Here is a 56,858-nt window from a genome sequence, read left to right on the forward strand (position 1 = left end):
TCAGTTGGTATGGCATGCTTCCTTCTTCCCATCACGCGTCAGCGCGCTTCCCGGCCCTTGATCCAAAACTCCATATCACTGTTGGCGTAGTAGCGGCCGCCGTCGCCCTAAACGACCTGCGGCAGACTGATCTCGGCCGATGAACCCGAGAAGACAAGCACATCACGGCCCCTTCGCCAAACTCGATCATCAATCGGCTCGTTTCACGCCTTGCGCCAGCGTGTCATCCATCGGATGACGCTCCGGTCGACAACCAAGTCTAACCCCGCAGCGCTCTTGAAGAAAGGCATCGCGTCGTTGGCCCTGCTTCCAAAGCGTGCTCACGCTTCGTGAGCATCGGCATACTGTTTGACGTTCGCGCGTTTTCATAAGCGAGCAAAATAGAACCGGTGACGCCGCTGTAACGTCGCCAACAAGCATTGCGATCCGAGCCTTCAAGGCGCGAGCCGCACGATGTTGCATTTGGGCGTGCAACGCACTATCCAGCCCGCTTCAGAATATGGAGAAACCAGGTCATGTTTTCTCCAATGCGGATCTTTGGCTGATCGGATTCGGCCGTCCCCTGCTCATTTCGAGTGCTTCAATGCTGCGTCGCTTCTTCTCCTATTATCGGCCGTATCGCGGCCTTTTCATGCTCGACTTTTCCTGCGCCATTCTGTCAGGCCTGTTGGAGCTCGGCTTTCCCATGGCCGTCAAGCTGTTCGTGGACAGGCTCCTGCTCAGCCAGGAATGGCTGTTGATCCTGCTTGCGTCGGCCGCTTTGCTTGCAATCTATGTTGTCAATACCGGCCTCATGGCGGTCGTCACCTATTGGGGCCATATGCTTGGTATCAATATCGAGACAGACATGCGCCGCGCGGCGTTCAATCATCTGCAGAAGCTGTCTTTCAACTATTTCGACAACCAAAAGACCGGACATATCGTCGGGCGGCTGACGAAGGATCTCGAAGAGATTGGCGAAGTCGCCCATCACGGCCCCGAGGACCTTTTCATCGCATTGATGACCTTTGCCGGCGCCTTGCTGCTGATGTTCTCGGTCAACTGGCAACTGGCACTGATAACGGCAGTTGTCGTACCCCTGACAGCCTGGGTGACGAGCCATTTCGGGAGCCGCATGACGCAGAATTTCCGTCGTCTCTTCGACAGGGTCGGCGACTTCAACACCCGCATTGAGGAAAATGTCGGCGGCATCCGCGTCGTGCAGGCTTTCGCCAACGAGAACTACGAGCGCACGCTCTTCGAAAAGGACAATCAGAGCTATCGGCGCGTCAAGCTTGACGCCTACAAGCTCATGGCGGCAAGCAGCTCGCTGAGCTATATGAGCATGCGGCTGACGCAGATGGTCGTGATGATCGCCGGGGCTTATTTCGTGCTCTCTGGCAACCTCACCGCCGGCGGCTTCATCGGTTTCCTGCTTCTCGTCGGCGTCTTTTTCCGTCCTGTCGAAAAGATCAACTCCGTCATTGAAACCTATCCCAAGGGCATCGCCGGCTTCCGACGCTTCACGCAGCTTATCGATACCGAGCCAGATATCGCAGACGCACCTGATGCCGTCACGGTCGGCCATCTCAAGGGCGAGATCGCCTATGAGGACGTTTCTTTTGGATACAGTTCGGCAGCGGCGGTGTTCGAGCGTGTCAATCTGACGATCCGCGCCGGGGAAACGATCGCTTTCGTCGGCCCTTCTGGGGCCGGCAAGACGACGATCTGTTCGCTCCTGCCGCGTTTCTACGAGGTTGGCAGTGGCCGCATCACGATAGATGGCCTCGACATCCGCGACATGACCAAGGTGTCCCTGCGGCAACAGATCGGCATTGTGCAGCAGGACGTCTTCCTGTTCGGCGGCACGATCCGCGAGAATATCGCCTACGGCCGATTGGGTGCCAGCGATGGTGAGATTGTCGAGGCAGCCCGCCGGGCACGGCTTGAGGATATGCTTGCGGGGCTGCCCGCGGGTCTCGATACCGTCATCGGCGAGCGCGGCGTCAAGCTTTCCGGCGGACAGAAGCAGCGTGTTGCCATTGCGCGCATGTTCCTGAAGAACCCTCCCATCCTGATCCTCGACGAAGCGACGTCGGCTCTCGACACTGAGACGGAGCGCGCCATCCAGCGCTCACTTGCGGAGCTGTCGGAAGGACGCACGACCCTCGTCATCGCCCATCGGCTCGGGACCATCCAGGGAGCGGATCGCATTGTCGTCGTCGATGACAATGGCATCGTTGAGCAGGGCACACATGAAGACCTCATCGCCAAGCGTGGCGCCTATAACCGGCTGCATGATGCACAGATGAGGAACCACTGAAAAACCTGAAACGTCACGATTGATGCGATGCAATAAACTTGATAATTGCACACATGTTTTATAGTTGCAGGACAGTGCCATGACATTTCAGCCGCGCATGCAGAACGCGATCGAGGGGTTCTCGGTCGTTGGCGGGCTCAGGCGTCGAAACTGGAACGGCATTGCAGCCGACCTGTGGGATGTCGAATGCGGCGCCTATGCCGGCGGACATTACGTGGCGCGCGATCCGCGGCTCTTCATCCTTCTCGACCATCTCGGGCGCGGTCGTCCTTCGGTCAGGCGTTCGGCGACGGCAGCCGGGACACCGCAGGACCGTCGAGCGAGTCCAATTTCCTATATCCCGGCGGAAATGGAACTGTGGGTGGACATCACAGAGGTACACTCGATGCGTCATCTCGATGTCCATTTCGATGCCGATGTCATCAGCCAGCGGCTGATGGAAGATATCGATCCGCAAAAGCTGAGAGAGCCGCAACTGCTCTTCTTCGACCAGCGGGCCATGGCGCTTGCCGAACTGATTGCCACGGAGATCGCCAGTCCCACTCCGTTGCATGATCTCTACGGCGATGGTCTTGCGCTCTCACTTGTCATCGACGTGCTGAAGATGGTCAAGACGCCACCCCGCAAGCGCGGTGAACTGGCATCGTGGCAATTGCGCCGCGCCACCGAGTTCATGCGGGAGCATTGCGGTCGCAACATCCGCCTGCAGGAACTGGCCGAACTGGCGGGGCTGTCGCAGTCGCATTTCAGCCATTCGTTCAAGGCCTCTACCGGCCTCACGCCACATGATTGGCAGATGAACGCCAGACTTGAGCTTGCCAAAGAGCTGCTGCGCGATAGCGATCAAGGCCTCACCGCAATCGCCGTTGAAACGGGCTTTTCCGACCAGGCGCATTTCACACGTGTCTTTCGCAAGCACGTCGGCACGACACCGGCGCGCTGGAAGCGGTCGAAGTGTGAGTGATGCATTTTTGCAAAGATCTGCCCATGAATTTTGAAATTGCCCAAAATCGTTCAATGGCCGCTGATCGGGCCAAGCCCGACCTTTAAATTTGAGTTAATCGCTCAGCTTATTACAGCTGGCGCCTGGCAGGCCGCCGGCGGGCCTATGAGCGGGGTGGTAGGAATATGCAAAAAGTAGAAGGTTTCCAGGGCGCGCGGCGGGCTTTGAGTGCGAGTGTCGCGCTGATCGGTCTTTGCGCGGCCTGGACGGCTCAGGCGCAGACCGCCGACACGGCACTTGCGCCGATCGTCGTCCAGGGTAAGAGCGCCGACAACAAAGCGATCGGTCCCGTGAACGGATACGTCGCCAAGGAAACCACGACGGGATCGAAGACCGACACGCCGCTCAACGAAATTCCACAGGCCGTCTCCGTTGTCGGAAGGCAGGAAATGGATGACCGCGGCGTCGTCAACAAGGTCGATGAAGCCTTGCGCTATACGCCTGGCGTGACCACTGCTCCTTATGGCACCGACCCTGATACCGACTGGTTTTATATTCGCGGCTTCAACGCCACGCAAACCGGCGTTTTCCTGGATGGCCTCAGCCTGTTCAGCTATGGCTTCGGCGGCTTCCAGATCGATCCATTCATGCTGGAGCGTGTCGAAGTGCTGAAGGGGCCTGCCTCGGTTCTTTACGGCGGCTCCAACCCAGGTGGCATCGTCAATATGATACGCAAGCGACCGACCGACGAGCCCTATTCCTATACCGAGACCGGCATCAACAGTAACGGCAACGGGTTCGGCGGTTTCGACTTTTCTGGCAAGGTCGGCAGCAGCGATACCATGAGTTATCGCCTGACCGGCAAGATCGCCGGCGGCGACAACTATTCCGATTTCTCGCATGACCTGCGCGGCTTCATCGTGCCGCAGCTAACGGTCTCTCCGGACGCCTCCACTAACTTCACCGTATGGGCCTACGCTGGCGGGCTCGATCAGGTGCACGTCGGCAACGGGTTCCTCCCCTATGTCGGCACCGTGGTGGACGCACCGTTCGGCAAGATACGCCGCGACTTCTTCCCGGGCGAACCGGACAGCGATACCGGTCGCTACAATCAGGAAATGGTCGGCTATGAGCTGGAGCACGAGTTCGACAACGGCTGGAAACTGTCGTCGAACTTTCGCTACGGGCATCTCAACAAGTATGAATTCGGACCCTACCCCTACGGCTATGTCGGCGGCACGCCGACGGCGCCGAACTACGACCTGCTACGCATCGGTTTTGAGGGCGATACCAGCGCCGACACATTGGCATTTGACAATCGCGTCGAGACCGATTTTGAGCTCGGCGGTGCCAACCATACCGTCATGGCGGGGATAGACTACCGCTACTATCGCATCGATAATGTTCAAAACTCGCTGTTCGGGACGACGCCAATCAGCCCGGTTGACCCGATCTACGGGCTGCCGCTACCGCCCAACAACCCGCTTTACAATCAGGTTCTGGCGATGAACCAGCTTGGCGTCTACGCCCAGGACCAGATCCGCTTCGGTGATGGCTGGATAGCCACGCTTAACGGCCGCTACGACTATGTGCGCAGCGAGATGGACGATCGGCTGCCCGCCAATGACGACTTCCGCACCTCTGAAGGCGCATGGAGCGGTCGGGCGGGCCTCGCCTATGAGTTCACCAATGGCGTGACGCCTTACATCAGTGCCGCAAGCTTCTTCAACCCGCTGGTTGGGCTCGGCGCGCAAGGCCCGCTGGTGCCGGAGGAAGGCGAGCAGTTTGAAGCCGGTGTAAAATACGAGCCGATCTTCATGGATGCGACCTTCACGGCCTCGGTCTTCCACATCAACAAGCGCAACAACGTCGTGTCGATCGCAGTGCCACCGTGGCAGGATCAATTGGGTGAAGTCAGATCCCAGGGCGTCGAACTGGAAGGCAAGGTCAACCTCAACGATAACTGGAAGGTTCTCAGCTCAGTTGCCTATAATGATGTCGAGGTCACCAGGAACGATCCCAACCCATCGCTTGTCGGGAAAACCCCGTACATCGTGCCGGATGTTACAGCCTCCTTGTGGCTCGACTACACCGTGACGACAGGCACGCTCGAGGGCCTGAGCCTCGGCGCAGGTGTGCGTTACAAGGGTGAATCGTGGGCCGACGAAGCCAATACGCTCAAGGTTCCCGACGCGACACTTGTTGACGCCGCGGTCCGTTACAAAAAGAACGACTGGGTCGCGTCACTCAACGTCACCAACATATTTGACAAGGTATACGTGGAAAGCTGCGGCGGTGTGGGCGCATGCGGTTATGGTGACGCACGCACCTTCACCTTCAAGCTGAGCAAGGTCTGGTAGCATAATAATTTTGCATATGAAGAAGGCCCTTCCGGACCTTCTTCGCGCGACTGGAGATGAATTTGAGCGCATCACTGCTCACCCGCAGGACTTTTCTGGCTGGAGCGGCCACGTTCGTCACGAGTGTGGCGCAAGGCCGGTCGCCAGAACCACGGGTTGCCACGCTCGACTGGGCGCTCCTGGAAACGCTGCTTGCGATCGGTGCCAACGTGGTTGCGGCGACGGAACTGCGCCAATTCAGGCAGATCGCCGTGACGCCCGAAGTGCCGGAGACCGTGACTGATCTCGGGCTGCGCGGGACGCCGAACCTTGAGGTCTTGCGCTTCGCCCACCCCGACCTGATCGTCAACTCCAACTTCTACGCCTGGGCCGATCCGCTGATGAGCCGCATTGCAGCGGTCGAAAGTCATGCGATCTATGTGCCCGGAAGAAGTCCCTACGAACTGGCCGAACAGGCAACACTGGCAATTGGCGAACGCCTTGAGCGCAAGGAGGCGCGGCAGCTGGTCAAGGATCTCGCTGCGAAACTGGATCGTTATAAGTCCCTGTTTGCCGAAAGCGGCGATGGACGCCCTATCTTGCCAATCAATCTCGGCGATGCCCGCCACTACCGGGTGTTTGGTTCCGACAGCATGTTCGGTGAAGTATTGCAGCGGGTCGGGCTGTCGAACGCCTGGAAAGGAGCGACCAGCTATTCCGCCACGGCACCTGTCGGCATTGAAACTCTGGCGTCCATGCCCGATGCCTGGATCCTCCTCATTCCGCCGCATCCGCAAGATGCGTTCGATGCCCTGACAGGAAGTGTATTCTGGAACGCGCTTCCGGCCGTGCGCGAGGGCCGCATCCTGACGACCGGTTCGATCAACCCCTATGGCGCGCTTCCGGCCGCAAGTCGCTTCGCCGACTTTCTGGCGCAAGGATTCTCCCGTGTCCGAAATGGCTAGCCTTTCCATACCACGCACTCATTTCAGACCAACCATGCCGGCCTGGGTGCTTGCGGTTGCATGCGTCACGTCCTTCGTCCTTCTACTGCTGCTGCGTCCCCAGGTGCCCGGCGATCCCGAGCAAGCCAAGGCACTCGACGCGATCCTGCTCTGGAGCAGCCTTATGCCACGAGCAGTGGTCGCTCTGATCTCAGGGGCTGCACTGGGCCTCGCCGGGGCGCTGCTGCAGCGCATCTTGCGCAATCCAATCGCCGATGCCTCGACACTCGGCATCGCCTCCGGCGCGCAGCTGGCGCTGACGATCGGTCTTGGTTTTTCGCCCGTCCTTGCCGGTGTCTCGCGTGAGCTCATCGCCTTTGCCGGTGGTCTGGGCGCCGTTGCCCTTGCCCTTGCCTTGAGTTGGCGCCGCGGTCTTGATCCGGTCACCGTGGCCATCTGTGGCATGATCGTCAGCATGGTGGCATCCTCACTTAGCGTTACGCTGGTGCTGGCGCGTGGCGAATATGCCATGTCGATCCATATCTGGGGCGCCGGCGCCCTCAACCAGCAGGATTGGGGTGGCGTAACATCGCTTTCACCTCAGCTCGCTGCTGGTCTTATCGCCGCGCTGCTTTTGCTCAGGCCGCTCAATGTGCTGGCTTTGGACGATACCAGCGCCAAAGGTCTCGGTGTTTCGCTACACGCCGTCCGGCTTGCCATTCTAATGCTTGCCGTTTGGCTGTCGGCCTCCGTCACCGCGACGGTCGGCATCATTGGTTTCCTCGGGCTTGCCGCGCCGGCGATCGCGCGGCTTTGCGGTGCGCGCACCACGCGTCAGATCCTGACGACTGCGCCTCTTGCCGGCGCCGGGGTGTTGTTTCTGACGGATTGCCTGACGCAGCTGCTCGGTCCAGGCTTTTCCGACCTCGCGCCGACGGGAGCAGCCACCGCGCTCATCGGCGGTCCGCTCCTGCTGTTTTTGCTGCCGCGCGTCCCCGGGCAGGCGGCGGTTACGGCAAGATCGGCCGGGGCTGTGCGACGTCGATTGCGACCAGCACCGGCGCTTCTGCTTCTCGCTGCTGGCTTTCTGCTTGTGTTCGTAGCCGTGCTTGTTGTTGGACCGACCGATGGCGGCTGGAGAGTAGCCATCGGCTCGCTGCTCTTAGATCTTCTCCCGTTCCGGCTGCCGCGCATTGTCGTTGCGGCCGGAGCAGGAGCGATGCTGGGTGCGGCCGGCTTCATCATGCAGCGCGTGACCGGCAATCCGCTGGCTAGCCCCGAGATGCTCGGCGTCTCCTCCGGCGCCGGGGCTGGACTGACGGTGACGCTATTCATATTCGCCTTCCCCTCGCCTCCAATCATGATCGCCGGCATGGCATCAGGCGCACTGGCTTCATTCCTGGCCATGATCGCCATTGCGCGGCGCGCCGGGCTATCGGCGGAGGCACTCCTGCTTGCCGGTGTTGCCATCAGCGCTTTGTGTTTTGCAATCATCGGCATGGTGCTCGCCCAGGGAGACATGCGAAGCTACATTCTGCTGACCTGGATATCGGGCTCGACCAACCGCGCTGGCACGCTCGAAGCCTGGACGGCAATCATCTCGCTAACCGTTCTGACAGTACCGCTCTTCCTGATGACGCGCTGGTTCGCGATCCTGCCGCTTGGTACGGGGTTGGCGCGCAGTGTCGGACTTCGCGTCACATCAACACGGCTGCTGCTTGCAGCCTTCGCCGCGCTGATGACCGCGATCTCTTCCTTCCTCATTGGACCGCTCAGCCTCACCGGCTTGATCGCACCCCACCTGTCGAGATTGATCGGCTTTCGACGGGCCAGCGAAAACCTGCTCGCGGCCATGCTGATCGGCGCCGGCCTGCTTCTCGTTGCCGACTGGTTATCGCGTGTGGTCATCTATCCCTACCAGGTGCCGGTCGGCCTGTTCGCCGCCCTGATCGGAGGACCGTATCTTCTCTGGCTCCTCGGCCGAAAGGAAGCGCGCTCATCACTCTAGGACCCGACCAATAGGCACTCCGGGAGAGGGCAAGCCAATAGTTAGGTTTGGGCACGGTCACATCGACCGAGGTTACATTCCGTAACGCAAGGTCGATGCATCCGGGTGCAAGCATAATGTCAGCCAGTTCAGTGAACAGATTGATTATTTGATGATTTCGATCACGCGGTGCATATGTGGATCGACGATCACGCGTTGCTTGTTGATCACCCGCGTAACAGTGGGCGTCATTTGCTGGGGATCGTGTGTATTTCGACCGATGACGGCCGTTCCGTTGCGACAATGATATCACCATCATAGGCAACGAACGGACCGTCCTAGCCGGTTATCTAGGTTCTCACCTCGCCAGGCACGGTCACAACAGCCGTCTGGGCCATGACGGTGCCGGTAAAGCTGCTACAGCTTTTTGCAAGAGCTTTCATATCTGCCTCCATAGGTGAAAGGGGGAACTCCTTTCCACATGAAGGTTCCGCACGAACGAGCAGGTCCGATCGACTTACTGAAGTGTATGGCTTCCGCCATCGTCGAGCGGCGCTTCAGCGGTCAAGAGAAGCTTGTCGATTCTGCGTCCATCAAGGTCGACCACCTCGAACCGCCAGCCGTTCATCACGAAACTCTCGCCGACGTCAGGCAGATGCTTCATCTCTTCCAGCACGAGCCCTGCAACCGTCTGATAATCCCTGTCACTATCAATTTGGAAGCCCATGAAATCGGCAAACTCATCGATCGGCGTCCAGCCCGATACGAGATAGCTGCCATCGTGGCGGCGTACGATCGCCTTCTCGCCAATCGAGTCCTCCTGGACCGCGCCCAGGATTGCTTCCAGAATGTCGCCGGAGGTGATGACGCCTTCAAAGTGGCCATATTCGTCATAGACCAGCACCATGTGGCAGCGTGAACGACGAATGGCCTGAATGACGTCGAGAGCGCCTGACAGATCAGATACGATCGGCACTTCCTGCACAATAGCGGTGATGTCGACATGGCCGGACGACGCAAGCGCGTCGTAAAAATCCTTCGTCAAAAGCACGCCGATGATTTCGTCGGAGCTATTCTTGCGCACTGGCAGTCGCGCCTGCGCGGTGCGGCGAAGTTGATCCCGAATCTCGTTGAAACCGTCCTCGACATCGATCACCTCCACCTCCCGGCGCGGTGTCATCAAGGCTCTGGCATTTCGGTCGGCCAAACGCATGACACCAGAGATCATCGCAGACTCTTCCATCTCGATGACACCAGCGCTGTGCGCCTCTGCCAGTACGGTCTTGATTTCTTCATCGGTCACCACGTCACCGGACTTGCCCGATTGACCAAGAAGACGAAGGATGGTGCGGCCGGAGAAGTCCAACAGCCAGACGAGCGGTGCGGCCAGGCGAGACAGAAGCATCATCGCCGGAGCGACTTTGCTTGCAACCGTCTCGGGGGCGCGAAGCGCGATCTGCTTTGGTACCAATTCGCCAACGATCAGCGACAGGTATGTGATGGCGACAACGACCGAGCCGACCCCGAGTGCATCGGCTGCGGCCTGTGACAAGCCGTGGGTGCCTAGCCAACCGGCCAGTCGCGCGCCAAGCGTGGCACCCGAGAATGCACCGGACAGTACGCCAACGAGCGTAATGCCGATCTGTACGGTCGACAAAAACCTTCCGGGCTGCTCAGCGAGCCGGATTGCCATGGCGGCCCCGCGGCTTCCCTGATCGGCCATGACTTTGAGACGAGCCGGCCGTGAGGAAACGACAGCAAGCTCGGACATGGCGAGGACGCCATTCAAGATGGTGAGAATAACAACGATTGAAATTTCGAGAAGCAAAAATAGGAACCCTGTAATTTCGAAACTACGCGAAACATAGGCATTCTCCCACAGAACACCAGCGCCAAGCCGGTCGCAACGACTGTTTCTTTCGCTTCTTACAAGATCGCCAGCATTGCAGGGGATCGGATCACCGCAACACAGCTAGGAACCATAGCCAGGCACGCTTCGCTGCATCTCCGCCGCGATTTTTGAGCCATCCTTGGCAAGCATCGTTGGCGCCTGCCAAGCCTGCTCGATTGACGCCAACCAGTTCGCCGTGACTGCATGTTGATCGCCCGCTTCTCCTCAGGCGCCCAGGCGAGCCGACCGTTTCGCCACTGCGCGCCGGAAAACATAGGCACTGACCGGAACAAGGATTGCAACACAGGCCAGCGCGATCAATAAATGCAAGTGGAGCTGCAGCCGTCCGAGCAATACCTCAACTGTCTGTCCGGCGAGGAATCCAATCGCAGTTATCAGGACGCCCCAAATCAGCGCGGCGATCGCGTTGAGTATGACAAACCTCAGCGCCGAAACCGTCGAGACGCCGATTGCAACGGGGCTGATCGTTCGTATGCCGTAGATGAAACGAAAGGCGAGGATGAAGCCCGTGGGGTGCGCTTCGAGCAGCCGCGTCACTCTTTCAATCGGTTTCGATCCAAGCAGCTTCTGGACGTAGGACCACTTCGTGGCGTAGCGACCGGCTAGAAAGAAGAACTGGTCTGCAGCAAATGATCCGAGGCATGCCGCCAACGCGGCCTGCCAGTACGGAATGAGTTGCCTATGGGCGAAAACGCCGCCCAGGAATGCCGCCGTCTCACCTTCGGCTGCGGCTCCGAGAAAAACGGCGAGGACGCCGTACTCACCAATCAGCCTTTCCAGCAATGCCCAACCTCCGGCGGTCCAACGTTGGGCAATCTGCCCTGAATCGCGTCCTGCGGCAACGTCGCCAGGACATCCCAGGGCAGCGGCAAACTGTCTCCCGCGTCACCGGCCAATACCATACACGTCAACACAACGACACACTCGCAACGGGCCAAGAATGTGTTAGCGTTACGGCAGGGCAGCTTTGGGCTAGTGGCCTGGGGGAAGCGCGATGCAGGACAACGATCCGAATAGCGCCAGAAAACCATCGGTCAGGAGCGGCCGGAGGAAACTCCAAGGCGCAAGCAATGCGATCGAGCGACGGATCGTGACCGCGCTCTGTTACGATCTGGTCGATTCAACCGAACTCTTCCACCGTATGGACCTGGAAGATTATCGAGAGTTGATATCGGCGTTTCAGACAGCCGCAAACAAATCAATCGCAGCGTTTTCCGGGGTACTGCGGGTGGAAGCCGGCGATGGCGGCCTCGCCTTGTTTCCGATCGACCTCGGACCACGGGATGCCGCCTCCCTTGCTATTCGTGCCGGCCTGCACATCGTCGAAACCTGCAGGCACATCGGCGAGGCAGCTGGCCGCGCCGATCTGCAAGTTCGCGTTGGCATTGCCACCTCCGTTGCGCTCGTTCAGGGGCTTAAAGCGCAAAGCTGGAGTCATGAGCCCGTTGTCGGTGTGGCACTTGCTCTCGCCACCCGCCTTGAGTCCATCGCCGCTCCCAACACCGTCTTCGTGTCGGACGAGACCTGCAGACTGGCGGGGCGCTCGCATGCATTCTCGTTCGAGGGCATCTGGAATCTGAAGGGATTCGAAGGGCCGGAAAGAGCATGGCGCGCACTCGGCCATAAGAACGACGTAGACAGGTTCTATGCGTTCGGAAGGCTCGGTAGCCCCTTCGTGGGTCGCACAGACGAGCTGGACGCACTTTCGACAGCGTGGAAGAGCGTCTTAGCCGGGAACGGACAGACGATCATCATCGAGGGAGATGCGGGCATCGGAAAATCGCGCCTCCTGCACGAGTTCCGGCGGCTGACACGCGCCGAGCGATCGAAATCCTTCTTCTTTCAATGCGTGCCCGGCGGCTTTCACTCGACGCTCCATCCCTTGGTCAACGGCCTCACCGGCATGCCAGAGACGGGCGGGCAGTCGAAACTGACCGCATCCGCGGTCGCCGGCCGCTTCCGGCGCCACGGCATAAGGGAAGACGACGTCATCGAGGTCTTTGCCTATCTGCTCGGAGCCGAAGGGCGCAGCGAAAGCCTCGCGAGCAGCAATCCCAAGTTGATAAGGGAAAGAGCGCGACATGCTATATCTCGGGCGCTAGAAGCTCTCTCGGAAAGCGGGCCAATTCTGTTGGTAGTCGAGGATATTCACTGGATCGACCCGACCTCGCGGGAGTTTCTGATAGAGGCGGCCCGGATTATCCCGAGGCTGCCGCTTCTTCTCGTCGCTACCACGCGTCCGGGGCCGACCGTGGAATGGCCGGAAGACGCCTATCCGTCCCGATTGCCGCTGCAACCTCTCGATCCGGACGAAACGAGGCGGGCGATCGGGCACAACTGGCCGCAGCACCGACAAGCGGAGTTTTCAGAACTGGTCGAGGTAACGGAGCGAATATCCGGCGGCGTGCCGCTCTTTATCGAGCAGATATGCCAATGGGTATCCGACACCAAGATCGCCGACAATGTCACGATGCCGGAGACCGCCTCGTCAACACATATTTCGGCATTTGAAGAAATTCTCGAGGTGCGGCTTGGCCAATTGGGCCCGATCCGGGATGTGGCGCGCGCCGGCGCCGTTGCCGGCTCCCGCTTCACCTTGCCGCTCCTTCAGAAGCTGCTCCCGGACTATGGCAAGAAGGCGCTGGCGAACGCGGCAGATACGCTGTGCGATACCGGTTTCGTAACGCGCGTAAGAGCTGGCGGGAGCGTTACCTATGGTTTTCGCCACACATTAATCCAGGAGACGATCTACAAGCTGTTGCTTCGGCGGCAAAGCCAAGCCCTTCATCGGCGCCTCTTCGACGCTGTCAGCGAAGACGCCGCAATTGCACCGTGGATCGATGTCGGTTCCCGTGCCGAGCACGCGGAGCGTGCTGGTCTTAAGGAGACGGCCGTGGAACTGTTCATCAAGGCAGGTCAGGAAGCTGCACGTCGCTCGGCCCTGGTCGAAGCCCGCCACCATCTCGAGCATGCCATCTCAATCTGCGACGGTCTGGAGATGGTCGACCGTGTTGATCGACTTCGGCTAGCGGCCGCAACCGCGTTGGGACCAGTGCTTACCGGGGCGGTCGGCTTGAATTCGCCGCCGGCGCGAAAGCTCTACGAGGACGGGGTGGAGATCGCCAATCGCCTGCCGCTGGAAGAGAAGTCGCGATGGTTTCCGATCTACTGGGGTTGGTGGCTGACGGGATCCGATTTTCTGACGATGCATGAGCGCGCAATGGAAGTGCAGGTCATGCTGGCCGGCGTCCAAGACCCTGAAATACGCTTGCAGATGAAGCATTGCATCTGGGCCATCGACTTCAACCTTGGACGTCACAGAGAAACGCAGAATGCGATCAGGGAGGGGCTGGCTCTCTACGACACACAAAGGGCGACAGAAGCACGGACCATTTACGGCGGTCACGATGCACGTGTCTGTGGACTGGGCCAACTGGCCCACTCGCTCTGGATGACAGGCCAAACGCATGAATCGGATCGTGCACTTCAGGACATGATCCGGTTCGTGAACGAGATTTCCCACCTGCCGAGCAAGGCGCACTCTCTCGACGTGGAAGCTGTTGAGGCATTCTATCGTAATGATTACAAACGCTTGGCAACCGTTGCGGCAGAGATGTCTGAATTTTCCAGACAACACGAAATGCAGTCTTTGGCTGGACTTTCGCTTCTGTTCGGCGGCTGGGCCGAGGCTCACCTTGGAAACCTTGCGGGGGGCTATGAAAGGTTCTGCAAGGGGTTTGATCTCCTGGCGGAACTCGGCGCGGTGATTGACCTGCCGATCTATCTATCGATGCAGGCCGCAATGCTGGGCCTTGACGGCAAGGTCGATCGCGCCATCGAGGTGGCCAGCCAAGCGATCCTCAAGGCAAGAGAAACGGGCCACGCCTATTGGCTCGCTGAACTGTACCGGGTTCGCGCCATGCTGCGTGCCCGCGCCGGCGCGATGCGGAATCTCGTCATCGAGGATCTGCGTGTTGCTGCGGAGACTGCCCAGATGCAAGGAGCAATCGCACTCCAGCAGAAAATTAACCAGTCGATCGCGGACCTTGGCCTTGTTGTCGACCGATGAGCCCACTTACGACATTTCACCGAGCGAACTCCTCGGCGAGTTTGCGGCAGCGGTCGCTGCCCACCTCGGCTCATTGTTGTTCGAGGCAGAGGTCGATCTAGCAGACGAGTACCTGCGCAGGCTCCTGCCAATTTGCAGGCACGCAGGAATAACACGCATCGCAGACCTCACTGGCCTCGACCGATTGGGGCTTCCGGTGGCCCAAACGATCCGTCCAAGCGCCCTTTCAGAAGTGACCTCTCTTGGCCGCGGTCGATCCATCACTCATGCCGCGATCGGAGCGATCATGGAGGCGCTTGAGCGCTACCACGCCGAGCTGGTTCCGGCCAAGAGTACCGTTCTTGGAAGTGCGGATGAGCTCGCCATCCCAGAGGGACTGTTCGACCGTCAGCTTGTCAACAGCACCAACCCGGCCTGGCGGCAAACACCAACGCGATGGATCGCAGCCTATGACCTTTGCTCCGGATCGAGGCAGATGGTTCCTCTTGAACTCGTGCACACGCGCTACACTGATCCGCCCCCTGACTTCGATGGGCTTTTCCTGCGCACTACCACCGGGCTTGCATGCCATTCAACATGGCATCAAGCGGCAGCGCACGGTCTCTTCGAGTGCATCGAGCGCGATGCAATTGCCAGGGCGTTCGACACACACGGCTTTTTCGACAGACACCGACTTGCTCCCGAGAGCCTTCGCCCGGCTGTCAGTCGCCTGATCGGATGTCTCGCAGAACACAATATATCGGCCGGGTTGTGGCATGCCCCCTCCCCAACCGGAATTGCCGTCGTCTGGTGCCAGACAATAGAAATCGGCGCCGGACATCCCGTCCTAGCACTGCCGACAGAAGGTTATTCGGCCGGCCAAGACGTCGCACAGGCGGCGGAAACCGCCTTGCGTGAGGCGTTGGCGACCCGTGCCGGAGCCATATCAGGCGCCCGTGACGACCAGACGGCAGGACACTATCATAAGCGTGTTGACGGCATTATTGAAAAGGCCCGGCAACTCATTCTCAATCCAGTTTCTTTCACGCCAGTCGTGGAAAGCCGTCCCGTTTCCACTCTCCAGGATTTGCTCGACCGCGTCGAAGATGCCGAGCTTGGGCCAGTTTTCGCAGTTCCGCTGGGTTCGAATTTCGACGGTCCTGTTCGCTGCGTCAGGATCTTGATCCCTCGCAGCCACCCCTTTTCCATCGTGCGTTAGGAGGTCAAGGTGAACGCGACAGATCAAGCCGGCCCGATACTGGTTTTTCTGGGCCCGACGCTGCGACTGCCGGAAGCGCAAGCCACGCGTGATGCCATCTACCTTCAGCCGGTGGCACAAGGCGACATTCTGCTTGCCGCCCATGCATTTCGCCCGAAAGCCATGGTGATCATCGACGGACAGTTCGAAGATCGTCCGTCTGTGCGGCACAAGGAAATCCTATGGGCGCTCGCGCAGGGGATCGTCGTGATCGGAGCCGCGAGCATGGGAGCGCTTCGGGCAGCGGAGTTGGGCCCATGTGGCATGATCGGCGTCGGACTGATCTTCCGGTGGTATAGACGCTGGATGCTGGCCCCAGACGATGCCGTCGCCGTCCAATCGGGGCCGGCTGAACTGGGCTTTCCACCCGTGACAGACGCCCTCATCGACCTGCAACGAACGTTCTCCAGTCTAATGCGGCTCGGTCATATAAGCATCACGCAACGCAATAGCCTTACCGCAACTGCGCGGCGAATGAATTTTCGGGACCGATCCTTTGATAAGATACTTCGCGCAGAAGGTTGGCGGCGGGAAGAAATCAGTAGACTGCATCATCAACTTGTTCGGCAGAAGAAGATCGACGCATTGTTGGCACTGAAACTTGCGCCCCAACTGGCGGCTGACTTTTCCGGTCGCCGCCCCACCGAAACCTGGGTTGCAACGAATACTTTCATTCGTGATCTCAAAGCCGCCAATATTGACAGAAACTTAATTAATATTTACTAAATAAACGCAAAGTTGTTTCGACCTGTAGGGCGAGGCCAACATGGATTTACACCCGAGTGTTGCGCTGGCCCCTACGGAGGCCGGCACAGGGACGCGCTTCTGGATTTTTCCTCAGCCGCCCTTCATTCCGGGCTACGAGCAACCAGATCGCGTCTGGCTCTCAATTCTACCTGATGAGATTTCCGGGGGGCCGAGCGATGCCCTGATGTATGTGGCAGATCCGCTCTACAGCAAGCAGCCCTATGGCATGTCGCGCCTGCCGCCCTTCGACGGCATCCGGCGCCCGCCAGTGCAAGCAGGCGCCGACCGCCATTTCGACAGCCTCGACCCGCGATCGCGACCCTATCTCGGCGTGCACGCCTATGCCTGTATCCATCGCGTGCTCGACATCTGGCAGAGCTATATTGGCCATCCGATCCGCTGGTTCTTCGATGGCACAATCCCCAGACTGGAAATCGTTCCCTTCGTCGAATGGGACAATGCCCAGGCAGGTTATGGCTTTTTAGAACTTGGCTGCTCGCACGCAGGTGGTTCGCCGAGGCCCTACGCTCTGAATTTCGACGCGATCGCCCATGAGGTTGGCCACCTCATAATCTTCTCGGAGATGGGCCTTCCCCTTGGCGCATCGCGCGACAGCGACTACTTCCCCTTCTCGGAAGGATTTTCCGACTGCGTGTCGCTGATCTCCTTCCTCTCTTTCGATTCCGCTATTGACCGCCTGCTGCGGCGGACGAGAGGCAATCTGCTGCTCTACAACGAGCTAAACCGTTTCGCCGAAACCAGTCCTGAAACACAGATACGCCTGGCAACCAACTTCAGGCGCATGTCGGAAGTTACGCGCGAGCCGCACGATCGGGCGTTGCCCTTTGTGGGGGCGGTCTTCGACAGCATTGTCGACCTCTATCATTACAACCTTGTCTCGCAGGGGTGTGCGGCGCCACGTCTCCTGGACGTGGATCTCAGAGAACTGACGCTTGATCAATTCGATGAGTTTAGAGCGTTGACGTCCGAATGCTTCCGCGCTCGCCCATTGCTATTCAAGTTGGCGCTAGAGAAGGCCCGCGATGACATTGGGCGTGCGCTGGGGGCATCGTTGAGGGCGCTGGACTCACCGACGTTGACTTTCGGCGGCGCAGCACGGGCGATCATCGATGCTGCAGAGGGCGAAGCTGCGGCGCGACTGGAAGAGAATTTTGCATGGCGTGAAATCACTGCATCAAGATTAGCCGAAAGGAAACAGCTATGAGTTGCTATGACCATCCTGCAGTCGGGGACAATCCAAAGCTAAAGACCCCGCAGTCTTACGAGAGCTTCAACCCGGGAGAGGTCCGATTGTACGGTCGACCAGCGGCTTCGCAGCCCAAAGCCCCTATTGAGCTTGGGGAAGATGTAGTGAAAGCCAGGGAGGCATTGGAACGTGATGAAAAATTTCAAGAATTTGTTAGTCGAATCCCCGGACCAATCGACGGTTGGCTCGACCGATTAAGAAGAGCCATCGAAGAAAAGTACCGCAAGGACGGCGCGTATCTAGTCGCCGAGATCGACAAACACATAACGCTCGCAATAGACAGCGGCGAGGAATATCAGACACTTCCGCTCGAATTGTCGGGCATATCACGTTTCGTCCGGGCGGACGGCGGAAAATATATTAAGAGCATCGGTGTAATCTATGGCTATGCCTATGAAGGGCATTGCTACAAACTGCCGAAACCCCAGATCATGTTTCTGCCAACGGCACCCTGTACTATTGCCACCGACAAATGCGCCTACGATTGCGGCTATTCCGCTGAACTCGGCTATGCAGTTTGGCAGGTCGACAAGCTGGATCAAGTGATTGCATTGGACATTCGTGCGGACGACGTCAAGACGCTTGTCCTTGACGAGAATATGCCAGGGAACCGCTCACCTCAGGCTTATTCGCACTCCATGTCCTTGGCACCCATGCGCCCGCGAGAATAATCCTTGGCCAGTTCCCCGGACGGCCCACATCGCCTTGTAACCCCCGGCGTGAAACGCTATCCCCTTTGCGGAGAGTTCGCGCGGCCAAGGTCGCGCGTACCGGCTGATAGCGGAGGTGCGGCATGCAGAAAATCGGCTTCATCGGAACCGGTGCCATTGCCGACGCCATGGTCAGCGGCCTGCTGGCCAAGCCTGCCGCCGTTTCGCAGGTGACGATTTCGCCCCGCAACGCCCAAATCGCCCAGCGCTTGGCGGCCGACTTTGCCGAAATCACTGTCGCCGTCGACAACCAGGCGGTCATCGACGCGAGCGACATGGTTGTCCTGGCGGTGCGGCCACAGATTGCGCAGGAGGTCCTGAGCGGACTTACGTTCCGAAAGGGTCAGTCCGTTCTCAGCGTCATTGCAGCAACCGACCGCAAAACGCTTCTCGACTGGATCGGTGCAGATGTTCACCTCGTACAGGCCATTCCATTGCCCTTCGTCGCCGATCGCGATGGGGTGACTGCCGTCTTCCCGCCGGACCCTCCCGTTGCGGCGCTCTTTTCCGTGCTTGGCACCGCGGTCGAATGCGAGACCAAGGAGGAGTACGACCTTTTGGCCGCCGCCAGCTCGCTGATGTCCACTGTCCTTGGAATCATGGATGTCTCGGCGGCCTGGCTGGAACAGCGCGGCCTCGCCAAAGGCAAGGGGCGCGCCTTTATCGCGCCGCTGTTTGCGAGCCTTTCGCAAACGGCGCTGCGCTCCGACACCGTTCCGCTCGAAGAACTCAGCGGCGAGTTCGCGACAAAGGGCGGCCTGAACGAACAGGTTCTGTCCGATTTTCAGAATAACGGCGGGCGCGATGCCCTGGTCCTGGCGCTTGACCGTGTTCTGGCGAGGATACAAGGCGCCTAGAAGGTCGGAGGCGTACAGGCGCTGATGACCTCGCACGCGACCGGTCCGACGCATCGGAACCGATGCGGTCGGCGGCTTTCGAAATAATAGGCGTCGCCCGGCCCAAGGATCCGGCGCTCGTCGTCGAGCGTCACTTCGAGCCGGCCGGAGAGGATGATCCCACCCTCTTCTCCCTCGTGAACGAGGGGAACCTTGCCAGTGTCTGAGCCTGGCTGATAACACTCCTTCAGAATCTGCAGGCTGCGGCCAAACAGACTTTCTCCTACCTGCCGATAGGAGATTGCCCCCTTCCCGATCTCGACGAGTTCTTCGGCTGCATAAAATGCCTTTCGCGGCCGCTCCGGTTCGAACGCGAAGAACTCCGCCAGTCCGATGGGAATGCCATCAAGGATGCGCTTCAGCGCGCCGACGGAGGGGTTGGAGGAATTCGATTCGATCAAAGATATGGTCGAATTCGTGACACCGGCGCGCTTGGCGAGCTCGCGTTGGGAGAGATTGTGCATCATCCTCAGATGACGGAGACGATTGCCGATATCGACTGACATGGCGTGTTTAACCTGTTGCGAATATCAAACATATTCGTCTCACACACATAAATTTCAAGTGCTTATGCGCGCACAGAAAAGGACTTGTCCATCGGCGTAAATCACTCAACATTCTTCAAACTCAACGGAGAATATAGTGATGGACCAGGTGAGCATGTCGAACCGACTTTCTCTCGAGAATTTCTGGATGCCGTTTACCGCAAACCGCCAATTCAAGGCCGCTCCCCGGCTGCTCGCCTCGGCTGAAGGCATGTATTACACCGATGTCGACGGCAACAAGGTGCTGGACGGCACGGCCGGCCTCTGGTGCGTGAATGCCGGTCACGGTCGAAAGCGCGTTGCGCACGCCGTTGCCCGCCAGTTGCAGACGATGGACTTCGCTCCGACGTTTCAGATCGGCCATCCCGTCGCATTCGACTTTGCCGAGAAGCTCGCAAAGATTGCGCCGGGCGGGCCGGCCGCAAAACTCGATCGTGTGTTCTTCACCGGCTCCGGCTCGGAGTCGGTTGATACGGCGTTGAAAATCGCAATCGCTTATCAGCGCGCCATCGGCCAGGGCACCCGCACCCGCATCATCGGTCGCGAGAAGGGTTATCACGGCGTTGGCTTCGGCGGCATCTCTGTCGGCGGGCTCGTCAACAATCGTCGGGTCTTTCCGCAGATTCCCGCAGACCATATGCGCCATACCCTCGACATCGAGCGCAATGGTTTCTCGAAGGGGCTCCCGCGGCATGGCGTCGAGCTCGCGGACGACCTGGAACGCCTGGTCGCGTTACATGGCGCGGAAACCATCGCCGCGGTCATCGTCGAGCCGATGTCTGGATCGGCAGGCGTCATCCTGCCGCCGGCGGGATATTTGGAGCGCCTGCGCGCCATTGCCGACAAGCATGGCATTCTCCTGATCTTCGACGAGGTCATCACCGGGTTCGGCCGGCTGGGCACGCCATTCGCGACCGACTATTTCGGTGTCGTCCCCGATCTCGTGACCACTGCCAAGGGCCTGACGAACGGCGCCATCCCGATGGGAGCGGTCTTTGCCAGCCGAAAAGTCTACGACGCATTGATGGTCGGACCGGAAAACCAGATCGAGCTCTTCCACGGCTACACCTACTCCGGTCACCCGGTTGCCAGTGCCGCGGGCATCGCGACTTTGGAAATCTATGAGGAGGAAGGGCTGCTGACCCGGGCCGCATCCCTGGCCGACACGTGGCAGGACGCTCTTCACTCCCTGAAGGGGCTGCCGCACGTTGCCGACATCCGCAACCTCGGCCTTGTCGGTGCCGTGGAACTTGCGTCACGCGACGGCGCACCAGGGACACGCGCCTACGACGTCTTCGTGGACTGCTTCCGGAAGGGGCTGCTCATTCGCGTCACCGGCGACATTATCGCGCTGTCGCCGCCGCTGATCATTGAGACGGGCGAAATTGAAAGGATCGTCTCCATTCTGGCAGATGCCTTGACGCGCGCGGTATAGCAGTCCGAACAGTTTCTGTTTGGCGACCAACAGCCAAACAGAAACACAACGCGTTCGCTCGTCGAGAGTTCTGCCATCCGCCTGTCGGCATCGCGCCAACTATCGTCGGAAAAGGCGCTTCGAATAGTTTGCTTTTTGATCCCGCCGGGATAAGGATCCCCTGGTGTGACCAAGGAGTTTTCCACATCGATGTCCAAACCCCGATTGAGACGGGAGGCAGATCTCCTTCTGCATCGTGGGACCAGGGCTGCCAGCGGCGACTATCCTGTGAGCCGCGCGCGCAGGCCTGCCGCCGTGCAACGTCTGATCGGCGCGTTGGGCAACATCATGCTGTCCGACGCCGCTCCATTCATGGAAAAATTCGTTGCTGGGAAGGTGTTCCACCTCCTGCAGGAGCCGGGCGCAATCGCAACGAAGCCAGCCACGCCTGTGCCCTTGGGGCCTCAGTTGCAGTTTGCACTGCGCAATTTGGCCTCGAAGGGTGAGCCTTTCGCCGAAGTTGCGGCTGCCATCAACGATGTTGCCAGGAGCCTCGAATGGGTTGCGAGCAAGACCGGCCCATTTGCCAGCATCAACATCGAGCATACACATGCGCATGCGGTGGTGGCGGGCATATCGGGCGTGGAGGAACGAGGCGACGTGGCTCTTGGCCTAACGATAATGGCGCCCTACAGCCGCTTCCCAGATCATATTCAGTATCGCTCCCGCGTTTTTCTGGCACTATCCGACTGCGAGTTCTCTTGTGACGACAGGGGCTGGCAGCGCGCTTCCATCGGCTCGATTTTCTTCAACGAAGCGGGCCACAACGTCGCGATGCGGTGCACCGCGCGACCTCTTCTAGCGGCTTGGTGTCACGTCGAGAGATAGCTTTGCGCCTCCCTGATTTGCCTCTTGACGTTTGCGCGCCAAACTTTTGAATTGCAAAGGCCATTCTAGGGAGGACGAAGCTCCTGCGCAGCAACGACACATATCGCAAGTCAGGCGAGATGGCCGATCGCATTTATGGCGGTGACTGGGAATCAAGCGCTCTAGGCCCGCCCTCCTCGTGGCCACTCTGCTTGAAGTCGGCCATTGACATCATGCTGCCTGCCAAAGCTCAGATTGTCATCTTCTGGGGCCAGGATTTCGTCGCCTTTTATAACGATGCCTATGCGCCCACCATCGGGAGCAAGCATCCTCGGGCCCTCGGCCGCCCGGCCCGCGAAAACTGGAGCGAATTGTGGGGCGATCTGGAACCGCTCCTGCGGCGGGTCCTTGACGACGGCGAAACGGTGGTCGCCAAGGACCGTGCATTCTATATCGAGCGTCACGGCTATCCCGAGACTGTTCACTTCGACCTTTCCTACTCACCGATCCGGGACGAGGAAGGCAAGGTCGGCGGCGTCTTCTGCATTGTCAGTGAGACCACCGAACGCGTTAAGTTTGAAACCGTATTGCGGGAGAGCGAGGAGCGGTTTCGTGCAATATTTTCGCAGACAGCAGCCGGTATCGGCCAGTCGGATCTCGCCGGGCGTCTCCTCCTCGTTAACAGCCGTTTCTGCGAAATCGTCGGCTACACGGAAGCCGAGCTTCAGAAGATGCGCGTGCAGGACATCACATTTCCCAGGGATCTGGACGACTATGTCCGATCGTTCAGGACAATGTTGGAAACCGGCGAGAGCTTTGACATAGAGAAGCGCTATGTGCGCAAGGACGGCAGCCTCGTTTGGGTGGCGAATTCCGTCTCACCCCTTCGCGACACGAACGGAGCGATACGGCAAGCTGTCGCCGTTGTCGTCGATATCACCGAACGAAAGCGCGCTCAGGAAGTGGAGCGTCGCCTTGCCGCAATCATTGCCTCGTCCGACGACGCCATTCTCGGCACCGACCTGAACATGAGGATCACGAGCTGGAACATCGGAGCTGAGAAGCTCTATGGCTATTCGGCCGAGGAAGCGATCGGCCACTCAGTCATGCTTCTGGTTCCTGATGACAGAATTGAAGAGGAGCCGGCAATCATTCGGCAGATCAATGCCGGTCTAAGGGTCGATCCCTATGAGACCAAGCGGCGACGCAAGGATGGCCGGCTGGTCGACGTCCTGCTCAGCGTTTCACCTATCTTCGACGCTTATGGCAGGATCGTCGGGGCTTCAAAAATAGCGCACGACATCAGCGCCCGAAAGGAGGCCGAGCGGCTCCAGGCCGTTCTCGTCGGCGAACTCAATCATCGTGTGAAGAACGTGCTCGCAACGGTGATGGCCATCGCGCGACAGACGCTCGGGCGGGAGAAAGCAAACCGAGCGGGCGTGGACGCATTCGAGGCTCGTCTTGCCTTGATGTCGAGGGCGAACGATCTCCTGACGCACGGCAACTGGGAGCAAGCAGAACTAGAGACGGTCGTCCGACAATCACTTTCTCCCTATCAACAGGACAGGTTTTCGATCTCTGGCCCGAGCATTCAACTTGCGCCGCGCGCCGTCGTGTCGATTTCGCTGGCGCTGCACGAACTGGCAACAAATGCCGCCAAGTATGGAGCCCTGTCCACACCAGAAGGTCGCGTCTCGATTGAATGGTCGTTCGAAAGGAATGAACATGCCAGGCTGCGACTGCAATGGCGGGAAACGGGAGGACCGACCGTCACTCAGCCCTCGCGCAAAGGCTTCGGCTCACGCCTGATAGAAAGCCTGCTGGCGGCCGAATTGAAAGGTGAGGTAACGATCACTTACGACCCAGCGGGGGTGGTCTGTGTGGTCGATGCCCCTATGGGCGGTGGATGGGATCACAGTTAAATCTCCGCAGTGACATCTGCGCTGGCGGCTCGTTCACGATGACGCTTGATACCGTGAGGGGGAAGACCAGAAAGAACGCGTGTTATCAACATTCTCAGAGGCTACTTTCCAGCCGACCTAGCGGTCAAGGACAACTATCCGTAGACCTCGCGACGCTCTCGGGTCACTTGGCCACAAGTCTTCGAGGTAGGGGCAGATTTGGCGGCATTCATTACCGAGGCGAGTATGGAGGCCCCCCTTACTGCGCCTATTTCCGTGATCCGGAAAGCGACCAGTTCCTGGTCTACCGTGCAGGTTCGGACGAGATTTAGACGTCGTAGACACGACGGGAGGCGTGAAACAATCACGTCTCCTTACACCCGCCGCAGGCGGCTAGCGCCGATCAGCGCTACCACGCAGTGCGCGCTGTGCCCAACGCGAACGTGTTCATCGACGAAACATGGGCTACATGGGGCTTCACCGACACGACACAATTGCCCGGACAGCTAAGTTTATGGTCTGCTAGGTGTTTAAGCAGTTCCTCGACGTTGCGCTTCGCGGTAAGCGGAAATGTAAAGGTCATCCAAGTTCCTCCAAACAGCAGACTTCGTCAGCCATTTAAGGTTTGAATTCTCCCGCACCGCAACAAGAATTTTTTAATGAAATAACTAAAATCGATTAGAATTTGAATTCAATATTTTAAAATCGATTTAAGAACTCTTGGACCTGAGAAGCGACCAACTCAACCGCACCACGGTCGCGGCGCAGGCGGGCATCTGGCTCCGCTGCACACGAACGGCACAGCCAGACCCTCGCCAATCAAGATGTTGCTGACATCCTGCCCTCCTGCATAAAGAACTGCACAGAAGCGACCATAATTGCATCTGTCAGTTCCTTCGCTCCCTGGAGTGCACGCGCAAGGTACCCCTTGTGAGTCTGAGCGACCCGGCGGCCACCAATTCCTTGAGACGAGCCGTTGCACGGTCCCCGAGTTCCTTTTCAGATGTACAGCGCGGACTGAAAACCTCGGGCACGTTGTAGCCGACGAGCCGGGTACCGTTGATTTCGCCTTGGACATGGATCGTATCGCCATCGGTGACCGTGAACCTCGATGACGCAAATTCGTTCCTGGCCGATGACGGCAATGCACTTACCGCATCGAACTTGCTTCCGCTGACAAGCTGAACGCAAGCAATTGCAGCCAGGACCACCAATGCGGCCAGGAACCTCTTTTCGCTCCAACTCAGACGATACGACCGCCGCCTGGTAAACCTCGGTCGAAGGTAGCTGGGCGAACGGCGATGGCTGGACGGTGGCTTGCGAGGTTGAAATTGGACGACATTGGAGCGATTTCCGAGAGCCTCGAAGACCTTTCTCCGGGGTCACATGTGGTGATTGCGCATAGTGCGTGTCGCGGTCGGAACGGTCATCCTCGCTCTGATCAACTTTCAGCCGTTCAAGACGGTGTCTCATAATAGTGAATCTCCAGCAGCAAGCAGCCGGTCTCCGACATGAACGGACCGTGCAAGACACCGGGGGGACGGCATGCATAGGTATGGGCCGGAAAGGACGTCGTTTGCGTGAGCGGGTCGCCGACGACGAGATCACCTTCGAGTAGGTAGACTTCTTCCCAGTAGTCGTGCACGAACGGCATTTCGGTCCGCGCCTTCGGTAGGAAGCGGAGCAGTCTCGTCCGGTTGCCTTTGCCGTTCACTTCATCAAGCCGTCCTGCAAGAATCTTCTGCTCTATTCCGGACGGATAGCCCGGAGGGACATGCCAGCCCCCTGCCATGTCCACCCGATGGAATTCCCTGTGTTCCTTGAGTGTATAGAGGGGCGTGGTCATGCCGCCACCGCCGCATCGGCGCTAAGTTCGTTTTCGAGCGAATAGGAGTCGAGCATCTGATCGACTAATCTTGTGCCCGAATGCCAGTCGAAGGTGCGGTAGCTGTGGCTCCTGGTCACAAAGTTCGCGCCCGCATAGAACATCTCATATTGGGTATGTCTGGAGGCGAATTCGGAGCCGATCGCATCCCAGGCCAGTTTAAAGAGCTTCACCCTGCCTTCGGCGCTCGTGGCAGGCGATTGTTGTGTTTTTTCGATCAGGCTTCTCAACTGTGGATCGACGAAGTCGTCGATGCTGGAGGGTAGCATGATCAGTCCGCCTCCCGCCAATTCGCGGAGCGACGAAATGACCTCCGGGTATAGCCTCTGGGTGAGCACTTGGGCCGAATAGAGGGTGTGGGCATCCGGAACGAAATACCGGCCGCGGCTTTGCCCCTTGACTTCCATGGCGTGCACGAGTGCATCGACCATTGCGCTTTGGGCGGCGAGCATGCCGAGCATTTCGCGTACCTGCGGGAAATTGAGGATGCCGTTGGTCTCTGCGATGCGGTGCGCCAGTCCCAGCAGGAAGCGCATCTTCACCATCAAGCGGATTTGCGCCTGGTAGTTCTGCATCACGTGGGCGGGAGTGGCATGAAACTGCCTCTGGCACAGGCGGATGTCCTGGTTCACGAAAACCCGATCCCACGGCACCTTGACGTCATCGAAATAAAGAACCGCGTCATTCTCGTCGAAGCGACTGGCAAGCGGATTGTCGAAGACACTTACGGCATGTTCCTCGTAGGATTTGCGTGACATGATCTTCAGTCCGCATGCATTCATCGGGATCGCGAAGGACACCGCATAGGGCTCGTCGCCGTCCGAAAGGGGCTGTATGCAGGTGACGAAGACCTCGTTGGCCATGATACCGCCCGTAGCCAGCATCTTCGCGCCGCGGATCGTCAAACCTTCGGCGTCCTCGTCGACGACGCCCGCGGTCAAGGTGCGATCCTGCTGCAGGCTCGCGGTCTTGGACCGGTCCGCCTGCGGGTTGATGATCACGTAGGTCAGGTAAAGGTCGTTGTCGCGGGCATGACGATAGTAGTCCGCCAGCGCAGCGGCGCGTTGCTCATCATAATCTTGGAAAACCTCGATCCCCATCATCATGCCCGAAAGACACGAGGCCACGTGATCCGGGGCGCGGCCGAGAAAACCGCAATGCAATGTCGCCCAGGTTTCCAACGCCCTGCGGCGCTCCACCAATTCGGCATAATCGCCCGGCATCTGCCAGATGCGGCTCGCGCGAGCGCCGCCATCCCCCGTGTCGAATGTCATGAGAGACCGGTTCTCTTCGGCGCCTTGGAAATCGTAAAGCCGCGCCACCGAGCGGATGGTTTCGCGGAAGGCCGGATGCGCAGTGACATCACCCGCAAGCTGGCCATTTATGAACACCTGTCTGCCGTCACGCAGGGTTTCGCTATGCTGTGCACCCGTCTTCAACATGACTTCCCCCTTTAGTAGTGCATGGCCAGTGGCCAAGACGCCTCGTTGCGAAATGCATCTTCCAGAGCGGCATACCGCCCCTTGCTAAACACCAGTGGTCTTCGGTCGCCGAATGATTGAAACGACTCCACCAGGCCGATGAAAAGCAGGTGGTCACCGCCCTCATGGACGGCCCAGCGCGCGCAATGAAACAGCGCCGCGGCTCCCGGAAGGTCAACGCCGCACCCGGAATCCATGTGGCAGACGATTCCTTCCCATTTGTTGGTCAGCGCCCGGGAGAAGCGGTTCGACAGGTCCTCCTGGTTCTCCGAAAGGACGTTGACCGTGAATCCCTCCGCCCGCCTCCACAGTGGAAGGCTCGCGGCACGACGATCGATGCTGAACAGGATCAATGGCGGATCAAGGGAAAGCGAATTGAAGGAGCTGATCGTCACGCCGAGTTTGTCCGCGCCGATCATGCTCGTGACCACGCATACTCCGGTTGGAAATTGCCCTAACGCCTGCCTGAATGCACGTACGTTGAAGACTGGCTCCATGTCCGAACCCTCGATGCCATTGATCTATCCGATGTTCAATCCTGTGCTATCCGCTTCCTATGTTGCTCTCGCAAAAGGAGAGCCGTTATCCCACTTGTCGCGGGTTGGACAACCGGTGGCAGAATATGGGTGCCTGCAATGCCACCAGCGTCTTGGCCAGATGTTCGCCGACCGCGGCAACCGCTTGGTCCGACTGCGAGGCGCGAATGGCCTGCGCGATCGCGCGGTGTTCAGTGAAAACCTCATCGATGCGGCTGCCGACGGAAATGGCATGCACGCCCATTCGAACCTGCCGATCTCGAAGGCTCTCGTAAAAACTCGCGAGAACGGGGTTTCCTGCGGCCGCCACGATCGTACGGTGGAAATCCCGGTCGCGCTCGATGAAGGCGACGGGGTCGTTCCGAACCTCCTCCTGCTTGGCGATCAGTCGATCCAGTTCGTCGGCCACGACCTCGCCAAACCTGCTCGCTTGCCGCACACACCATTCTTCCACAAGCCGGCGCGCTTGCATGATTGCCTCAACGTCGGCCTCCGTGATCGGCGGAATATATGCACCCTTCTTGGGGACAATCTTCAACAAGCCATCCGCTTCAAGCCTCAGGAAGGCTTCCCTAACGGGCGTGCGTGACACGCCCGTTTCCCGGCAAACCTGCGACTCGGTCATGAACGTTGTCTCGCTGCGCGGCAAAGTCAGCACGTGCCGCTTCAGCCAGGCATAGACGACGTCTTGCGCGGCATCTGGGCGCTGGCCGCGCGCAGCAACATCCGAAACATCGATTACTGTCATAGGCATGTTGTATACATGTTGCACATCAGAATGTCAATCGCGCTTACTGCCTCAACCGGGGCGGTAGGTTGTGCTCAGGGCCAAGGTGAGATGGCTGTCAAACCTATTTCGCATCGCCCCTTCCCAATAGCCTTTGAACGACGCCGACTCTCCTTGACGGTCGTGGCATAGCCGCGAGGGGGTGACCCAATTGGGGTCCGCTTGTGGCGCAGAGCGGCCGGCCTCTTGCGATGAGGTGGAGTGAGCCTGCAGTAGCCGTCCAGCTTGACGTTTGGTGGGGTAGCGGATCGGTTGTCGCTTACTCCGGCAAATCTGAAATCGGATCTCGTCGCAACGAATGATCCGTCGAAAAGCTGCAATTCACGGATGAGTTGCTGCCGGACTGTAAAAAGCGAAACCCTTGGCGGGCGGATTGCCCGGGACCCTAATACCAACCAGAAGCGGGTAACAGCTTTCGCGGAAACGAGGCGACGGATGTCAGTAAGCCAAAGTTTGAGGGCGGCGCGCGGAAGTCAAAGTCCACGAGCCGATCTTCAGCGCTGCGCACCGTTCTCACCATCCAGTGAAGTGGGTCGCTTCATAAAGACCTCAGTGTGCCTGATGGCGTCAGGAATGTCGCGGAACGGTGGGCAGCGCTTAAAGCTGAAAGCTTCGTATAGCGACAACGCGCTCTTCATGTAGACGGTCGTATGCACCAGCAGCATCGTGCTCGTCCCCTTGCCAGCCTCGGCCAGGACTTCTTGCAGCAGTGCCTTTCCGATACCACGCCCCCTGAACGCGGGGTCTACATAGAATTTGTGGATTTCGGAGGCGGTCTCGTCGAAGGGTTCGAGCGCAATGCAGCCGGCAGGCTCGCCATCCCATCTGGCTAACATGAACGGCGCGTCTGCCACACTGTATCTCGCGGCCAACGCTTCATCATCCTCGTCATGAAAAAAGGATACAACCACCTCGGGAGGGATATCATAGGCGCGACAGGCCTCGGCATCCCAAGCGCCAAAGGCCCTACACAATTCACCGCCAATGGTGAAATCCTTGGCAGTGCATACTCTCGAAATCGACAGCATTTCTCGTGTCTCCAAAAAGTTAAGACCCCTGCCACCGAGGCCCTCTGGCTCGGTTGCGGCGTTCCCCGTCCATCTCACAGGCCACCTCCCCATGCGCTGAACCACCTCTTCGCCTTCAGTCGGCGTAGCTACGCTGTGATCTGGAACCCGGAGGGTATGGCCTCAGGAGATGCCACTTCCACTTCGACAGCAACGACCGACGCGCCGGGCGGTCCTTTCCAGAATTCCTTCAACATCGCTGAGACGGCCGTCTCCGGGCCGGCGATGAGCGCTTTCACGGATCCATCATCTTCGTTGCGGACCCAGCCCACCAGACCGAGCTGTTCAGCCCGGGCGCGTGTCCAGACGCGAAAACTGACGCCCTGGACCCGACCGGATATCCGCACCAACGCTGCCTTCCGATCCTTCCCCATGCTCGTCTCCATTCGCATGCCTTGTAGGCAATCTGGAACACTGGGAGAGAATTCAAGCACGGTCTGTCCCGAAGCATCCGGCAATCACCAAGCGTCACCAAGACATCGCGCGATTTCAACGCCATATCCCCTCTCGACGCTGGCACAAATCAAACGGCGCGCTATACTCATAATTGCATCAACGTGAAGGGATCTCGATCATGCGCAGGCTTATCGCAGTGACTTCAGTCCTACTCCTCAGTTTCGCCGGTTCAGCCTTTGCGCAAGCGAATATGGGCATGGATAGCAGCGGCCGCTTCGACGGTTCACCGCCGCTCGGGACTTCCCGCGAAGACGAGGCACCGAGCGGTGGATTCGCAATACCGTTCGACACGTTCCAAACCGGCAGTACGACAGGGTCCGGCAATATACAATGGACGCGATGCCCGCCGCAGCGCCGTGGGGTCCAAGGCAACAGCCAAGCTTGCCTTGAGAGGAACTGAAAGCAAGCCTTGCAGCCACCGCGAGCCTGCATCCAGGTTCGCGGATCTGCTATTTCTGTGCTAGGGGAACCGCGCAACGCGAGGCACGAATAACATGCTCCCCTGGATTCAGCTTGATTCCGCCCCCATTCCTGGAGAAAGCGGTGAATTGCGTCTCAAACGGCGAGGCAGCGAGTTCTCGATCATGCTGGGCTCGAACGAGCTGATGAACAGCCGCCTGAGCGGCTCCGAGGAGGCGCTCGCAACGCTTTCTCATGAAAGGATCAAGGGGCGTGCGCGTCCGCATGTGCTGATCGGTGGTCTCGGAATGGGTTTCACGTTGCGTGCTGCCCTTTCCGTTTTGCCACAAGATGCATCGATTATCGTTGCCGAACTGGTGCCGGCGGTGGTGAAATGGGCACGCGGGCCAATGTCAGAGGTATTTCAGGGTTGCCTCGACGATCCACGCGTCGCCATCCATGAGGGCGACGTTGGCGAACTCGTACGGCGAAGCAAGGCGCAATTCGACGCAATCCTGCTTGACGTCGACAATGGGCCTGATGGTCTGACGCGCCGCTCTAACGATCGCCTCTACGAGTTTGCGGGTTTACGCGCTGCATGCGATGCCCTGCGACCGGGCGGCGTTCTTGCCGTCTGGTCATCAGGTCCAGACGCCGGTTTCACCCGGCGGCTTGGCGACTGCGGCTTTAGCGTCGATGCCGTCAACACACGCGCCAACGGCAAGCGCGGTGGTGCGCGTCACGTCATATGGCTCGCGGTCAAATAGATCAGCTTGCCTGGACCCGCCTGGCGGCTGCAATCGCGCTTGCTGCACCCGAACGCAACTGCTGCGTGTCGGCCCCGGCGATAACGAAATCGAAACCCATTTTCAACAGTTCGCCCGCCCGCTCGCCATTGCTGCCGAAGACGCAGGCAAATTTGCCGTGAGCCCGGCAACGGGCGATCAAGTGCTTGAGAACAGCGTCGACCTGCGCCGTATCGGGTGCCACCTTCGCTCCATCCGACAGTGCAATCGACAAGTCGGATGGGCCGACGAAGATGCCGTCGATGCCATCTACACGCATGATTTCATCTGCGGCATCAAGGGCCGCGCGCGTCTCGATCATGGCAATTGCCACGGTCTGCTGGTTGGCGGTCGCGAGATATTCGGTTGCCGAAAGCCCCGTATGGTTCATCGCCAGTGTCGGTCCCCAGCTACGCTCGCCGAGCGGTGGGTATTTGGTGGCCATCGCGAGGGCCTTGGCGTCCGATGCCGAGTTGATCATCGGCGCAATGATGCCGGAGGCTCCCGCATCGAGAAGACGCGAGGCCGATGCGAAATCGCCGACCGGAATGCGAGCGAGCACGGGTTTGCCGGCAAGCCTCCCTTGGCCAATGCCAACAGCCGCCGATCCGATATCCCAAACGCCATGCTGCATATCCAACACAACGGCATCAAAGGCCTCTTGCGCCAGATGATTGACGAAAAGCGGATCGGGAATGCCGATCCACGCGGATATCAATCCGCCCTCACCGCTTCGGATCCGCTTTGCGAAGCCGTCGATCGTCGTTGCGCCACTCATGCCATGCTCCTTTCGCGGTTCAGCCAACCGCGCGCTGCTTTTCCTGATGGAAGTCCTCGATGAACGCCTTTTCATGCAGGATGCCGTCCCACTCATCGGCAAAAAACGATGAATCATAAATCAAGGTATATGGTCCGCTGTAACCTGCCGTCCGGCACGCCTCCAGGCATTTGCGGTAGTCGGCGCTGTCTAGCCCCGATCCGCCGAAATCGGCCTTGGCGTGGCAGAGTTCCGCACGACGCATGATGTCGGAAAGCCCCGCGTACTTTGCCGGCGCAGCCCAATTGCCAAGATCGCCATTCAGGCCGACCTTGCCTTGCAGAGTATCCAGCAGCCAATTCGTCTCCTTCGGAGAAGCCAGTAGATCGAACCAGTTCTCGGTGACAATGCGAACACTGCTGTTTTCCGCATGTTTTGCAAGCCAACCAAGATGGCCCGCTGCCCGCTCGAGGTTTTCTGCCGTCGGCGGCTGCTTACCTGTGATCACCCGCATGTTCTTGGCGCCAAGCGCTTGCGCGATCTCAATCCAGCCGGCGATCCACTGGATATCACGCTCGGCGGTTTCGCGATGGCTTGGATCCCCATCTTCGACGAGCAGCGTCTGGAGCAGGATCCCAGCGTCCTGAAGCGCGGCGCGCATCTCGGCGAGATAGGAGCGTTCAAGGCTTGGCAGGTGGAACGAGCATATTTCGAGCCGTCCGATGCCACGGTCGGCAAGTTGCCCCGGGATATCGGTCAACGCGGACCGCCCTGGCCCATAGGGTTCCTTGCGCGTGGCACTCTTGTCCGGATCGGGGCTGTAGGGATAGACCGCCCCCAACAGCCGATGCAGCGACCATGTCGAAACTGCAAAACGTCCATTCTCCAAATTGCCTTCAGTCATGTTCTCCTCCCAGGAGCAATGGCTACCGTCTTAAATGAATTATCCGCGGATAACCTCCTCCACCGAAAGCGCAGCGCTCAGGAGCGCCTCGTCCCGTTTGCCCACGGCAGAAAGCAGGAAGCCGACCGGCATGTCGGCATCTCCCGTACCGCACGGTATCGATACGCCGCACCAATCGAGGAAGTTGCCAAGCAGCGTGTTGCGCAACGTCTTCCCGTTGGTTGCGAAAAACAAATCGTCGTCGGCCTCCAGCGGCGCGATTGGCGGCGCCACATGGGCGACAGATGGAAAAGCGACGAAGCTATCGCCGACGAGACGCTCGACATCACCTATCAACCTTTCGCGCTTATCGAGGATCGCAAGATAGTTCGCCAGCGTTGTCTTCTCGCCAAGCCTTATGCGCATCACGACGCGGTGATCCATGTCGGCGGCTTGCGGCCCAGCCAACCGTTGCCAGTGAAGCGCAAAGGCTTCGGCCGTGACAAGGGCGCCGTACTGGGCCATGAGCGCCAATAATTCATCAAAAGCCGGGATTTTGATCCGGCTGATCGATGCGCCCTCCGCCGCAAGCCAATCGACTGCCGTCTCGAAAGACGCAACAACCCCGGCTTCCGCACCATCGAACACGACGTTGTCAGGGATCACGATATCGAGCCCCTTGAGTGGCCGGGCGACAATTGAGGGCGCCGCAGCACCGCGCATTCCAGCGTCGATCCAAACCGCATCCTGAACGGTCCTGCAGAGCGGACCGAGCGAATCAAGACTTTTCGCCAGCGGATAGACGCCCGCCATGGGATAGCGGCTGCGGGTCGCCTTATATCCGACAATGCCGTTGAAGGCGGCAGGGATGCGCACGGAGCCGCCCGTATCCGTCCCCATCGCCACCGGTACGAGGCCTGCGGCCACCGCAACGCCAGCGCCGGAAGACGAACCGCCCGGAACGCGTGGAACATCGCTGCTGCGCGGATTGTGGGGCGTATCGTAGTGCGGATTGAGGCCAAGCCCGGAGAACGCGAACTCGCTCATATTGGTACAGCCGATCGAGACCATGCCCGCCTGCTTCAGCGTTGCCACGACTGGCGCGTCTGCCTGAGCAGCCGGACCGCTTGCCAGAACGGTTGATCCAGCCGTCGTTGTCCGACCCTTGATATCAAAGAGGTCCTTCCAGGCGATTGGCATGCCGTCCAGCATGCCACGCGAGCGGCCCTCTTTCATTCGCTTCGATGAGGCCTTCGCCTCTTCTGTCGCGCGATCCTTCAGGATTGTCGTGAAAACCGCCCGATCGGCATGTGCTTCGATGCCATCGATCACGGCTTCTGTCACTTCGATGGGATCGACAGCTGTCGTTTGGATGAGACTGGAAAGCTGCGCGACGGACATGGCGCCAAATGTTTTCGTCATGGGGGTATCCACAATCTGACTGACTTGCCGAACTAAGCCGAATTTATTCGGCGAGCCAAGCCCTTAAAGTCAAATCAAACCGATTGGTTCGATTTTATGAACACTGCGTTTGTGTATCCGGTCTTCAATCGGGGACCAAGAAAGCACACATGGCACTAGCGTGCTGTTTGCCGGCGAAAGGACGATCATGTGCCGGTGTACGCATCAGTGTAGGAGTTAACAAAATGACAAACGGCGAGAGTTGGAACACGGCGCACGGCGACGTGGTGCACCACCACGCAACAGATGACGAGTTGAACGGCATGGGCGAACGCGAATACGTTGAGCATGTGAATGCGCACAAACCTTCAATATCAGAACGCTTCATCGTTCTTGCAGCCTTTGCGCTTCTGGGCATTGCAGGGCTGACGGTCCATTTGACGGCACCCATGGCATCGGGCCTCGACACGGCAACTGTCGGATCGATCTCGGAATCGTTGCCCGCGGTCGATTACTGCCGTGAGCACAGCCCGTACCCAGACAGATCCTGCTGAGGATCTGTCGCGCTGCGGGCATGGACAACCCTTCCCTGCGATATAGTTATGCGCAAGGGGAGGATCGTCGATGCCCGATGAGATTGACTATAATCTGGACCGCTTTGTTGATGCGCAGAATGGGGACTATGAGCGGGCGCTTTCGGAGTTGAGAGCGGGACATAAGCGCTCCCACTGGATGTGGTTCATCTTTCCTCAGATCGCCGGCCTCGGCTCATCATTCATGGCAGAGAAATACGCCATCCGATCTGCGGAAGAGGCCGCTGCCTATCTTGCAGATCCCGTTCTCGGCGGCAGGCTACTGCGTTGCGTCGAAGCCGTCCTTGCTATCGAGGGCAAATCCGCGCACGAAGTCTTTGGCTCTCCTGATGATTTCAAGCTGCGCTCTTCCATGACGCTCTTTGCGGCGATCAGCGAACATGGATCGCCTTTTCACAAGGTGATCGATCGGCTCTATCAAGGCGAGTTCGACGATCGTACCATCCAGTTATTGGACGCGAGCAACTAAAGTGCGCTCGAATGCTCGAGCACGTCTATCTCAGCAGATAATTCATTGATCCGCTCTCGCAGCTCTTGATCGGTGCCGTCATCGATCTCTTCGTCGCCGAAGCAGCCGCGCGCCTCATAGAGCTCGAGCTTTGCCTCGAGTTCGGCTCGCTTTGCATAAAGACGGTGAAGGTAGATGTAATCCATGCCTTTACTTCCCACATCGTCCGAAACGAGTGTAAAGGCGTATGGTTCCCGCCGATCGGCGGATGCCATCACGCAAAAGCGGTGATGGCAGCGTTGCAGGCCTTGGAGAAATGATTGCAACATGTGTCGTTGCCCATGGCTTGGCGCGTCACGCGAGCGCCCTCAAGGAGGAGCGTCAGCGTGTCGGCCAGCAGGTTCGGTTCGCGCGCACCGGCTGCAAGACAGAGCGCTTCCAGCCTGTCGCGTTGCTCTGCCTTGTGGCGTTCGATCACGCCATAGGCCGGATGCCCCTCGCCTTTGAGCTCGATGGCGGCATTGGCGAGATCACAGCCAACGTGTTCACCGCAAAGGCTCTGCGTTCGCGCTTCGACCCATGCCTTGAGTTGCCCTTTCGGATCGCCCGGATGGGCCGTCTCGAGATCGCGCCAGATCGCCTCGGCTTTTTCCGAAGCGCGCCGCAGTGTCTCGCAGACCAGCTCGTCTTTAGAGCCAAAATGGCGGTAGAGCGTCATCTTGTTGGTCAATGCGGCGTCTGCGATCGCATCCACGCCAATGCCGCGGATGCCGTGCTCACGAAACAGCTCGGCGGCGGTCGAGACGATGCGCTCCCGTGGCGGGATTTTCTCATCAGTATTTGCAGGAGACAGCAGGCTCAATGATTCTGATTTTTTTGCGGACAAGGTCCTTGACATCCATGTGACCGATCGGTAACAAATGCATTGTTACTTACCGGTAACACCACTCCTCGCAGAAGTCAACGTGGTTGAATGATGCGGCCGGGGTGGAACACGGGCTACCGCCCACGAAAGGAGGCAAACCATGAGCAAGACCAGAGAAGACCTGACCATTACCGAAGCCCTTCGCGACCCCCTGATCGCCATGGTGCTCCGCGCCGACGGCGTGAAACTTGACGATTTCAAGCGTCTGCTTGAGACGGCCGCCAAGAAGCGCGAACAACGGACCTCTCCAGTGGGCAAATTTCTGAACGTGATCTCCAACAACCCAGCGGCCATGTGCAGCTATTGCTGAAGTTTCGGGTGCTTCCCTGCCCCTGTGAGAGTCGTCGCTGACCAAGCGGCGGCTCTTTCCGTTTGCGGATCGGCCCGTTTGGGGATCGGCGCCACTATTCTCCCAGCAACTCGTATTTTAGATGTCCAAGATACTCGGGGGCGGCAACCGCATCGATCGCAGTGATCGTCTGCCCTTCGAAAGTCAGAAGCAGGACGACGCGCAGTTGTCCACCCACAACGACCACCAGCCCGAACTCTCCATCGATCAGCGCGGGCTGGGCGGCCTGGGCCCGCCCCTTGAAGGTTTGTGCGACGGCATTTGCGCCGCGAAGCTCGCGAACGGAGGGGTTATACCGCATCGCTGTAGCGTCGGGAGTGAAGACCACCTGCGGATCGAGGATCGAGAGCAGTGCCTTGATGTCGCCAAGGCGCGAGGCCGCAAGGAAGGCGTTGACGATCTGCTTCTTGCGCGCGGCGTCCGCCTCCGGCACATCCGTCCTGCCCTGGACCCGACGGCGGGCGCGACTTGCGAGCTGGCGCGTTGCCGCCGAAGACCGGTGAATGATCGGCGCGATGTCGTCGAAGGGCAGATCGAACATATCGTGCAGTACAAAGGCGACGCGCTCGGCCGGCGCCAATGTCTCCAGAATGACGAGCAGCGCCAGGCCGACGGAATCGGCAAGGGCCACTTCGCGCTCCGGATCGGTCGCCTTGGATGTATCTGCGACGCGCTCATGAACGGGTAGATCAAACGGCTCTTCCCGCCTCGTCTTTCTTGATCGCAGCACGTCCAGGCAGATGCGTGCCACAACGGTCGTCAGCCAGCCGCCGACATTGTCGATCGTGTCAGCATCGGAACGGCCGAGCCGCAGCCAGGCCTCTTGAACGGCGTCGTCGGCCTCCGCGCGGGAGCCCAGCATACGATAGGCAACGGCGCTGAGATGCGCCCTGTTCGCTTCGAATTCCCCAGCCAGCCAGTTTTTTTTATCCATTGTCACATTCCTCCAGCCTGTTCCGTCAACTCCATGACGAACGAAAACCGGCCGATGTGACAAAGTACAGTCGGCGGCGTCATTTTGGAAAACACCTCAAGGAGACATATGATGCAAGCAAGAATGGGAAATCCAGCCGTCGTCGTCCCTGAAGCGATGCAGGCTCTGCATGCCCTCGGGACAATACCTGCCAAATCAGGTCTTTCGCCAATCCTGTTGGAACTCCTCAATCTGCGCGCCAGCCAGATCAATGGCTGCAGTGTCTGCATCGACGGGCATCCGCGCATTGCCAAGAAGGCGGGCGAGACGGACGAGCGCCTGTTTGCTGTCAGCGCCTGGCGCGACACGCCGTACTTCACGCCGGCCGAACGGGCAGCCCTTGCCTTGACGGAGGCGGTCACTCGCGTCAGCGATCGCGCCGACCCGGTGCCCGATGACATCTGGGACGAAGCCGCGCGGCATTTCGATGGCAAGAGCCTGGCGGCCCTCGTCATCGCCATCGCCAACATCAACGTCTGGAACCGACTGAACATCGCCACCCGGCAGATCGCCGGCGAATGGAAGCCATAAAACGGAATCGGGCCGCCGTCCCATAGACAGCGGCCCGACAAACCAGCCTTGGGAGGCTTAAGGATCAGATAATGCCGCCACCGCCGGCAACCGAAGCCGGACGCTCAGCAGCAACTTTCCTGCGGTAGCCGCTTGCGCGGTAGGTTGCGACCGGATCGATCGCACCGCCGGCGCGGCGGCGCGCTTCCGCCAGGATCGGCTCAACGTCAGAACGGTAAGCGCGCTTCAGGGTTTCGGTTGCCATCAGCGCGTCGTTTTCGTCCTGATAGCCGGCCAACGCCTTGCGGTCGACAAGCAGAGCCTGCGCATAAGCGCGGCGGATTTCGTTGGCGCTGTTGATCAGGCTTTCGATCGGATCGGTCACGTTGTGCGATTGGTCGATCATGTGGGCCGGATTGAAGTCGTTGACGCCACGCTGCTCGGCATCAACCAGCTCGTTGAACACAAGGAACAGACGGTACGGTTCGATCGCACCGGCATCGAGGTCGTCGTCGCCATACTTCGAATCGTTGAAGTGGAATCCGCCGAGCTTGCCGAACTGGATCAGACGGGCAACGATCATTTCGATGTTGGTGTTCGCCGCGTGATGGCCCAGGTCGACCAGGCATTGCGCCTTGGGGCCGAGCGTCTGGGCGATCAGGTAGTTGGTGCCCCAGTCCTGCACGACCGTCGAGTAGAAGGCCGGCTCGTACATTTTGTGCTCGGAAAACAGCTTCCAGTCGTCCGGCAGTGCCTTGTAGATGTCGGCCATCGACGCAAGGTAACGCTCGAAGGCCTTGGTAAAGTTGCTCTGGCCGGGGAAATTGGAGCCGTCCCCAATCCAGACGGTCAGTGCCTTGGAACCGATCGCCTTGCCAATCTCGATGCATTCGAGATTGTGCTCGACGGCTTGTATACGCGTTGCGGCATCAGTGTGGCTGAGCGAACCATACTTGTAGGAATGCTTCTGGCCTGGCGCGTCGGAGAAGGTGTTCGAATTCATCGCGTCGAAACCGAGGCCGAGCGCATCGCCCTTTGCCTTCAGTTCCCTGGCATCGGTCTTGTCCCACGGAATGTGGAGGGAGACGTTCGGGGTGGCGCGCGTCAGCTCGTTGATGACGGAGCAGTCGTCCAGCTTGTCAAAGATGCCGCGCGGTTCACCAGTGCCTGGAAAGCGGGCAAAGCGCGTACCGCCAGTGCCTACGCCCCAGGACGGAACGGCGACAAAGAACTCGGATACGCGGCGTGTGATGTTTTCAATGTCGATGCCACGGCGTGAAAGATTGGCGCCAAGTGCTTCGTAGTCGGATTTCAGCGCGGACGCGCGCTTGTCGTTTTCTTGCGCAATCAGGTCCTGCGCGATCTTGAACTCGGCCATGGTTTCCTCCCGACACATGTGGATAAGAAGCGGCGGGCATGGCGCCCGCCGCAGAGTTGGACTTAGCGCGGGAAGCTCTGCGCGTTGCCGGCATCAACGTTGATGATGTTGCCGGTCGATTTCGCCGAGAGATCAGACGCCAGGAAGTAGATTGCTTCGGCGATGTCCTCAGGGAAGACATTGAGCTTCAGCATGGAACGCTTGCGGTAATGCTCTTCGAGCTCGTTGATCTCGATCTTTGACGATGCGGCACGCTGTTCGCGCCATTCGCCGCTCCAGATCTTCGATCCGCGAAGAACCGCATCCGGATTGACGGTGTTGACGCGAATCCCGGCTTCTGCGCCTTCGAGCGCCAGGCAACGGGCAAGATGGATCTCGGCCGCCTTGGCCGTGCAGTAGGCCGCAGCGTTCGGCGAGGATGCCAGACCGTTCTTGGACGCGACGAATACGACGTTGCCGCCGAGGTTCTGCTTGCGGAAAAGACGGAAGGCTTCGCGCGACACCAGGAAGTAGCCGGTCGCCAGAATGTCGATGTTCTTGTTCCACATCGAAAGCTCGGTGCTTTCGATCGGCGCAGACGAAGCGATACCTGCGTTCGAAACGAGGATATCCACACCACCGAATTCGACGCATGCTTCCGCGAAGGACGAGAGAACGGCGTCTTCCTTGGTCACATCAAGCTTGACGCCGCGAACGGCATCCGCGCCGAATTGCTTGGCGAAATCGGCCTTTGTGCTGTCGAGTGCATCCTGGTCGATGTCGGCAAGCACCACGCAAGCACCCTCGCCGATCAGGCGGGCAGCCGTTGCACGACCAATGCCGCCGGCACCGCCAGTGACGAAGGCAACCTTGCCAGCAAGGCTCTTCGGCTTCGGCATGCGCTGGAGCTTGGCTTCTTCGAGAAGCCAGTACTCGATGTCGAATGCTTCCTGCTCGGGCAGACCCTGGTATTCGGAAACGGTCGAAGCACCGCGCATGACATTGATGGCGTTGACGTAAAACTCGCTGGCGATGCGGGCAGTCGCCTTGTCGCGGGCAAACGACAGCATGCCGACGCCAGGAACGAGGAAGATAACCGGGTTCGCGTCGCGCATGGCGGGCGAATTGGCATGCTTGCAATCGTTGTAGTAGCGCGCATAGTCGGCGCGGTAGTCTTCGAGCGCCTGGTCGAGACCGGCAACGATCGCATCCACGTCAGGCTTTGCCGGGTCGAAATTGACGATCAGTGGGCGGATCTTGGTGCGCAGGAAGTGGTCCGGGCAGCTGGTACCGAGCGCGCCTAGCGGCTGCAGGTTCTTGGAGTTGACGAATTCGAGCACGGCCTCCTGGTCGTCGAAGTGACCGAGCTTGCGCTCCGCCTTGCCGATGCGGCCACGGATTTCGGGCATCAGGCGGGCTGCAATGGCGCGGCGCTCTTCAACCGGCAGGCTCTGCGTAGCGGCGCCACCGAAGATCGTCTTGCCTTCCGTCTTTTCGGCAAACCAGACGATCGCCTTGTTGATGATCTCGAGCGTCAGCTCGTAGCAGGCCTTGGCATCGTTTGCCCAGGTAAAGAGACCGTGGCTTTCGAGCACGACGCCCTTCGAATTCGGGTTCGCCTTGACGAAGGCTTCGAGGTCCAGGCCGAGCTGGAAGCCCGGACGGCGCCATGGCAGCCAGCCGATTTCGTCGCCAAAAACCTGCTTCGTCAGTTCCTTGGAGTTCTTCGAGGCAGCAATTGCGATGATTGCATCCGGATGCATGTGGTCGACATGCCTAAAGGGCACGAAACCGTGTAGCGGCGTGTCGATCGAGGCAGCGCGGCTGTTGAGGTTGTAGGTGCAATGCGGCAGGAAGCCGACCATGCGGTCCTCGTCCTCGACGCCCTTGTAGATCGCCTTTAGCGAGTCGAGCTTGTCCTGATAGAGCGTCGCAAATCCGTCGAGCTTGATAGTGCCGACGTCGCCGCCGGAACCCTTGACCCAGAGAACCTTGACCTTTTCGCCAGTCAGCGGATCGGTTTCCATCACCTTGGCAGAGGTGTTGCCGCCGCCATAGTTGGTGATGCGCTTGTCTGCGCCAAGCAGATTCGAGCGATACAGCAGCTTACCGGGCTCATCGAGGCCTGCCGCGTATGAGTCGTCCCAACGGTTGTCAAGAAGCCGGACGGTTGCCGCCATGTCATCCTCCCATGTAAAATTTCTTGGAAGCGCGAACGAACTCAGCGCTCCTTTGCGGTGACGGTATCGCTCATCGAAATGGACATTGTCAATCGAAAACGATCAAATTCGATTATGTTGCAACGCAATATGAAATTTTATGATCGTTTTTGATTGACACATTCTCACAACTGCGAAATAAGCAAGCTAGGAGGAACCCCATGCACGAACGCGAACGCCATCGCATCATATTGAGCGCCGTTCAGGAAAAGTCGGTCGTCACGATTCAGGATATATCCGAACTGACCGAGGCGTCCGAGGCGACGATCCGGCGTGACATCGCGGCCCTTCACGTGCAGGGAAAGATCCGGCGTGTGCGTGGCGGCGCCGAAGCCGTGCACCCGCCGCAGCTCGGAAATCTCGCTGGACGCCCCTTTCGGGTTTCGGAATCAGTCAACATCGATAAAAAGCGCTCAATCGCGCGGGCAGCCGTTGATCTGTGCGATCCGGGCGATGCCATCATCATCAATGGCGGCACGACCACGTTCCAGATGGTGCACTTCATGGCGGCCCATCGCATGCAGGTGATGACCAACTCGTTTGCGATCGCCGAGCACCTGGTCAAGCACTCGAAGAATACGGTGACGGTGCCAGGTGGCGTCATCTACCGAGAGCAGAGCCTGATCCTGTCGCCCTTCGACAACGATGCGATCCGCAATTTTTACGCCCGCCGCTTCTTTATCGGTGCGCAGGGCGTCGGCCCGCTCGGCATCATGGAAGCCGACGCGCAAATCATTCAGAGCGAGCAGAAGCTGATGCATCAGGCCGACGAGTTGGTCGTGATGGTCGATTCCAGCAAGTTTCACCGCCGGTCGAGCCTCATTCTGTGCCCGCTCGACCGCGTTTCGACAATCATCACTGACGACGGTGTTCCCGAAGACTCCGTCCGGATGATCGAAGATGCGGGCATCAAGCTCGTCATAGCGAGCACGGTCTCGCAAGCGAAGGAGGATTCCTCGTCGGTCGCGTGAGTGGCGCCGTCAGGATGTAGTCAAGTCTTATCAACGTGGGAGGATGAAGCATGAAACTCGCAAAGACACTTGCAATCGGCGTGGCGTTTGCCGTCGCCATGATGGCCGGCGCGGCTAGCGCCAAAGACGTCAAGATTGGTCTTGTGGTAAAATCGCTCGGCAACGGCTTCTTTGAGGCTGCGAACAAGGGCGCCCAGGAAGCGGCCAAGGAACTCGGCGGCGTAGAAGTGATCTACACCGGCCCGACTTCGACGACGGCCGAAGGCCAGATCGAAGTCATCAACTCGCTGATCGCTCAGGGTGTTGATGCCATCGCCATCTCCGCCAACGATCCGGATGCAGTTGTGCCGGCCCTGAAGAAGGCCAAGCAGCGCGGCATCAAGGTCATCTCGTGGGATTCCGGCGTCAACAAGGACGGCCGCATCCTGCAACTGAACCCGTCGTCGAACGAACTGATCGGCAAAATGTGCCTGACGCTCGCCAAGGACCACCTCGAAGGCGGCAAGGGCGACTTCGCGATCCTGTCGGCCACGACGACCTCGACGAACCAGAACATCTGGATCGACCAGATGAAGAAGCAGCTCAAGGACTTCCCGGGCCTCAACCTCGTCACCACCGTTTACGGCGACGATCTGTCGGACAAGTCCTATCGCGAAGCCGAAGGCCTGCTGAAGTCGAACCCGAACGTCAAGGTCATCGTCGCTCCGACGACGGTCGGCGTTCTGGCCGCTTCCAAGGTCGTCGAAGACAAAGGCCTTGTCGGCAAGGTCTATGTGACTGGCCTCGGTCTGCCGTCGGAAATGGCTGGCGCGATCAAGTCGGGCGCAACCAAGGAATTCGCCATCTGGAACCCGATCGACCTCGGCTACTCCGCAACGCAAATCGCCTACCATCTCGTAAAGGGAGACGCGACTGGCAAGCCGGGCACCGAAATCGAAGCCGGCCGCATGGGCAAGATCAAGATCGGCGAGAACGGAGAAGCTGCTATGGCCGACCCGTTCGTCTACAATGCGTCGAACATCGACCAGTTCTCGAAGGTCTTCTGAGCCTGAATTCGCTCAAGAAACAGAACCCGGCGGCTAAAGCCGCCGGGACCTTCCAATTCGACACCGGTAACCGCTGATGAACACCGCCCTTCAACAACCCGTCGCAGGCTTCAAGACCGACGAGGCGCCCGCCATTCTGGAAATGCGTGGCATTTCGCAGATTTTCCCCGGCGTGAAGGCGCTCGACAATGTCAGCATTGCGCTCTATCCGGGCAAGGTCACCGCCCTGATCGGCGAAAACGGCGCCGGCAAGTCAACACTGGTCAAGATCCTGACCGGCATCTATCGGCCAAACGAAGGCGAAATCATCGTCGACGGCAAGCCCACGACATTCGCCAATGCGCAGGCCGCCATCGACGTCGGCGTCACCGCCATCCACCAGGAAACCGTGCTCTTCGATGAGCTGACGGTTGCAGAAAACATCTTCCTCGGCCATGCCCCGCGCACAAGGTTCCGCACGATCGACTGGAAGTTGATGAACAGTCGCTCTAAGGAATTGCTGCATTCGCTTGAAAGCAATATCGATCCGACGATCCGCCTCAAGGATCTCTCGATTGCTCAGCGCCATCTCGTCGCCATCGCGCGAGCGCTTTCGATCGAAGCACGCATCGTCATCATGGACGAGCCGACCGCAGCATTATCGCGCAAGGAAATCGATGACCTCTTCCGCATTGTCCAGGGGCTGAAGGCGCAGGGCAAAGCCATCCTCTTCATCAGCCACAAGTTCGACGAACTTTACGAGATTGCCGATAACTTCGTCGTTTTCCGCGACGGCCGCGCTGTTGGCCACGGCCAACTCAAGCAGACGCCGCAAGATGATATCGTCCGGCTCATGGTCGGCCGCGATGTCGAGAATGCATTTCCCAAGGTCGACGTGGCGATCGGCGGCCCGGTGCTCGAAGTCGAGAAATACTGTCACCCGACCGAGTTTCGCGACATTTCGTTCACGCTTCGAAAGGGCGAGATCCTTGGCGTCTACGGGTTGATCGGTGCGGGTCGTTCCGAGCTGTGCCAATCCCTCTTCGGTATCACCAGGCCTGCATCCGGCACGCTGAAGCTTGAGGGGCAGTCGCTTTCAGTCCATTCCCCGCTTGATGCGATCCGAGCCGGCATCGTTTATGTGCCGGAGGAGCGTGGCCGACACGGCTTGGCCCTGCCAATGCCGATCTACCAGAACATAACCTTGCCATCACTCACGCGTACATCGCGCAAGGGCTTTCTGAAGGCGGCCAATGAATTTGCGCTCGCTCGCAAATATGCCGAACGCCTGGATCTGCGCGCTGCAGCCCTCTCCGTTCCTGTCGGAACGCTATCTGGCGGCAACCAGCAGAAGGTCGTGATCGGTAAATGGCTGGCGACATTGCCCAAGGTGATCATCCTCGATGAACCGACCAAGGGCATCGACATCGGTTCGAAGGCCGCCGTGCACGGTTTTATCAGCGAGCTTGCCGCCGAGGGCCTATCGATCATTATGATCTCGTCGGAACTGCCGGAGATCATCGGAATGTCCGACCGCGTCCTCGTGATGAAGGAAGGCCTGATGGCCGGTCTCTTCGAACGCAAGGATCTGACGCCGGAGACGCTGGTTCGCGCCGCGACCGGTAATGCTTGAGGTAATCGGAATGTCTAGACTCCTAAAAAAGCGCGAAACGCTGCTCTTTGTCATCATCGCGGTCATGGTCGCGATCTTCTCGACAAGAGCCCAGGACTTCGCAACGCCCGGCAACCTCGCCGCAATCTTCAATGACACGTCGATCCTCATCATCCTTGCGCTCGCGCAGATGACAGTCATTCTCACCAAGTCGATCGACTTGTCGGTTGCTGCAAACCTTGCCTTCACGGGCATGGCGATCGCGATGATGAATGCCGCCTATCCCGACCTGCCGCTCATCGTACTCATCCTCGCGGCGATCCTGATCGGCGCCTTTCTCGGTGCGATCAATGGCTTCCTCGTCTGGGCACTGGAAATTCCGCCGATCGTCGTCACGCTCGGTACGCTCACCATCTATCGCGGCATGGCTTTCGTGCTGTCTGGCGGCGAATGGGTCAACGCGCACCAGATGACGCCGACATTCCTCAACGTTCCGCGCACTGTCGTCCTTGGCATGCCGGTGCTCAGCTGGGCTGCGATCGTCATTGTCGCCCTGATCTACATGCTGTTGAAATACAGCCAGTTCGGGCGTTCCACCTATGCTGCGGGGGGAAATCCAACGGCTGCAGTGTACGCCGGAATTGATGTCGGCTGGACGAAGTTCCTCGCCTTCGTTCTGTCGGGCGCGCTCGCCGGCCTTGCAAGCTATCTTTGGGTCGCGCGCTACGCCGTCGCCTATGTCGATATCGCCAGCGGCTTCGAACTCGACAGCGTTGCGGCCTGCGTCATCGGCGGCATCTCGATTGCCGGAGGTGTCGGCTCGGTCATCGGCACTGTGCTTGGAGCTCTGTTCCTCGGCGTCATCAAGAACGCACTTCCCGTCATCGGCATCTCACCGTTCACGCAAATGGCGATTTCGGGCACCGTCATCATTCTCGCCGTCGTCTTCAACGCAAGGCGCGAGCGCAATCGTGGTCGCATCATCCTGCGCGACAAGGCCGCAGCAGAGATCCCCGCAGAGGTGGCAGCATGAGCACCGTCGTTTCCACGCCGAGCCAAAAGCGCGTCATCCCCGATCGCCTCGGCACGCCGTTCAAGCGCATCATGTCGAGCTGGGAAGTTCTGCTCTTCGGGGTCGCCGTCCTGATCTTCATCTTTAACTCTCTGGCATCCCCCTACTTCCTGGACGCCTGGAACCTGTCGGACGCGACCTTCAACTTCACGGAAAAGGCGATGATCGCCTTTGCCATGGCGCTGCTCGTCATTGCCGGCGAGATCGACCTTTCGGTTGCCGCCATCATTGCGCTAGCCTCGACAGCCATGGGAGCGGCAGCGCAAGTCGGCGTCGGAGCACCCGGCTTGGTCCTCATCGGCCTTGGCGTCGGCCTGCTGTGCGGCATGTTCAACGGCTTTCTCGTCTCCGTCATGAAGCTGCCGTCGATCGTCGTCACGATCGGCACGATGAGCCTGTTCCGCGGCATTTCCTATATCGTCCTCGGCGACCAGGCCTATGGCGGTTATCCGGAGGATTTCGCCTTCTTCGGCCAGGGTTACGTCTTTTGGGTCTTCTCTTTCGAATTCGTGCTCTTCATTGTGCTGGCAATCGCCTTTGCGATCCTGCTGCATGCCACGAATTTCGGCCGCCAGGTCTATACGATCGGCAATAACGACTTCGCCGCCCGCTTCTCGGGTATTCCGGTCGAGCGCGTGAAATTCATCCTCTTCATCCTGACCGGCGTCATGAGCGGCGTTGCCGCCGTCTGCCTGACCTCGCGCCTTGGTTCTACCCGTCCCTCGATTGCCCAGGGATGGGAACTCGAAGTCGTCACCATGGTCGTACTCGGGGGTGTCTCGATCCTCGGCGGCTCGGGCAAGATCGGTGGCGTCGTCATCGCCGCCTTCGTCATGGGCCTCGTCACCTTCGGGCTCGGCCTGTTGAATGTCCCCGGCATCGTCATGTCGATCTTCATCGGCCTGCTTTTGATCATCACCATCGCGATCCCGATCGTCGCCCGCCGCCTCAAAGCCATGAGCTCCAAATGACGCTGGAAAAACACGCCTTCAAGATGACGCTCAACCCCGGCATGGAAGCCGAGTACAGGAAGCGGCACGACGAAATCTGGCCGGAACTGATCGATCTGCTGCACCAGTCCGGCGCCAGCGACTACTCGATCCATCTCGACCGCGAAACGAACACGCTGTTCGGCGTTCTGACACGTCGCGCCGATCATACGATGGCAAGCCTGCCCGAGCATCCTGTCATGAAGAAGTGGTGGACGCACATGGCTGATATCATGGCAACCAACCCGGACAATTCTCCCGTCCAGAGCGACCTCGTCACTGTCTTCCATATGCCATGACATCGAACTACAGCCGCATCGCCGTTCTCGATATCGGCAAGACCAATGCCAAAGTGGTGGTCCTGGACAGCGCGACCGGCGCGGAGGTCGCAGAGGCGAGGACCCCGAACACGGTCCTCAGTGACGGTCTCTATCCGCACTACGATATCGACAAGCTCTGGTCCTTCACGTTGGATGCCCTTCGCTCCTTCGCCAAGGAGCCTGGTTTCGACGCCATCTCGATCACCACCCATGGAGCGTCGGCTGCGCTTCTCGACAAGGCCGGCAATTTGGCCATGCCGGTGCTCGATTACGAACACGAATATCCCGCCGATATTCGCGATGCCTACGCGCGGCTGCGCCCCCCCTTCGAGGAAACCTCTTCGCCGCACCAAACCATGGGCCTGAATATCGGCGCACAGCTTCATTACCAGAAGACCGCCTTCCCCGATGACTTTGCCAAGGTCGTAACGATCCTCACCTATCCGCAATACTGGACAGCGCGACTGACCGGCATTGTGTCTAACGAGGTGACCTCACTCGGCTGCCACACCGATCTCTGGAACCCGCGTGAGGGCCGCTATTCCTCGCTGGTCGACGCGCTTGGCGTCCGCGATCTCATGGCGCCGATCCGCTCTGCCTTCGATCCGCTCGGGCCGGTTCTGCCTGATATTGCCGAAGCGATCGGCCTCACCCGTGAGATCCCTGTCTACTGTGGCATTCACGATTCCAACGCGTCACTTCTGCCGCATCTGATTGATCGAGCAGCACCGTTCGCAGTTGTCTCGACAGGCACATGGGTGATCAATTTCGGTGTCGGCGGAGATCTCGATCATCTCGATCCCAAGCGCGACACACTTGCCAATGTCGATGCCTATGGCCGCGCTGTTCCCTCCTCCCGGTTCATGGGCGGACGCGAATTTGAAACGATCTCAGGCGAGATCGGACATGTCGACAAGCAAGAGGTTGCCTCGGCAATCGGGCAGGTCATCGTGAAAGGTCTGATGCTGCTTCCGAACGTTGTACCCGGCGCCGGACCGTTCCCCGGCAAAAGCGCACGCTGGGTCAACGCGCAGAGCGCGACCGGCGACGAGCGGTATGCCGCGCTATGCCTCTATCTCGCATTGATGAACCAGGCCTGCCTCGATCTGATTGGCGCGCAAGGCCCGGTTATCGTCGAAGGACCTTTTGCACTCAACGATTTCTATCTGATGCTGCTTGCCGCACTAACCAACCGCGATGTCATCGCCATCCCCGGATCGACCGGTACGAGCCAGGGTGCCGCCCTTTTGACCGGTATCAAGCCGCCTGCCGGCGGCGAGCGGCGTATTGCGCCGAGCGCCATACCCGGGCTCGGAGCCTACCGCCAGGCTTGGCATGCGGCGATGGCATAGCCTTCTTTCCATCGAGACCCCTCGCACCATCTTAGCGTTAGCTATAGGCTCGCGACTCAAAGAAAAATGGAGGAGACCTTATGGCAGCTTCAGCCGCCGCACCCTTTGATCCGCGTGCGCTTGCAGCAAAACTACACGGCCTGCGCCGCTCACAAACCCAGGCGCCGACGGCCGAATTTGCGCTGCCTGCCGATCTCAGGCACGCAATGGACGCACAGAATTTTCTTGTCGCCGATGAGGCTATCGAAAGCAATGCCTGGAAAGTGACCGTCTCGCCCGATGGGCAGGCCGTGACCGCGCCACTGCATCCCTATGTGCAAGCCGACTCTGGAGCGCGGATTCCCTGGCAGAGAGGCACCAAGTTCGAGGCAGAGATCGCTGTGCGCCTGGGCCGCGACCTGCCGATCCGCCGCGAGGGCAGCTACAGCCGCGCCGACATCGTCGATACGATCGACGCTGTTCATCTCGGCGCGGAACTTCTGGCGAGCGCGGTCGAGGAGAGCGGCAAGATCTCGTTCCTGCTATTCCTGGCCGATCGGCTAGGAAATAGCGGCTATGTGCTCGGTCCTCGGGTGGAAAAGTCGGCCATCGATGGGGCAAGCGGCACGCCGCTCAAGATAACGTTCAACGGCCAGCCAATCTTCGACGCGCCAGCTCAGCATCCGAAGGGCGATGTGCTTGCATGGCTTTTGGACTACGCCAACGATGGCCTGCGGCCGAACACGTCGCTCAAGGCCGGGGCGCTCATCACAACGGGCACGCTGTGCGGTGCGATCGAACTCGTCACGCCTGGGGATATTGAAATTGCTTTTGGCGATACTGCTTTTCTCCGTTTCGCCCTCGTCTGAGCGGCTATAGGACCGTTTCGACCTCGTCTGACCGCCACCTCGTGGCGCGCGGCGTTAGAGCCGCGCCCCATGGCCGGCGCTTGGCATCGAAATCGACAATACGTGGCACCGCTTGTGCAGATGATCATCATCGAAAGGATAGCATCGATGGCTGCCTCCACAGAACGAGAAGATCTCGAGGCCAGAATTGCCGAAGTCAGCGAGAACATCAGGACCCTCATCGAGCAGGCTGCCGGTGTCAGCGGCGCGTCGGATGACGACTTAATTCAGGAGCACCTTGAAGAGCAGCAGGCACTATACGAGCAGCTGCTCAAGCAGCGGGACGCGCTCGACAACGCATCGTGATATGGCCTGAACCGGTGCCATCTACTCGGTGCCCCTGGCATTGATGCAATATTTGGCCGTCGCTTAATCCGGAAGCCAGCGTAGCCATAGTACCTGCCGCCGCCAGCCACCAGCCACCGGACGTCGGTCGGCGTCATATACTTACAGACGGGTTGTCATTTCCGGGCGTAGCACAAGACCGATTTGTCATTCATCGACTACGCTTCCTTGTAGGCGTCGCTCAAGCTGAACGCTTATGACAAGCCAGGACCCACGGTTGGAAAAGCGCGGTTCTGCGGCGTGATCGTCAATATGCCTTGGTCGGGCTAATAGGACTTCGAAGCCGTAACTTCCAGGACGTCACTGCTAGAAGCTCAAAACGGCTCGCCTGCGTTGGTGTAGTTGGCCGACAATGCTTGTTATCGACGCTTGCGCGTTATGCCCCGTTTAAGGTATAAATGTTCACGACTATACCTTTAAAGGGTTTATGACGATGGATTTGGCTCAGACTGTGCGGGAACTGCGTAAATCGAAAAAGATGTCTCAGGCATCCTTGGCCGATCTTGCGGGTACAAAGCAAGCTACGATCTCCGGCATCGAAAACGGCACCGCCAACGTCGAACTCGCAACCCTGCGCTCTGTCTGCGCAGCCCTCGATGCTGAGATCGTCATAATCCCGCGAAGGGTTATCGGCTCGGTGCGCAACGTGGTGCAACAGCACCTGCATCGCGATCATCAGCAGGTTCCGGAGCCAGTGAAGAGCGTCCGGGACGAACTGTTCATCCCCGACGCCAATGATGATGGTGATGACGATGATCGTGGGCCGAATGTATGAGCAAATTTGACCTCCTTGGCGTTTATCTGGCCGCTGGTGCGCACGAGGTGCGCGTCGGCTCACTCGTGCGCGACGAGAGTGGCATCGTGCGCTTCGATATCGACGAAGCCTATATCGAACTGGGGCAGTATAGGCCGATCCTCAGTTCGTCCCTCCTCCGCTACGGAGATGAAGATCAGACGATCGCGTTGCTGCGCGATGGCTCAATGCGCAAACCTGGCAGGGACATTCATCCCTGGTTCGCCAACCTGCTTCCAGAAGGCGCGTTGAAGGACCTGGTACTGCGCGGCATGCCGACCGGCTCGACCACCGATTTCGACGTTCTCCGTTGGTTGGGTGGCGACCTGCCGGGCGCGGTCCTTGTACGAGGTGAGGAAGCCAACCCATTGCCCGCAACCTTGCCTACCGAGCCATCGACGACGTCTTCTGGAATTCGCTTTTCTCTGGCTGGTGTGCAGCTAAAGATGTCCATGCAGAAGCAGGACCAACGCCTGACGATTCCGGCCATTGGTGGAATAGGTGACATCATTGCCAAGCTGCCCAGCGAGCGGTACCGGTGCCTGCCGGAAGTCGAGTATTCGTCTATGATGCTGGCCAAGGCTGTCGGTGTAGAGGTACCGGACTTCGAGCTGGTTCCGATCTCCGATCTGGTGGGCGTCGAGGCGGGTCTGCTGAAAGGCGGCGACCTGGCGCTGGCGGTAAAGCGCTTCGACCGGCAGGAGGGTGGAAGGCGCGTCCATGTGGAGGACTTCCTGCAGGTGTTGGGTGACCAGCCAGACCGCAAATATTCGGCAGCGAACGAAGAGACGATCATGGCCATCGCCACCCGATTGGGCGGCGGGACACAGGCATTTTTGCAATCGGTCCGTCGCGTCGCAGCCAACATTCTGATGGGCAACACCGATGCGCATACCAAGAACTGGTCGCTGTGGTACCCGACGCCATGCGAAGGCCAGTTAAGTCCTGCCTACGATATCGTCGCGAGCGTCGTTTACGACCCGTCGGACAAAATGGCGTTGCGGTTTCGCGGCACGCACGACAGCCACATCATCACCAGTCAGCGCTTCCAGAGAGCGGCGTCGCTGTGCGGTGTACCTGAGAAAAGGGCAACGAAAGAAGTCAGGCACGTCGTGGAGCAAGCCGCAGATGAGTGGCGAAATCTCTTGCAGGACATGCCGATGCCGGAAGACTATGCCAAGACGTTGATCGCAAGGGCCCAAACGCTGGCACTGACCAAAGAATTCGAAAGCGAGTGTTCTAAGCGAACCTGAGCACCCTATATCTCATAGAGGATATGATGATCTGATTATACCATATAGGGTCTATTTTTCAGGTAACCCTGTCACCCGACACAAAGCCAGCGACTGGCAATGGCCGCTGACATTTAGATCTACTTGTGCGATTCTCGATCACCCTGGCAGCGCGGTTCGAATGAAAACACCAATCGGTTGCTGCGCCAATATCTCCCACTTAGACAGGGTGCTGAGGTCCCGGGCCGTGGAGAAAATGGCCATCGTCCATGCCCAAATCTTGCATCGAAAGAGATACCGCAACGCGCGATGCGAACGCCTCGAACACCGTTTGCCCCTTTGACGCTCCAGGATGGTTCCAAGAACATTAAAGTCCCAGTTATTGGAACCAATGGGTCCCAGGCTTGTGGCTTCTCGTCCCTTTGCCGCCTCAGGATCCGATCTTGTGTCCCGATGCCGCTAGATGCCGGCTAGCCGTGAGGCCATCCCGCCCCGGCCGTCTCGACCTCGACGGACAAGACCTGGCCAGTTCCGCCCATCTGGTCCATCTTGTCCATCCCGAACCATTTGGCGGCAGTTACGTATAGGGTGGTTCGATCAGGTCCGCCCAGCATGCAGGCGAATGCGCCGCGATCGAGCTTCACTTCATCGAGTAGCTCCCCGCCTTCACGAACCCTGCGGCAGCAGGCATTGGGTACGTCGGCGTACCAGATCGCGCCTTCGGTGTCGAAACATATGCCATCGGGCGGCCCGACAAGATCGGCCCAAACCCTTCGATTTGAGAGTTTCCCGTCGGCGGCGACGTCAAACGATGTCAGCCGTTTCGCCCAGCTTTCGGCGCAAACCAGTGTGCGGCCGTCCGGAGAGAGAGCCATTCCGTTCGGAAACTGAAAGCCTTCCGCTTGTGTTTCGACCGTCCCGTCGGGATGTATCAGCAGGATCGCGGGTCCGTTGACGTAGATGCGGCCTTTCGGATCGATCACGATCTCGTTCCAACCATCCGCTCCCAACCAGGCGAACTCTTCAACTCCGGAGCCGTTGAACCGCAGCAAATGCGATGCCCCGGACGCGATGACGTACATGTCGCCCTGTGGTCCGAAGTCGAACGACAGGGGCGGAGCTTTCGCGGTTGTCGCCACTCTAACAGTTCCGTGCTCGCTCAAGGCGAGAATTTCGCCGCTTGTCCAATCCGCGAACCACAGCTCGCCGTCATGCCATCGTGGGCATTCGACCAGCCCCCGGTCTTCCAACCGAACCTTTGTCCTCTTCATTTCGGCCTCCCATCGTTCTGCGCCTTGGCCCGTCAAAGGAAGCCACGTTGTAAAGACGAGTAAGCGAAGTCGATTCCGACACTTGTCTGGCGAAAAGGCAATCACGGTCGCATATGACGCGGTTCGCGGCGGGCGATGCCGGCAAACGGGCCTCTAGCTCGTGTCGGTGGACATTACCGCGAGACGGGCGTGTCGCTTGGGGGCGAACGGCAGGCTAGCGGTTAGCGCCATTTATAGGGTCCGACACATTGGAGACGGGGTCCATAGTAGGGCTGGAAAGTATTGTCGAATGCCCTGTACGTACGATAGCGCGCAAAGCACCAACTCACATGGCTCCCACCCTCATAGGCGACCGACGGTTCATACTGGTGGTACGGCCTATAATAGCCATGCGGCCGATGCTGATATCTGTAGGAGGAGCCGTAATATGTTGCGAGGTACGGACCGTAGTGCGGCTGTGTTAATGCGCCGCCGACGATCGCAACGTAACCGCCGTAGAGGCCGCTGTCTCCATGACGCCATTGTAGGGATTCTACCTGCTGCGGTGGTTTGATCCCGGGTGGGCTGATTGCCGGAAATGCCTGGGCTGGCATATTGAAGAGAGCGCTTGTGATCAGGCCAAGCGCTACCGGGACCAGCTTACCCATGACTGAGCTTCCTTTTCTCTCCAGGTGGGAAATATCCGGATTATGAAGCAAATGCCACAAGGTAGAAACCGCTTATCGCCTCGGCCAAGACAATACTCCTTCGCGCAAGCCTCTACCCTCCTTCTATCATCACGGTGCAACAACCGCCATCGGACAACGGGGATACTCCGAAGCTCGTTGCTGGCGAAGGCCGAACGTAATACCGCATGCAAAAGCGGGTCATCAGACGTGCTCGCCGCAGAGCCCAGCCAGGAACTTATTGCGTACGCGTTCTTGGCCAACACTGAGATGTGTTGGTCTGCCGAGAGCGCAATCGCCCCATCGAAGCATTCTCGAAACCATTCGAACTCCTCCGCCCTACCTTGCACTCTGGTTCCATTTGCCGCGCGTCTCGCCGGAACCCAAGGCCTTCGTGTGAAACGCATCGAGGGCAAGAAACATCGCCGAGCACAGTACGGCCTCAATCCCTGCTTCTACGCTCGTATGCAAACCCTCATAGAATGGTGTGTTTCCGAACATCGCAGCGCTTCGCCAATGGAGCATGCTGCATAGTATGGGCCAAACGGCTGTTCGATCGCCGTAGTCGTCATCATCGCCGTGAACTTCAAGAGACGAGACTAAGCCAGAATCTACCGATACCCACTGCGCCTCGGTCAACAAACTGGAGCCCTTCAACTCCGCAAATGCGTGCTTTGCAAACGCTGATTGGGCCACCGCTAACGTGGTGAAGGCGTCTTCCTCGCCGGAAGTCGCTCGCCCATTTTGGCGGTCGCTTTACCGGGCCGACTCCAGAGCAGGGCGACGAGATTATTGCCCCTATTATCGAGGCCAGCCTGCAGTTGAGTGTTCCCGAGGTGAGCGAGCGACCTTGACAACACCGAGGCTCGGAAACAACCCGCCTGCCCTATGCGTCCACGAAATCAGTGCTGCGTGTGATGGTCTCCCATGCGTCGATCTCCTCGGCGACGTGATCGATTTTGCTTCGCGCGCGCCGGAGAGCATCGCTTCCCAGTAAGAGATGGAGCGGAGGCTTATCGGAGTCCACGAGAGCCAGGATTGCCTGCGCGGCGAGAACCGGATCGCCGACCTGTCGGCCATGGGCAGCGTCAAAGGCTGCTGAACTCTTCCCGACCGTTTGCGCGTACGCTTCACCGGCGGCATCGCTCTTTCGGATTGAGTGGCCCGATAGGAAATCCGTGCGGAATGCACCCGGGGCGACCGCTGTGACTTTGATACCGAAAGGCGCGACCTCCAACGCAAGGGCCGCCGACATCCCTTCTAGGGCAGCTTTGGCGGCAGAATACATGGCGGTTCCGACGCCAGGAGCGCGGCCTGCGATAGAGGTGACATTGACGATATGACCACGTCCCTGCGCTCGCAAATGCGGCAGGGCTGCCTTGATGATGCGGAATGGCCCGAAGACGTCGACGGCAAAAAGCCTTGCGACATCCTCGTTGGCTGCCATCTCGAGCGCGCCGAGCAGGCCATAGCCCGCGTTGTTGACGATAACGTCAATCTGTTCCGCGATCTCAAACGCCTGACGTGTGACAGCCTCCGCCGCTTCGCCGTCGCTAAGGTCGGCCGAAAGAATGTGCAACCGACCCGGACCGTCTTCTATAGGCAGGTCGGTCCCGCGGACCGTTCCAATGACAGTATCGCCCCTTGCTAGCCCTGCCTGGGCCAGTGCTTTCCCAAGGCCGCGTGAAATGCCGGTGATGAACCAAGTGGTCATGAAATGCTCCTTCGTTTTCGACAAGAAGGAACTTGCCATATCGGCTGGCACTGTATAATCCGCAGGAAAGTGAATGTCCTTGTTAGATGAACTTAACAATGCAAGACATGTTGGTGGACAAGCTGCCGGCGGGCAACGACTACAATCAAATGCGCGCCTTCATCGCCGTTGCCGAATACCTGAGCTTCAGCCGCGCCGCAGAGGTGCTCGGTGTGTCGCCATCGGCACTTAGCCAGATGATCCGCAGCTTTGAGGAACGGGTGGGAATGAGGCTCCTCCACCGAACGACCAGGAACGTATCACTGACGGAGGTTGGCGAGAACCTGTTCCGACGCGTTCGACCCGCGGCGTTCGAGTTGGGTGAAGCCCTGGCACAGACAAGAATTGCTGGCGAACGACCGGCGGGCACTGTTCGCGTGCACACGTTCCGCTCGGCGGCGCAGAAGCATATCGAACCAATCCTTACGAGCTTTGCCGAACGCTATCCCGACATCGTGCTCGACATCACGATCGATGATGAGACGGTTGACATCGTCGCTTTAGGCTATGACGTCGGGCTAAGGATCGGCGAGGTCATTGAACGAGATATGGTCGCTGTACGTCTGGGACCTGAGTTACGCCAACTGGCTATCGCGACACCTGACTACTTCCGCCGGCATGGTCGTCCCCAGCATCCGCGTGATCTTGTCCAGCACCGATGCGTACGGTGGCGCTGGCCT

51 protein-coding genes (1 of these 51 running past the window's edge) are annotated in these 56,858 nt (G+C 59.1%); 31 read left to right on the forward strand and 20 right to left on the reverse strand.

Annotated features, from left to right (window positions below):
• Positions 1 to 583: 583 nt before the first annotated feature.
• From K9B32_RS17800 to fhuB, 5 genes are all read left to right on the forward strand, one after another.
• The gene (locus K9B32_RS17800; RefSeq protein ID WP_224564501.1) at positions 584 to 2,302 is read left to right on the forward strand and encodes an ABC transporter ATP-binding protein; all 1,719 of its coding nucleotides are present in this window, start codon (positions 584 to 586) and stop codon (positions 2,300 to 2,302) included.
• Between the two features lie 79 nt (positions 2,303 to 2,381).
• Positions 2,382 to 3,266 carry a helix-turn-helix domain-containing protein gene (locus K9B32_RS17805; RefSeq protein WP_224564503.1) on the forward strand — a complete coding sequence of 295 codons (885 nt, stop codon included), beginning with the start codon at positions 2,382 to 2,384 and terminating at the stop codon, positions 3,264 to 3,266.
• 164 nt (positions 3,267 to 3,430) lie between these two features.
• Positions 3,431 to 5,605 carry a TonB-dependent siderophore receptor gene (locus K9B32_RS17810; protein WP_224564505.1) on the forward strand — a complete coding sequence of 725 codons (2,175 nt, stop codon included), beginning with the start codon at positions 3,431 to 3,433 and terminating at the stop codon, positions 5,603 to 5,605.
• 56 nt (positions 5,606 to 5,661) lie between these two features.
• Positions 5,662 to 6,549 (forward strand): ABC transporter substrate-binding protein, encoded by an 888-nt coding sequence (locus tag K9B32_RS17815; RefSeq protein WP_224564507.1) that lies wholly within the window; start codon positions 5,662 to 5,664, stop codon positions 6,547 to 6,549.
• The gene (fhuB, locus tag K9B32_RS17820) at positions 6,542 to 8,536 is read left to right on the forward strand and encodes a Fe(3+)-hydroxamate ABC transporter permease FhuB (protein WP_224564704.1); all 1,995 of its coding nucleotides are present in this window, start codon (positions 6,542 to 6,544) and stop codon (positions 8,534 to 8,536) included. The genes K9B32_RS17815 and fhuB overlap by 8 nt, the downstream gene beginning before the upstream one ends.
• Positions 8,537 to 9,032: 496 nt before the next feature.
• Here the strand turns inward: fhuB and K9B32_RS17825 are convergent, their stop codons facing one another.
• Positions 9,033 to 10,343: a hemolysin family protein gene (locus K9B32_RS17825; RefSeq protein ID WP_224564508.1), complete on the reverse strand. Its 1,311-nt coding sequence runs from the start codon at positions 10,341 to 10,343 to the stop codon at positions 9,033 to 9,035.
• A gap of 288 nt (positions 10,344 to 10,631) precedes the next feature.
• Positions 10,632 to 11,210, reverse strand: coding sequence for a DedA family protein (locus K9B32_RS17830; protein WP_224564510.1), 579 nt, complete (start codon positions 11,208 to 11,210; stop codon positions 10,632 to 10,634).
• A 211-nt stretch (positions 11,211 to 11,421) separates the two neighbouring features.
• Between K9B32_RS17830 and K9B32_RS17835 the strand changes: the two genes are divergently transcribed.
• The 6 genes from K9B32_RS17835 (at position 11,422) to K9B32_RS17860 (ending at position 19,314) form a co-directional block, all read left to right on the forward strand.
• The gene (locus tag K9B32_RS17835; protein ID WP_224564512.1) at positions 11,422 to 14,496 is read left to right on the forward strand and encodes an ATP-binding protein; all 3,075 of its coding nucleotides are present in this window, start codon (positions 11,422 to 11,424) and stop codon (positions 14,494 to 14,496) included.
• Entirely contained in the window at positions 14,480 to 15,694 is a 1,215-nt protein-coding gene (locus K9B32_RS17840) for a YcaO-like family protein (protein WP_224564514.1), read from the forward strand. The genes K9B32_RS17835 and K9B32_RS17840 overlap by 17 nt, the downstream gene beginning before the upstream one ends.
• A 9-nt stretch (positions 15,695 to 15,703) precedes the next feature.
• Entirely contained in the window at positions 15,704 to 16,459 is a 756-nt protein-coding gene (locus tag K9B32_RS17845) for a TfuA-like protein (protein ID WP_224564516.1), read from the forward strand.
• A 40-nt stretch (positions 16,460 to 16,499) separates the two neighbouring features.
• Positions 16,500 to 17,705, forward strand: a complete 1,206-nt coding sequence (locus tag K9B32_RS17850; protein WP_224564518.1) for a hypothetical protein — start codon at positions 16,500 to 16,502, stop codon at positions 17,703 to 17,705.
• Complete coding sequence (locus K9B32_RS17855; protein ID WP_224564520.1) at positions 17,702 to 18,418, forward strand: hypothetical protein; 717 nt, start codon at positions 17,702 to 17,704, stop codon at positions 18,416 to 18,418. Before K9B32_RS17850 ends, K9B32_RS17855 begins: the two co-directional genes overlap by 4 nt.
• Before the next feature lie 122 nt (positions 18,419 to 18,540).
• Positions 18,541 to 19,314, forward strand: coding sequence for a pyrroline-5-carboxylate reductase (locus K9B32_RS17860; protein ID WP_224564522.1), 774 nt, complete (start codon positions 18,541 to 18,543; stop codon positions 19,312 to 19,314).
• On the opposite strand, the gene K9B32_RS17865 is transcribed toward K9B32_RS17860, so the two are convergent.
• A complete protein-coding gene (locus K9B32_RS17865; RefSeq protein WP_224564524.1) occupies positions 19,311 to 19,859 on the reverse strand; it encodes a cupin domain-containing protein in 549 nt (182 codons plus the stop codon). The two genes, K9B32_RS17860 and K9B32_RS17865, sit on opposite strands and share 4 nt — an antisense overlap.
• A gap of 139 nt (positions 19,860 to 19,998) precedes the next feature.
• Here K9B32_RS17865 and K9B32_RS17870 point away from each other — a divergent pair, with 139 nt between their 5' ends.
• The 3 genes from K9B32_RS17870 (at position 19,999) to K9B32_RS17880 (ending at position 24,101) form a co-directional block, all read left to right on the forward strand.
• Positions 19,999 to 21,333, forward strand: coding sequence for an aspartate aminotransferase family protein (locus K9B32_RS17870; protein ID WP_224564528.1), 1,335 nt, complete (start codon positions 19,999 to 20,001; stop codon positions 21,331 to 21,333).
• A gap of 189 nt (positions 21,334 to 21,522) precedes the next feature.
• Complete coding sequence (locus K9B32_RS17875) at positions 21,523 to 22,200, forward strand: dimethylsulfonioproprionate lyase family protein (RefSeq protein WP_224564531.1); 678 nt, start codon at positions 21,523 to 21,525, stop codon at positions 22,198 to 22,200.
• 119 nt (positions 22,201 to 22,319) lie between these two features.
• Positions 22,320 to 24,101, forward strand: coding sequence for a PAS domain S-box protein (locus K9B32_RS17880; RefSeq protein WP_224564534.1), 1,782 nt, complete (start codon positions 22,320 to 22,322; stop codon positions 24,099 to 24,101).
• A 1,435-nt stretch (positions 24,102 to 25,536) separates the two neighbouring features.
• Here the strand turns inward: K9B32_RS17880 and K9B32_RS17885 are convergent.
• The 6 genes from K9B32_RS17885 to K9B32_RS17910 all read right to left on the reverse strand — a co-directional run bounded on the left by K9B32_RS17885 (position 25,537) and on the right by K9B32_RS17910 (position 30,210).
• On the reverse strand, positions 25,537 to 25,926 hold the full coding sequence (locus K9B32_RS17885; RefSeq protein WP_224564536.1) for a cupin domain-containing protein: 390 nt from the start codon (positions 25,924 to 25,926) through the stop codon (positions 25,537 to 25,539).
• Complete coding sequence (locus tag K9B32_RS17890; RefSeq protein ID WP_224564538.1) at positions 25,923 to 27,407, reverse strand: 4-hydroxyphenylacetate 3-hydroxylase family protein; 1,485 nt, start codon at positions 27,405 to 27,407, stop codon at positions 25,923 to 25,925. Before K9B32_RS17890 ends, K9B32_RS17885 begins: the two co-directional genes overlap by 4 nt.
• 11 nt (positions 27,408 to 27,418) lie before the next feature.
• Entirely contained in the window at positions 27,419 to 27,943 is a 525-nt protein-coding gene (locus K9B32_RS17895; protein ID WP_224564540.1) for a flavin reductase family protein, read from the reverse strand.
• Positions 27,944 to 28,028: 85 nt separating this feature from the next.
• The gene (locus tag K9B32_RS17900; RefSeq protein ID WP_224564542.1) at positions 28,029 to 28,736 is read right to left on the reverse strand and encodes a GntR family transcriptional regulator; all 708 of its coding nucleotides are present in this window, start codon (positions 28,734 to 28,736) and stop codon (positions 28,029 to 28,031) included.
• Between the two features lie 527 nt (positions 28,737 to 29,263).
• Positions 29,264 to 29,797, reverse strand: a complete 534-nt coding sequence (locus K9B32_RS17905; protein WP_224564544.1) for a GNAT family N-acetyltransferase — start codon at positions 29,795 to 29,797, stop codon at positions 29,264 to 29,266.
• 128 nt (positions 29,798 to 29,925) lie between these two features.
• Positions 29,926 to 30,210 carry an acylphosphatase gene (locus tag K9B32_RS17910; RefSeq protein WP_224564548.1) on the reverse strand — a complete coding sequence of 95 codons (285 nt, stop codon included), beginning with the start codon at positions 30,208 to 30,210 and terminating at the stop codon, positions 29,926 to 29,928.
• Positions 30,211 to 30,786: 576 nt separating this feature from the next.
• Here K9B32_RS17910 and K9B32_RS17915 point away from each other — a divergent pair.
• Positions 30,787 to 31,458 carry a spermidine synthase gene (locus tag K9B32_RS17915; RefSeq protein WP_224564551.1) on the forward strand — a complete coding sequence of 224 codons (672 nt, stop codon included), beginning with the start codon at positions 30,787 to 30,789 and terminating at the stop codon, positions 31,456 to 31,458.
• Between the two features lies 1 nt (position 31,459).
• Here the strand turns inward: K9B32_RS17915 and K9B32_RS17920 are convergent, their stop codons facing one another.
• From K9B32_RS17920 to K9B32_RS17930, 3 genes are read right to left on the reverse strand one after another with little or no spacing between them, the layout of a single operon-like run.
• On the reverse strand, positions 31,460 to 32,254 hold the full coding sequence (locus tag K9B32_RS17920) for an HpcH/HpaI aldolase family protein (protein WP_224564553.1): 795 nt from the start codon (positions 32,252 to 32,254) through the stop codon (positions 31,460 to 31,462).
• 19 nt (positions 32,255 to 32,273) lie between these two features.
• Positions 32,274 to 33,137, reverse strand: coding sequence for a sugar phosphate isomerase/epimerase family protein (locus K9B32_RS17925; protein WP_224564556.1), 864 nt, complete (start codon positions 33,135 to 33,137; stop codon positions 32,274 to 32,276).
• A gap of 39 nt (positions 33,138 to 33,176) precedes the next feature.
• Positions 33,177 to 34,538, reverse strand: coding sequence for an amidase (locus K9B32_RS17930; RefSeq protein ID WP_224564558.1), 1,362 nt, complete (start codon positions 34,536 to 34,538; stop codon positions 33,177 to 33,179).
• Positions 34,539 to 34,762: 224 nt separating this feature from the next.
• Here K9B32_RS17930 and K9B32_RS17935 point away from each other — a divergent pair, with 224 nt between their 5' ends.
• A complete protein-coding gene (locus K9B32_RS17935) occupies positions 34,763 to 35,071 on the forward strand; it encodes a hypothetical protein (RefSeq protein WP_224564560.1) in 309 nt (102 codons plus the stop codon).
• A gap of 70 nt (positions 35,072 to 35,141) precedes the next feature.
• Positions 35,142 to 35,579, forward strand: a complete 438-nt coding sequence (locus K9B32_RS17940; protein ID WP_224564562.1) for a DUF1810 domain-containing protein — start codon at positions 35,142 to 35,144, stop codon at positions 35,577 to 35,579.
• Here K9B32_RS17940 and K9B32_RS17945 read toward each other — a convergent pair.
• Both K9B32_RS17945 and K9B32_RS17950 read right to left on the reverse strand, forming a co-directional pair.
• Positions 35,576 to 35,764: a hypothetical protein gene (locus K9B32_RS17945; RefSeq protein ID WP_224564564.1), complete on the reverse strand. Its 189-nt coding sequence runs from the start codon at positions 35,762 to 35,764 to the stop codon at positions 35,576 to 35,578. The two genes, K9B32_RS17940 and K9B32_RS17945, sit on opposite strands and share 4 nt — an antisense overlap.
• A 68-nt stretch (positions 35,765 to 35,832) precedes the next feature.
• Positions 35,833 to 36,456 carry a TetR/AcrR family transcriptional regulator gene (locus K9B32_RS17950; RefSeq protein ID WP_224564566.1) on the reverse strand — a complete coding sequence of 208 codons (624 nt, stop codon included), beginning with the start codon at positions 36,454 to 36,456 and terminating at the stop codon, positions 35,833 to 35,835.
• 127 nt (positions 36,457 to 36,583) lie between these two features.
• Between K9B32_RS17950 and K9B32_RS17955 the strand changes: the two genes are divergently transcribed.
• On the forward strand, positions 36,584 to 36,793 hold the full coding sequence (locus tag K9B32_RS17955; RefSeq protein ID WP_037129892.1) for a hypothetical protein: 210 nt from the start codon (positions 36,584 to 36,586) through the stop codon (positions 36,791 to 36,793).
• 94 nt (positions 36,794 to 36,887) lie between these two features.
• Here the strand turns inward: K9B32_RS17955 and K9B32_RS17960 are convergent, their stop codons facing one another.
• A complete protein-coding gene (locus K9B32_RS17960; protein ID WP_224564568.1) occupies positions 36,888 to 37,766 on the reverse strand; it encodes a sigma-70 family RNA polymerase sigma factor in 879 nt (292 codons plus the stop codon).
• Between the two features lie 111 nt (positions 37,767 to 37,877).
• On the opposite strand from K9B32_RS17960, the gene K9B32_RS17965 reads away from it, so the two are divergent.
• Positions 37,878 to 38,336, forward strand: coding sequence for a carboxymuconolactone decarboxylase family protein (locus tag K9B32_RS17965; RefSeq protein ID WP_224564570.1), 459 nt, complete (start codon positions 37,878 to 37,880; stop codon positions 38,334 to 38,336).
• 64 nt (positions 38,337 to 38,400) lie between these two features.
• Here the strand turns inward: K9B32_RS17965 and rhaI are convergent, their stop codons facing one another.
• Positions 38,401 to 39,693, reverse strand: coding sequence for an L-rhamnose catabolism isomerase (gene rhaI / locus K9B32_RS17970; RefSeq protein ID WP_224564573.1), 1,293 nt, complete (start codon positions 39,691 to 39,693; stop codon positions 38,401 to 38,403).
• 62 nt (positions 39,694 to 39,755) lie between these two features.
• The gene (locus tag K9B32_RS17975; RefSeq protein ID WP_224564576.1) at positions 39,756 to 41,852 is read right to left on the reverse strand and encodes a bifunctional rhamnulose-1-phosphate aldolase/short-chain dehydrogenase; all 2,097 of its coding nucleotides are present in this window, start codon (positions 41,850 to 41,852) and stop codon (positions 39,756 to 39,758) included.
• A 200-nt stretch (positions 41,853 to 42,052) separates the two neighbouring features.
• Between K9B32_RS17975 and K9B32_RS17980 the strand changes: the two genes are divergently transcribed.
• From K9B32_RS17980 to K9B32_RS18030, 11 genes are all read left to right on the forward strand, one after another.
• Positions 42,053 to 42,862, forward strand: coding sequence for a DeoR/GlpR family DNA-binding transcription regulator (locus K9B32_RS17980; RefSeq protein ID WP_007795859.1), 810 nt, complete (start codon positions 42,053 to 42,055; stop codon positions 42,860 to 42,862).
• 50 nt (positions 42,863 to 42,912) lie between these two features.
• Positions 42,913 to 43,908 carry a rhamnose ABC transporter substrate-binding protein gene (rhaS, locus tag K9B32_RS17985; protein ID WP_224564579.1) on the forward strand — a complete coding sequence of 332 codons (996 nt, stop codon included), beginning with the start codon at positions 42,913 to 42,915 and terminating at the stop codon, positions 43,906 to 43,908.
• 76 nt (positions 43,909 to 43,984) lie between these two features.
• Positions 43,985 to 45,520 carry a sugar ABC transporter ATP-binding protein gene (locus K9B32_RS17990; RefSeq protein ID WP_224564582.1) on the forward strand — a complete coding sequence of 512 codons (1,536 nt, stop codon included), beginning with the start codon at positions 43,985 to 43,987 and terminating at the stop codon, positions 45,518 to 45,520.
• A 10-nt stretch (positions 45,521 to 45,530) separates the two neighbouring features.
• Positions 45,531 to 46,532 carry an ABC transporter permease gene (locus tag K9B32_RS17995; protein WP_224564585.1) on the forward strand — a complete coding sequence of 334 codons (1,002 nt, stop codon included), beginning with the start codon at positions 45,531 to 45,533 and terminating at the stop codon, positions 46,530 to 46,532.
• Positions 46,529 to 47,542 (forward strand): ABC transporter permease, encoded by a 1,014-nt coding sequence (locus K9B32_RS18000; protein WP_224564588.1) that lies wholly within the window; start codon positions 46,529 to 46,531, stop codon positions 47,540 to 47,542. Before K9B32_RS17995 ends, K9B32_RS18000 begins: the two co-directional genes overlap by 4 nt.
• Positions 47,539 to 47,859 (forward strand): L-rhamnose mutarotase, encoded by a 321-nt coding sequence (rhaM, locus tag K9B32_RS18005; protein ID WP_224564589.1) that lies wholly within the window; start codon positions 47,539 to 47,541, stop codon positions 47,857 to 47,859. Before K9B32_RS18000 ends, rhaM begins: the two co-directional genes overlap by 4 nt.
• Complete coding sequence (locus K9B32_RS18010) at positions 47,856 to 49,232, forward strand: FGGY-family carbohydrate kinase (RefSeq protein ID WP_224564591.1); 1,377 nt, start codon at positions 47,856 to 47,858, stop codon at positions 49,230 to 49,232. Before rhaM ends, K9B32_RS18010 begins: the two co-directional genes overlap by 4 nt.
• Before the next feature lie 80 nt (positions 49,233 to 49,312).
• Entirely contained in the window at positions 49,313 to 50,080 is a 768-nt protein-coding gene (locus K9B32_RS18015; protein WP_224564593.1) for a fumarylacetoacetate hydrolase family protein, read from the forward strand.
• A 147-nt stretch (positions 50,081 to 50,227) separates the two neighbouring features.
• A complete protein-coding gene (locus tag K9B32_RS18020) occupies positions 50,228 to 50,425 on the forward strand; it encodes a hypothetical protein (protein WP_224564595.1) in 198 nt (65 codons plus the stop codon).
• Positions 50,426 to 50,891: 466 nt separating this feature from the next.
• On the forward strand, positions 50,892 to 51,239 hold the full coding sequence (locus K9B32_RS18025; protein WP_224564597.1) for a helix-turn-helix transcriptional regulator: 348 nt from the start codon (positions 50,892 to 50,894) through the stop codon (positions 51,237 to 51,239).
• The gene (locus K9B32_RS18030; protein WP_224564599.1) at positions 51,236 to 52,510 is read left to right on the forward strand and encodes a type II toxin-antitoxin system HipA family toxin; all 1,275 of its coding nucleotides are present in this window, start codon (positions 51,236 to 51,238) and stop codon (positions 52,508 to 52,510) included. Before K9B32_RS18025 ends, K9B32_RS18030 begins: the two co-directional genes overlap by 4 nt.
• Before the next feature lie 449 nt (positions 52,511 to 52,959).
• On the opposite strand, the gene K9B32_RS18035 is transcribed toward K9B32_RS18030, so the two are convergent.
• From K9B32_RS18035 to K9B32_RS18045, 3 genes are all read right to left on the reverse strand, one after another.
• Positions 52,960 to 53,760 carry an SMP-30/gluconolactonase/LRE family protein gene (locus tag K9B32_RS18035; protein WP_224564602.1) on the reverse strand — a complete coding sequence of 267 codons (801 nt, stop codon included), beginning with the start codon at positions 53,758 to 53,760 and terminating at the stop codon, positions 52,960 to 52,962.
• 221 nt (positions 53,761 to 53,981) lie between these two features.
• Entirely contained in the window at positions 53,982 to 54,407 is a 426-nt protein-coding gene (locus K9B32_RS18040; protein WP_224564605.1) for a BA14K family protein, read from the reverse strand.
• Between the two features lie 904 nt (positions 54,408 to 55,311).
• Positions 55,312 to 56,139 carry an SDR family NAD(P)-dependent oxidoreductase gene (locus K9B32_RS18045; RefSeq protein WP_224564608.1) on the reverse strand — a complete coding sequence of 276 codons (828 nt, stop codon included), beginning with the start codon at positions 56,137 to 56,139 and terminating at the stop codon, positions 55,312 to 55,314.
• Positions 56,140 to 56,246: 107 nt separating this feature from the next.
• Between K9B32_RS18045 and K9B32_RS18050 the strand changes: the two genes are divergently transcribed.
• On the forward strand, positions 56,247 to 56,858 hold the 5' portion of the coding sequence (locus K9B32_RS18050) for a LysR family transcriptional regulator (RefSeq protein WP_318013349.1). Its footprint extends 345 nt past the window's final position; only the first 612 of its 957 coding nucleotides appear in the window; it begins with the start codon at positions 56,247 to 56,249; the stop codon falls past the right edge of the window.

It is taken from the genome of Rhizobium sp. 3T7 (assembly GCF_020166565.1).
Lineage (GTDB): Bacteria > Pseudomonadota > Alphaproteobacteria > Rhizobiales > Rhizobiaceae > Rhizobium.

What these genes read in the sequence shown, in the direction of transcription:
- K9B32_RS17885 (WP_224564536.1), bottom strand. Translation starts at nt 25,926, where the DNA reads ATGACCACGCCCCTCTATACACTCAAGGAACACAGGGAATTCCATCGG.
- K9B32_RS17875 (WP_224564531.1), top strand. Translation starts at nt 21,523, where the DNA reads ATGTCCAAACCCCGATTGAGACGGGAGGCAGATCTCCTTCTGCATCGT.
- K9B32_RS18045 (WP_224564608.1), bottom strand. Translation starts at nt 56,139, where the DNA reads ATGACCACTTGGTTCATCACCGGCATTTCACGCGGCCTTGGGAAAGCA.
- K9B32_RS17890 (WP_224564538.1), bottom strand. Translation starts at nt 27,407, where the DNA reads ATGTTGAAGACGGGTGCACAGCATAGCGAAACCCTGCGTGACGGCAGA.
- K9B32_RS17915 (WP_224564551.1), top strand. Translation starts at nt 30,787, where the DNA reads ATGCTCCCCTGGATTCAGCTTGATTCCGCCCCCATTCCTGGAGAAAGC.
- K9B32_RS17900 (WP_224564542.1), bottom strand. Translation starts at nt 28,736, where the DNA reads ATGCCTATGACAGTAATCGATGTTTCGGATGTTGCTGCGCGCGGCCAG.
- K9B32_RS17800 (WP_224564501.1), top strand. Translation starts at nt 584, where the DNA reads ATGCTGCGTCGCTTCTTCTCCTATTATCGGCCGTATCGCGGCCTTTTC.
- K9B32_RS18010 (WP_224564591.1), top strand. Translation starts at nt 47,856, where the DNA reads ATGACATCGAACTACAGCCGCATCGCCGTTCTCGATATCGGCAAGACC.
- K9B32_RS17925 (WP_224564556.1), bottom strand. Translation starts at nt 33,137, where the DNA reads ATGACTGAAGGCAATTTGGAGAATGGACGTTTTGCAGTTTCGACATGG.
- K9B32_RS17980 (WP_007795859.1), top strand. Translation starts at nt 42,053, where the DNA reads ATGCACGAACGCGAACGCCATCGCATCATATTGAGCGCCGTTCAGGAA.
- K9B32_RS17975 (WP_224564576.1), bottom strand. Translation starts at nt 41,852, where the DNA reads ATGGCGGCAACCGTCCGGCTTCTTGACAACCGTTGGGACGACTCATAC.
- K9B32_RS17855 (WP_224564520.1), top strand. Translation starts at nt 17,702, where the DNA reads ATGAGTTGCTATGACCATCCTGCAGTCGGGGACAATCCAAAGCTAAAG.
- K9B32_RS17815 (WP_224564507.1), top strand. Translation starts at nt 5,662, where the DNA reads ATGAATTTGAGCGCATCACTGCTCACCCGCAGGACTTTTCTGGCTGGA.
- fhuB (WP_224564704.1), top strand. Translation starts at nt 6,542, where the DNA reads ATGGCTAGCCTTTCCATACCACGCACTCATTTCAGACCAACCATGCCG.
- K9B32_RS18040 (WP_224564605.1), bottom strand. Translation starts at nt 54,407, where the DNA reads ATGGGTAAGCTGGTCCCGGTAGCGCTTGGCCTGATCACAAGCGCTCTC.
- K9B32_RS18015 (WP_224564593.1), top strand. Translation starts at nt 49,313, where the DNA reads ATGGCAGCTTCAGCCGCCGCACCCTTTGATCCGCGTGCGCTTGCAGCA.
- K9B32_RS17930 (WP_224564558.1), bottom strand. Translation starts at nt 34,538, where the DNA reads ATGACGAAAACATTTGGCGCCATGTCCGTCGCGCAGCTTTCCAGTCTC.
- K9B32_RS17995 (WP_224564585.1), top strand. Translation starts at nt 45,531, where the DNA reads ATGTCTAGACTCCTAAAAAAGCGCGAAACGCTGCTCTTTGTCATCATC.
- K9B32_RS17895 (WP_224564540.1), bottom strand. Translation starts at nt 27,943, where the DNA reads ATGGAGCCAGTCTTCAACGTACGTGCATTCAGGCAGGCGTTAGGGCAA.
- K9B32_RS18020 (WP_224564595.1), top strand. Translation starts at nt 50,228, where the DNA reads ATGGCTGCCTCCACAGAACGAGAAGATCTCGAGGCCAGAATTGCCGAA.
- rhaM (WP_224564589.1), top strand. Translation starts at nt 47,539, where the DNA reads ATGACGCTGGAAAAACACGCCTTCAAGATGACGCTCAACCCCGGCATG.
- K9B32_RS17920 (WP_224564553.1), bottom strand. Translation starts at nt 32,254, where the DNA reads ATGAGTGGCGCAACGACGATCGACGGCTTCGCAAAGCGGATCCGAAGC.
- K9B32_RS17835 (WP_224564512.1), top strand. Translation starts at nt 11,422, where the DNA reads ATGCAGGACAACGATCCGAATAGCGCCAGAAAACCATCGGTCAGGAGC.
- rhaI (WP_224564573.1), bottom strand. Translation starts at nt 39,693, where the DNA reads ATGGCCGAGTTCAAGATCGCGCAGGACCTGATTGCGCAAGAAAACGAC.
- K9B32_RS18035 (WP_224564602.1), bottom strand. Translation starts at nt 53,760, where the DNA reads ATGAAGAGGACAAAGGTTCGGTTGGAAGACCGGGGGCTGGTCGAATGC.
- K9B32_RS17965 (WP_224564570.1), top strand. Translation starts at nt 37,878, where the DNA reads ATGCAAGCAAGAATGGGAAATCCAGCCGTCGTCGTCCCTGAAGCGATG.
- K9B32_RS17935 (WP_224564560.1), top strand. Translation starts at nt 34,763, where the DNA reads ATGACAAACGGCGAGAGTTGGAACACGGCGCACGGCGACGTGGTGCAC.
- K9B32_RS17960 (WP_224564568.1), bottom strand. Translation starts at nt 37,766, where the DNA reads ATGGATAAAAAAAACTGGCTGGCTGGGGAATTCGAAGCGAACAGGGCG.
- K9B32_RS17870 (WP_224564528.1), top strand. Translation starts at nt 19,999, where the DNA reads ATGGACCAGGTGAGCATGTCGAACCGACTTTCTCTCGAGAATTTCTGG.
- K9B32_RS17910 (WP_224564548.1), bottom strand. Translation starts at nt 30,210, where the DNA reads ATGGGGAAGGATCGGAAGGCAGCGTTGGTGCGGATATCCGGTCGGGTC.
- K9B32_RS17860 (WP_224564522.1), top strand. Translation starts at nt 18,541, where the DNA reads ATGCAGAAAATCGGCTTCATCGGAACCGGTGCCATTGCCGACGCCATG.
- K9B32_RS17810 (WP_224564505.1), top strand. Translation starts at nt 3,431, where the DNA reads ATGCAAAAAGTAGAAGGTTTCCAGGGCGCGCGGCGGGCTTTGAGTGCG.
- K9B32_RS17865 (WP_224564524.1), bottom strand. Translation starts at nt 19,859, where the DNA reads ATGTCAGTCGATATCGGCAATCGTCTCCGTCATCTGAGGATGATGCAC.
- K9B32_RS17990 (WP_224564582.1), top strand. Translation starts at nt 43,985, where the DNA reads ATGAACACCGCCCTTCAACAACCCGTCGCAGGCTTCAAGACCGACGAG.
- K9B32_RS17950 (WP_224564566.1), bottom strand. Translation starts at nt 36,456, where the DNA reads ATGTCAAGGACCTTGTCCGCAAAAAAATCAGAATCATTGAGCCTGCTG.
- rhaS (WP_224564579.1), top strand. Translation starts at nt 42,913, where the DNA reads ATGAAACTCGCAAAGACACTTGCAATCGGCGTGGCGTTTGCCGTCGCC.
- K9B32_RS18030 (WP_224564599.1), top strand. Translation starts at nt 51,236, where the DNA reads ATGAGCAAATTTGACCTCCTTGGCGTTTATCTGGCCGCTGGTGCGCAC.
- K9B32_RS17850 (WP_224564518.1), top strand. Translation starts at nt 16,500, where the DNA reads ATGGATTTACACCCGAGTGTTGCGCTGGCCCCTACGGAGGCCGGCACA.
- K9B32_RS17805 (WP_224564503.1), top strand. Translation starts at nt 2,382, where the DNA reads ATGACATTTCAGCCGCGCATGCAGAACGCGATCGAGGGGTTCTCGGTC.
- K9B32_RS17880 (WP_224564534.1), top strand. Translation starts at nt 22,320, where the DNA reads ATGGCCGATCGCATTTATGGCGGTGACTGGGAATCAAGCGCTCTAGGC.
- K9B32_RS18025 (WP_224564597.1), top strand. Translation starts at nt 50,892, where the DNA reads ATGACGATGGATTTGGCTCAGACTGTGCGGGAACTGCGTAAATCGAAA.
- K9B32_RS17940 (WP_224564562.1), top strand. Translation starts at nt 35,142, where the DNA reads ATGCCCGATGAGATTGACTATAATCTGGACCGCTTTGTTGATGCGCAG.
- K9B32_RS17955 (WP_037129892.1), top strand. Translation starts at nt 36,584, where the DNA reads ATGAGCAAGACCAGAGAAGACCTGACCATTACCGAAGCCCTTCGCGAC.
- K9B32_RS17905 (WP_224564544.1), bottom strand. Translation starts at nt 29,797, where the DNA reads ATGCTGTCGATTTCGAGAGTATGCACTGCCAAGGATTTCACCATTGGC.
- K9B32_RS17945 (WP_224564564.1), bottom strand. Translation starts at nt 35,764, where the DNA reads ATGGATTACATCTACCTTCACCGTCTTTATGCAAAGCGAGCCGAACTC.
- K9B32_RS18000 (WP_224564588.1), top strand. Translation starts at nt 46,529, where the DNA reads ATGAGCACCGTCGTTTCCACGCCGAGCCAAAAGCGCGTCATCCCCGAT.